This window comes from Candidatus Methylomicrobium oryzae (assembly GCF_016745425.1).
In the GTDB taxonomy this organism is placed as follows: Bacteria; Pseudomonadota; Gammaproteobacteria; order Methylococcales; family Methylomonadaceae; genus Methylomicrobium; species Methylomicrobium oryzae.
In genome coordinates this window covers 1-55,295 of sequence record NZ_JAERVK010000001.1, presented here as the reverse complement: position 1 = coordinate 55,295, position 55,295 = coordinate 1, and the positions used below count along the sequence as shown (strand labels likewise).

Annotated in this window: 59 protein-coding genes and 4 tRNA genes (1 of these 63 running past the window's edge); 28 read left to right on the top strand and 35 right to left on the bottom strand. The window is 54.9% G+C overall.

Translation table 11 applies throughout. The annotated features are described in order from the left end of the window. Nucleotides 1-2,236, bottom strand: the 5' portion of a protein-coding gene (locus JJL52_RS00315) for an EAL domain-containing protein (RefSeq protein WP_202050405.1). Its footprint begins 1,934 nt before the window's first position; the window shows 2,236 of its 4,170 coding nt (coding positions 1-2,236); the start codon lies at nt 2,234-2,236; its stop codon lies off the left edge, out of view. A 124-nt stretch (nt 2,237-2,360) separates the two neighbouring features. Continuing rightward, nucleotides 2,361-3,248, bottom strand: a complete 888-nt coding sequence (locus tag JJL52_RS00310; protein ID WP_202050404.1) for an ABC transporter substrate-binding protein — start codon at nt 3,246-3,248, stop codon at nt 2,361-2,363. A 173-nt stretch (nt 3,249-3,421) separates the two neighbouring features. Between JJL52_RS00310 and JJL52_RS00305 the strand changes: the two genes are divergently transcribed. After that, complete coding sequence (locus JJL52_RS00305; protein ID WP_202050403.1) at nt 3,422-3,904, top strand: YajQ family cyclic di-GMP-binding protein; 483 nt, start codon at nt 3,422-3,424, stop codon at nt 3,902-3,904. A gap of 155 nt (nt 3,905-4,059) precedes the next feature. Here JJL52_RS00305 and JJL52_RS00300 read toward each other — a convergent pair whose 3' ends face one another. The 5 genes from JJL52_RS00300 to lon all read right to left on the bottom strand — a co-directional run bounded on the left by JJL52_RS00300 (nt 4,060) and on the right by lon (nt 9,245). Beyond that, nucleotides 4,060-5,946 carry a SurA N-terminal domain-containing protein gene (locus JJL52_RS00300; protein WP_202050402.1) on the bottom strand — a complete coding sequence of 629 codons (1,887 nt, stop codon included), beginning with the start codon at nt 5,944-5,946 and terminating at the stop codon, nt 4,060-4,062. A 232-nt stretch (nt 5,947-6,178) separates the two neighbouring features. Then, nucleotides 6,179-6,255: transfer RNA gene (locus tag JJL52_RS00295), tRNA-Asp, on the bottom strand. A 6-nt stretch (nt 6,256-6,261) separates the two neighbouring features. Further along, nucleotides 6,262-6,337: transfer RNA gene (locus JJL52_RS00290), tRNA-Val, on the bottom strand. 16 nt (nt 6,338-6,353) lie between these two features. Beyond that, complete coding sequence (locus tag JJL52_RS00285) at nt 6,354-6,623, bottom strand: HU family DNA-binding protein (protein ID WP_005374059.1); 270 nt, start codon at nt 6,621-6,623, stop codon at nt 6,354-6,356. A 189-nt stretch (nt 6,624-6,812) separates the two neighbouring features. Beyond that, entirely contained in the window at nt 6,813-9,245 is a 2,433-nt protein-coding gene (lon, locus tag JJL52_RS00280) for an endopeptidase La (protein ID WP_202050401.1), read from the bottom strand. Nucleotides 9,246-9,454: 209 nt separating this feature from the next. Between lon and JJL52_RS00275 the strand changes: the two genes are divergently transcribed. From JJL52_RS00275 to JJL52_RS00245, 7 genes are all read left to right on the top strand, one after another. Further along, a complete protein-coding gene (locus JJL52_RS00275) occupies nt 9,455-10,003 on the top strand; it encodes a Slp family lipoprotein (protein ID WP_202050400.1) in 549 nt (182 codons plus the stop codon). Nucleotides 10,004-10,294: 291 nt separating this feature from the next. After that, nucleotides 10,295-10,702, top strand: a complete 408-nt coding sequence (locus JJL52_RS00270) for a hypothetical protein (RefSeq protein ID WP_202050399.1) — start codon at nt 10,295-10,297, stop codon at nt 10,700-10,702. Between the two features lie 129 nt (nt 10,703-10,831). Then, entirely contained in the window at nt 10,832-12,133 is a 1,302-nt protein-coding gene (locus tag JJL52_RS00265) for a TolC family protein (protein WP_202050398.1), read from the top strand. Between the two features lie 233 nt (nt 12,134-12,366). After that, nucleotides 12,367-13,467, top strand: a complete 1,101-nt coding sequence (locus JJL52_RS00260) for an efflux RND transporter periplasmic adaptor subunit (RefSeq protein ID WP_336885020.1) — start codon at nt 12,367-12,369, stop codon at nt 13,465-13,467. Next, a complete protein-coding gene (locus JJL52_RS00255) occupies nt 13,467-16,526 on the top strand; it encodes an efflux RND transporter permease subunit (RefSeq protein WP_202050396.1) in 3,060 nt (1,019 codons plus the stop codon). Before JJL52_RS00260 ends, JJL52_RS00255 begins: the two co-directional genes overlap by 1 nt. Then, a complete protein-coding gene (locus JJL52_RS00250; RefSeq protein ID WP_202050395.1) occupies nt 16,523-16,828 on the top strand; it encodes a DUF3240 family protein in 306 nt (101 codons plus the stop codon). Before JJL52_RS00255 ends, JJL52_RS00250 begins: the two co-directional genes overlap by 4 nt. Nucleotides 16,829-16,981: 153 nt before the next feature. Beyond that, a complete protein-coding gene (locus JJL52_RS00245) occupies nt 16,982-17,131 on the top strand; it encodes a lmo0937 family membrane protein (protein ID WP_202050394.1) in 150 nt (49 codons plus the stop codon). Between the two features lie 60 nt (nt 17,132-17,191). Here JJL52_RS00245 and JJL52_RS00240 read toward each other — a convergent pair whose 3' ends face one another. Continuing rightward, nucleotides 17,192-18,454: an aminotransferase class V-fold PLP-dependent enzyme gene (locus tag JJL52_RS00240; protein ID WP_202050393.1), complete on the bottom strand. Its 1,263-nt coding sequence runs from the start codon at nt 18,452-18,454 to the stop codon at nt 17,192-17,194. Nucleotides 18,455-18,637: 183 nt separating this feature from the next. On the opposite strand from JJL52_RS00240, the gene JJL52_RS00235 reads away from it, so the two are divergent. Further along, complete coding sequence (locus JJL52_RS00235) at nt 18,638-19,159, top strand: C40 family peptidase (RefSeq protein WP_336885019.1); 522 nt, start codon at nt 18,638-18,640, stop codon at nt 19,157-19,159. A 51-nt stretch (nt 19,160-19,210) separates the two neighbouring features. Here the strand turns inward: JJL52_RS00235 and JJL52_RS00230 are convergent, their stop codons facing one another. Both JJL52_RS00230 and JJL52_RS00225 read right to left on the bottom strand, forming a co-directional pair. Further along, a complete protein-coding gene (locus JJL52_RS00230; protein ID WP_202050392.1) occupies nt 19,211-19,957 on the bottom strand; it encodes a phosphate/phosphite/phosphonate ABC transporter substrate-binding protein in 747 nt (248 codons plus the stop codon). Between the two features lie 12 nt (nt 19,958-19,969). Continuing rightward, nucleotides 19,970-20,446 carry a PAS domain-containing protein gene (locus JJL52_RS00225; protein ID WP_202050391.1) on the bottom strand — a complete coding sequence of 159 codons (477 nt, stop codon included), beginning with the start codon at nt 20,444-20,446 and terminating at the stop codon, nt 19,970-19,972. A gap of 288 nt (nt 20,447-20,734) precedes the next feature. On the opposite strand from JJL52_RS00225, the gene JJL52_RS00220 reads away from it, so the two are divergent. The 4 genes from JJL52_RS00220 (at nt 20,735) to JJL52_RS00205 (ending at nt 23,603) form a co-directional block, all read left to right on the top strand. Next, nucleotides 20,735-21,184 carry a hypothetical protein gene (locus JJL52_RS00220; RefSeq protein WP_202050390.1) on the top strand — a complete coding sequence of 150 codons (450 nt, stop codon included), beginning with the start codon at nt 20,735-20,737 and terminating at the stop codon, nt 21,182-21,184. Nucleotides 21,185-21,310: 126 nt separating this feature from the next. Beyond that, the gene (gene miaA / locus JJL52_RS00215) at nt 21,311-22,255 is read left to right on the top strand and encodes a tRNA (adenosine(37)-N6)-dimethylallyltransferase MiaA (RefSeq protein WP_202050389.1); all 945 of its coding nucleotides are present in this window, start codon (nt 21,311-21,313) and stop codon (nt 22,253-22,255) included. Nucleotides 22,256-22,338: 83 nt separating this feature from the next. Further along, nucleotides 22,339-22,908, top strand: coding sequence for a DUF447 domain-containing protein (locus JJL52_RS00210; RefSeq protein ID WP_202050388.1), 570 nt, complete (start codon nt 22,339-22,341; stop codon nt 22,906-22,908). Further along, nucleotides 22,905-23,603, top strand: a complete 699-nt coding sequence (locus JJL52_RS00205; protein ID WP_202050387.1) for a (5-formylfuran-3-yl)methyl phosphate synthase — start codon at nt 22,905-22,907, stop codon at nt 23,601-23,603. The genes JJL52_RS00210 and JJL52_RS00205 overlap by 4 nt, the downstream gene beginning before the upstream one ends. A 32-nt stretch (nt 23,604-23,635) precedes the next feature. Here the strand turns inward: JJL52_RS00205 and JJL52_RS00200 are convergent, their stop codons facing one another. After that, a complete protein-coding gene (locus JJL52_RS00200) occupies nt 23,636-25,684 on the bottom strand; it encodes a sensor domain-containing diguanylate cyclase (protein WP_202050386.1) in 2,049 nt (682 codons plus the stop codon). 229 nt (nt 25,685-25,913) lie between these two features. Between JJL52_RS00200 and JJL52_RS00195 the strand changes: the two genes are divergently transcribed. From JJL52_RS00195 to JJL52_RS00170, 6 genes are all read left to right on the top strand, one after another. Further along, nucleotides 25,914-25,991, top strand: a tRNA-Arg gene (locus tag JJL52_RS00195). A gap of 164 nt (nt 25,992-26,155) precedes the next feature. Then, entirely contained in the window at nt 26,156-26,665 is a 510-nt protein-coding gene (purE, locus tag JJL52_RS00190; protein ID WP_202050385.1) for a 5-(carboxyamino)imidazole ribonucleotide mutase, read from the top strand. Continuing rightward, complete coding sequence (locus JJL52_RS00185; protein WP_202050384.1) at nt 26,662-27,756, top strand: 5-(carboxyamino)imidazole ribonucleotide synthase; 1,095 nt, start codon at nt 26,662-26,664, stop codon at nt 27,754-27,756. Before purE ends, JJL52_RS00185 begins: the two co-directional genes overlap by 4 nt. Before the next feature lie 196 nt (nt 27,757-27,952). Beyond that, a complete protein-coding gene (locus JJL52_RS00180) occupies nt 27,953-29,347 on the top strand; it encodes an MFS transporter (RefSeq protein ID WP_336885018.1) in 1,395 nt (464 codons plus the stop codon). A 53-nt stretch (nt 29,348-29,400) separates the two neighbouring features. Then, nucleotides 29,401-31,458, top strand: coding sequence for a carbon starvation CstA family protein (locus JJL52_RS00175; protein WP_202050383.1), 2,058 nt, complete (start codon nt 29,401-29,403; stop codon nt 31,456-31,458). 143 nt (nt 31,459-31,601) lie between these two features. Continuing rightward, complete coding sequence (locus JJL52_RS00170) at nt 31,602-31,799, top strand: CstA-like transporter-associated (seleno)protein (protein WP_202050382.1); 198 nt, start codon at nt 31,602-31,604, stop codon at nt 31,797-31,799. Between the two features lie 58 nt (nt 31,800-31,857). On the opposite strand, the gene JJL52_RS00165 is transcribed toward JJL52_RS00170, so the two are convergent. The 7 genes from JJL52_RS00165 to JJL52_RS00135 all read right to left on the bottom strand — a co-directional run bounded on the left by JJL52_RS00165 (nt 31,858) and on the right by JJL52_RS00135 (nt 37,573). Next, on the bottom strand, nt 31,858-32,586 hold the full coding sequence (locus JJL52_RS00165) for an esterase family protein (RefSeq protein WP_202050381.1): 729 nt from the start codon (nt 32,584-32,586) through the stop codon (nt 31,858-31,860). Further along, the gene (locus JJL52_RS00160; RefSeq protein WP_236993956.1) at nt 32,583-33,563 is read right to left on the bottom strand and encodes an acetylxylan esterase; all 981 of its coding nucleotides are present in this window, start codon (nt 33,561-33,563) and stop codon (nt 32,583-32,585) included. The genes JJL52_RS00165 and JJL52_RS00160 overlap by 4 nt, the downstream gene beginning before the upstream one ends. Nucleotides 33,564-33,617: 54 nt before the next feature. After that, nucleotides 33,618-34,205, bottom strand: a complete 588-nt coding sequence (locus JJL52_RS00155) for an NADPH-dependent FMN reductase (RefSeq protein ID WP_202050380.1) — start codon at nt 34,203-34,205, stop codon at nt 33,618-33,620. A 42-nt stretch (nt 34,206-34,247) separates the two neighbouring features. Continuing rightward, a complete protein-coding gene (locus JJL52_RS00150) occupies nt 34,248-34,844 on the bottom strand; it encodes a DUF502 domain-containing protein (protein WP_202050379.1) in 597 nt (198 codons plus the stop codon). 157 nt (nt 34,845-35,001) lie between these two features. Next, nucleotides 35,002-36,279 carry a phosphate regulon sensor histidine kinase PhoR gene (phoR, locus tag JJL52_RS00145; protein ID WP_202050378.1) on the bottom strand — a complete coding sequence of 426 codons (1,278 nt, stop codon included), beginning with the start codon at nt 36,277-36,279 and terminating at the stop codon, nt 35,002-35,004. A gap of 12 nt (nt 36,280-36,291) precedes the next feature. After that, entirely contained in the window at nt 36,292-36,984 is a 693-nt protein-coding gene (gene phoB / locus JJL52_RS00140) for a phosphate regulon transcriptional regulator PhoB (protein WP_202050377.1), read from the bottom strand. A gap of 121 nt (nt 36,985-37,105) precedes the next feature. Then, on the bottom strand, nt 37,106-37,573 hold the full coding sequence (locus JJL52_RS00135) for a nucleoside deaminase (RefSeq protein ID WP_202050376.1): 468 nt from the start codon (nt 37,571-37,573) through the stop codon (nt 37,106-37,108). A gap of 107 nt (nt 37,574-37,680) precedes the next feature. On the opposite strand from JJL52_RS00135, the gene mscL reads away from it, so the two are divergent. After that, nucleotides 37,681-38,088 carry a large-conductance mechanosensitive channel protein MscL gene (mscL, locus tag JJL52_RS00130; protein ID WP_202050375.1) on the top strand — a complete coding sequence of 136 codons (408 nt, stop codon included), beginning with the start codon at nt 37,681-37,683 and terminating at the stop codon, nt 38,086-38,088. Between the two features lie 392 nt (nt 38,089-38,480). Here the strand turns inward: mscL and JJL52_RS21160 are convergent, their stop codons facing one another. Then, nucleotides 38,481-38,765, bottom strand: a complete 285-nt coding sequence (locus tag JJL52_RS21160) for a DUF3047 domain-containing protein (RefSeq protein WP_236993955.1) — start codon at nt 38,763-38,765, stop codon at nt 38,481-38,483. Nucleotides 38,766-39,079: 314 nt separating this feature from the next. Here JJL52_RS21160 and JJL52_RS00120 point away from each other — a divergent pair. From JJL52_RS00120 to JJL52_RS00105, 4 genes are all read left to right on the top strand, one after another. After that, a tRNA-Leu gene (locus JJL52_RS00120) sits at nt 39,080-39,166 on the top strand. Between the two features lie 826 nt (nt 39,167-39,992). Further along, nucleotides 39,993-40,550 carry a Pycsar system effector family protein gene (locus JJL52_RS00115; RefSeq protein WP_202050373.1) on the top strand — a complete coding sequence of 186 codons (558 nt, stop codon included), beginning with the start codon at nt 39,993-39,995 and terminating at the stop codon, nt 40,548-40,550. 15 nt (nt 40,551-40,565) lie between these two features. Then, on the top strand, nt 40,566-41,084 hold the full coding sequence (locus JJL52_RS00110) for an ImmA/IrrE family metallo-endopeptidase (protein ID WP_202050372.1): 519 nt from the start codon (nt 40,566-40,568) through the stop codon (nt 41,082-41,084). 68 nt (nt 41,085-41,152) lie between these two features. Continuing rightward, nucleotides 41,153-42,358: a hypothetical protein gene (locus JJL52_RS00105; protein WP_202050371.1), complete on the top strand. Its 1,206-nt coding sequence runs from the start codon at nt 41,153-41,155 to the stop codon at nt 42,356-42,358. Between the two features lie 1,017 nt (nt 42,359-43,375). On the opposite strand, the gene JJL52_RS00100 is transcribed toward JJL52_RS00105, so the two are convergent. The 7 genes from JJL52_RS00100 to JJL52_RS00070 form a co-directional block, all read right to left on the bottom strand. Next, nucleotides 43,376-43,708: a hypothetical protein gene (locus JJL52_RS00100; RefSeq protein ID WP_202050370.1), complete on the bottom strand. Its 333-nt coding sequence runs from the start codon at nt 43,706-43,708 to the stop codon at nt 43,376-43,378. Further along, nucleotides 43,705-43,911 carry a helix-turn-helix transcriptional regulator gene (locus tag JJL52_RS00095; RefSeq protein WP_202050369.1) on the bottom strand — a complete coding sequence of 69 codons (207 nt, stop codon included), beginning with the start codon at nt 43,909-43,911 and terminating at the stop codon, nt 43,705-43,707. The genes JJL52_RS00100 and JJL52_RS00095 overlap by 4 nt, the downstream gene beginning before the upstream one ends. Before the next feature lie 168 nt (nt 43,912-44,079). Further along, nucleotides 44,080-44,424: a hypothetical protein gene (locus JJL52_RS00090; protein WP_202050368.1), complete on the bottom strand. Its 345-nt coding sequence runs from the start codon at nt 44,422-44,424 to the stop codon at nt 44,080-44,082. Continuing rightward, nucleotides 44,421-44,705: a hypothetical protein gene (locus JJL52_RS00085; RefSeq protein ID WP_202050367.1), complete on the bottom strand. Its 285-nt coding sequence runs from the start codon at nt 44,703-44,705 to the stop codon at nt 44,421-44,423. Before JJL52_RS00085 ends, JJL52_RS00090 begins: the two co-directional genes overlap by 4 nt. 6 nt (nt 44,706-44,711) lie before the next feature. Further along, a complete protein-coding gene (locus JJL52_RS00080) occupies nt 44,712-44,885 on the bottom strand; it encodes a hypothetical protein (RefSeq protein ID WP_202050366.1) in 174 nt (57 codons plus the stop codon). A 1-nt stretch (nt 44,886) separates the two neighbouring features. Next, nucleotides 44,887-45,051, bottom strand: a complete 165-nt coding sequence (locus JJL52_RS00075; RefSeq protein WP_202050365.1) for a hypothetical protein — start codon at nt 45,049-45,051, stop codon at nt 44,887-44,889. Then, complete coding sequence (locus JJL52_RS00070) at nt 45,048-45,905, bottom strand: hypothetical protein (RefSeq protein WP_202050364.1); 858 nt, start codon at nt 45,903-45,905, stop codon at nt 45,048-45,050. The genes JJL52_RS00075 and JJL52_RS00070 overlap by 4 nt, the downstream gene beginning before the upstream one ends. A gap of 327 nt (nt 45,906-46,232) precedes the next feature. Here JJL52_RS00070 and JJL52_RS00065 point away from each other — a divergent pair, with 327 nt between their 5' ends. Genes JJL52_RS00065 through JJL52_RS00055 form a run of 3 tightly spaced genes read left to right on the top strand, consistent with a single transcriptional unit; the run spans nt 46,233 to nt 48,330 of the window. Further along, complete coding sequence (locus JJL52_RS00065) at nt 46,233-46,760, top strand: hypothetical protein (RefSeq protein WP_202050363.1); 528 nt, start codon at nt 46,233-46,235, stop codon at nt 46,758-46,760. Continuing rightward, entirely contained in the window at nt 46,757-47,491 is a 735-nt protein-coding gene (locus JJL52_RS00060; RefSeq protein WP_202050362.1) for a HipA family kinase, read from the top strand. The genes JJL52_RS00065 and JJL52_RS00060 overlap by 4 nt, the downstream gene beginning before the upstream one ends. Then, nucleotides 47,488-48,330, top strand: coding sequence for a DUF3037 domain-containing protein (locus JJL52_RS00055; protein WP_202050361.1), 843 nt, complete (start codon nt 47,488-47,490; stop codon nt 48,328-48,330). Before JJL52_RS00060 ends, JJL52_RS00055 begins: the two co-directional genes overlap by 4 nt. A gap of 179 nt (nt 48,331-48,509) precedes the next feature. On the opposite strand, the gene JJL52_RS00050 is transcribed toward JJL52_RS00055, so the two are convergent. The 7 genes from JJL52_RS00050 to JJL52_RS00020 all read right to left on the bottom strand — a co-directional run bounded on the left by JJL52_RS00050 (nt 48,510) and on the right by JJL52_RS00020 (nt 53,532). After that, nucleotides 48,510-48,983: a hypothetical protein gene (locus JJL52_RS00050; RefSeq protein WP_202050360.1), complete on the bottom strand. Its 474-nt coding sequence runs from the start codon at nt 48,981-48,983 to the stop codon at nt 48,510-48,512. Between the two features lie 151 nt (nt 48,984-49,134). Continuing rightward, the gene (locus JJL52_RS00045) at nt 49,135-49,965 is read right to left on the bottom strand and encodes a hypothetical protein (protein WP_202050359.1); all 831 of its coding nucleotides are present in this window, start codon (nt 49,963-49,965) and stop codon (nt 49,135-49,137) included. Continuing rightward, a complete protein-coding gene (locus JJL52_RS00040) occupies nt 49,920-50,981 on the bottom strand; it encodes a hypothetical protein (RefSeq protein ID WP_202050358.1) in 1,062 nt (353 codons plus the stop codon). The genes JJL52_RS00045 and JJL52_RS00040 overlap by 46 nt, the downstream gene beginning before the upstream one ends. Nucleotides 50,982-51,040: 59 nt before the next feature. Then, nucleotides 51,041-52,630, bottom strand: coding sequence for a defense against restriction DarA-related protein (locus JJL52_RS00035; RefSeq protein ID WP_202050357.1), 1,590 nt, complete (start codon nt 52,628-52,630; stop codon nt 51,041-51,043). 32 nt (nt 52,631-52,662) lie between these two features. Beyond that, nucleotides 52,663-53,058: a hypothetical protein gene (locus JJL52_RS00030; protein WP_202050356.1), complete on the bottom strand. Its 396-nt coding sequence runs from the start codon at nt 53,056-53,058 to the stop codon at nt 52,663-52,665. Next, nucleotides 53,030-53,314, bottom strand: a complete 285-nt coding sequence (locus tag JJL52_RS00025; protein WP_202050355.1) for a Rha family transcriptional regulator — start codon at nt 53,312-53,314, stop codon at nt 53,030-53,032. The genes JJL52_RS00030 and JJL52_RS00025 overlap by 29 nt, the downstream gene beginning before the upstream one ends. After that, the gene (locus JJL52_RS00020; RefSeq protein WP_202050354.1) at nt 53,311-53,532 is read right to left on the bottom strand and encodes a helix-turn-helix transcriptional regulator; all 222 of its coding nucleotides are present in this window, start codon (nt 53,530-53,532) and stop codon (nt 53,311-53,313) included. Before JJL52_RS00020 ends, JJL52_RS00025 begins: the two co-directional genes overlap by 4 nt. 136 nt (nt 53,533-53,668) lie before the next feature. On the opposite strand from JJL52_RS00020, the gene JJL52_RS00015 reads away from it, so the two are divergent. Then, nucleotides 53,669-54,403, top strand: a complete 735-nt coding sequence (locus JJL52_RS00015) for a lysozyme inhibitor LprI family protein (RefSeq protein WP_202050353.1) — start codon at nt 53,669-53,671, stop codon at nt 54,401-54,403. Between the two features lie 102 nt (nt 54,404-54,505). On the opposite strand, the gene JJL52_RS00010 is transcribed toward JJL52_RS00015, so the two are convergent. Together JJL52_RS00010 and JJL52_RS00005 are read right to left on the bottom strand one after the other, a co-directional pair. Further along, complete coding sequence (locus JJL52_RS00010; protein ID WP_202050352.1) at nt 54,506-54,787, bottom strand: addiction module antidote protein; 282 nt, start codon at nt 54,785-54,787, stop codon at nt 54,506-54,508. Between the two features lie 3 nt (nt 54,788-54,790). Beyond that, the gene (locus JJL52_RS00005; RefSeq protein WP_202050351.1) at nt 54,791-55,087 is read right to left on the bottom strand and encodes a type II toxin-antitoxin system RelE/ParE family toxin; all 297 of its coding nucleotides are present in this window, start codon (nt 55,085-55,087) and stop codon (nt 54,791-54,793) included. Between the last annotated feature and the right edge of the window lie 208 nt (nt 55,088-55,295).

Here is a 55,295-nt window from a genome sequence, read left to right as displayed (position 1 = left end):
CGTTCACCGCAATAAGACGGATGTCCCGATAAGCGCATCCCGTCGGTCCGGCGCCTTCGGGCAAATCCGGATTAACGGAAAAAATCAACCCTTCCAGATAATGCACCTGATCGCCGGCTGCCGCAACCGGCACAATCAATTCCGTTTCGGAATCCGGTTTGCCGATCCAGGCCATTTGCACATGGTCAAGCTCTACAGCGATATTACAGACACGGGTGAATAAGTCATCCTCGTTCTTTATCTGCACGATGGCCTGGTTTATTTTGCTCAAGATCGCATAGAAATTGTTCAAGCGCTTGATTTTTTCCTCGTGTTCTTTGCGTTGGCTGATATCGAGCGCAATCGCAATGAGCAAGTCTTCGTCGCCATGGTGCAATTGCAGCCAGACCTCAACCGGATAACAAGAACCGTCCCTGCGGCGCTGCAGTGTTTCAAACCGCAACTGCGATCGCTTTCCGAGAAGCAACGGGGCAATCAAACGCGCAAAAGCCTCCGCATCGTATTCAGGATAAACATCGAGCAAAGTCATGCCGACCAATTCATCCAGCGAATACCCCAAATTCCCCACGCCGCCTTGGTTCACATGCCGAAAATGCAGGGTTTTGCTGTCGATGACCTGAATTTCGTTGGTCGATTGATCCAGCATCATGCCCAACATCTGGCTTTTCTGTTCGGCCTCCCGGGTTTCGGTAATGTCGATCCAGCCGCCCATTAGCTCATAAGCCTCACCCGATGCATTCGTTAACGCCGTCAGGTGATCTTTGATCCAGCGATAATGGTCATCGGCCCGTAAAAATCGATAAACCAGCGATGCCCGGCCGTTAATTAATGCTTGTTGAATGCCTTTTTTGACCTTAGGCAAATCATCGGGATGCAGTCGTGAAATCCATAAATCATCCCGCGTCTGCCACTCATGAATGGTAAAACCCGAAAGTTTTACGAGCCGGGACGAACCATAATGGAACTGAAGACCGTTCGGGCACGTGCCTTTTAACCTCATCGTATAAATGGCCGTGGCATTACTGTTTAGAATATGTTGAAGGTATTGTTTCTCCGAGTTTAATTGCTCGCGCAACAGATATTTATCCGATATATCGTTAAACGTCAGAATCACGCCGTATAACCCCCCTTCTTCGTCACGGATAGGCGCGGCGTTATGTTCGATATGAAACGAACGGCCATGTCGTGAATACAGAAGCACTTCATCGGCTTGCGGGATTAATTGCCCTATTTCGAGTACGCGCCGTATAGGCGAGAGAAGAGTTTCTCCGGTATCCGAGTCCATGATGTTGAAAACAGCCTCGATCGGCTGGCCGGCGGCCTCTTCAGCCGGCCAGCCGGTCAACTGTTCGGCAATCGGATTCATTCCCGTAATAGAACCCTGCCTGTCGGTCGTGATCAAGCCATTGCCGATCGACTGTAAAGTCACTGCCAACAACTGTTCGCGCTGCTTGAGCGCTTTTAAAGTATGTTGCAGGGCCTGATGGTTCTGTTCCAGAATGCGTCCAAACTGCGTTAACTCACCCTCTCCGGACAACGGATTTTTAACCGAAGGATCGTTTTCTGAAATTTTTTTGACGAATGCCATCAGCAGATTCAGCGGCCGGTTCACCAAAAAATCGCGGATAAACCAGGTCAGCACGAGCGCCGCAAAAATGGCCAGCCACACCAGGGCATAGTTGTTAACCAATTGCTGCCATAGAGCGCTTTCGACGTAGGTATGATCGAACACGTAATAGACTACGCCGATTGCCAGCGAGCGCAACGCCTGTTTATCGTTCTGAAACTGTACCGGCGCATAAGCGGCATAACGGTGACTCTGCGGATCGTAGCTCAAGTCGACACGAAAGGTGCGGCGTACTCGCGCCATACGTTCCGCATCGAATCCCGGCAGGGTATTCGCGGCAGAACGGCCCTTCCAGAAAGAACGGTTGGATGCCGCAATCACGTCTTGCTCATTGATCAGGGCCACCACTTCGGTGCCCGACTGCAAATCGATCAGGTTGAGTTCCTGATCGATACCGTCCTGTTCGTCCTTAGATATGGCGTCTTCGAGACGCATCTGCAGCCGTTTTAAAAGATCCAGTACGGTCGCTTCGGTACGCTGGTGCATCAGCGCCCGCGTATTGTGGTAATCGACCCATACGACGCCGGACAGCAAACAAATAAACAGCAAGAAACTGCTCAGCGGCAGCCATATTTTGAGACGGTAAGAACGGAAAGTCGTCCGGGTCATTCGGTTACCTCGATTTCATCCGGGATTGATTGCAGAGGGAAACAAAAAACCGCGGCGCTCGATGCGAAGGTTCTGATGGCTGTCACTCTTTGTCCCGGCCCGACAGTGAGCATGATGAACCCGGCTATTCATAGGGCAACAGCTGTCCGTTTAAAATATTGTCGCTCTTGATCTTCATAAACAACAGTTGCCGCTCCTGCATCATTCCAATCAATTTATCCACGCCGTCCTTCAATCCTGGCGGCTTGCCCAGCAGCAATCGCCGGTTATCCGCCAGACCGGGAATCGTGATCCCCTTGGCCAGTCTACCGACATCATCCCGTCCGACACCCAAATACGAAGCAATGATGTCCATCGCCTCCATTTGATGCCGATAAACATGGTTCAACGCTTTAAAATGCGCCTCAATCAGCGCTTTAAGTTCTGTTTCGCGTTGTTGAACGACCGATGCCCGAGTAATTAATACATCCATGATCAGACCCGGCGTATCTCTACTGTCAAACAGGTTTTGCGCGCCTGCAGCGAGCAAGCGCGACTTATACGGCTCGAAAGTCACCAGCGCATCAACTTTATCACTCAGATAATACTGCTCATGAAGGTTGACCGCGGCCGGTACCAGTTTTACATCACCGATCCGAAGGTTTCCGGCTCTCAATGCCGCGTCCAATAAAATCGCCCCGACGGCGCTGTTTTCAACACCGATACGTTTGCTTTTAAGCGCGGCGAGTGTTTGAATCCCCGGTTTGGCGAGCAAGGCGTCGGCACCGACCGAACGATCCATCACCAAAATAATGCACAAGTCGGGTACGAACTGCATCAATGTCAAAGCCTCATCCAGCGTCAGCGCCGCAACATCCAACGACTCGCTGCGCAGCGCACGCGCTACGGTAGTCGCCGAAGGCATTTCGATCAGCCTGATCGTCTGCGGATCGAACAGCTGTAGATTGTGTGCCAGATATAACGTTTCAGAGCCAATCCATTTATTGGTGCCGATTTTGAGCGGCGGCTGCAAAGTCTTTTCCCGACAGGATGAAATCAGCAGGCAACATAGACACAGGCAAAGGCTTAGAAAGGTATGCATGGATTTCAACATGACTGGACCCCAGACTGATTCCGATAGACTCGTGATCTATCCCTTACTGAATTATAGTAAAATCTCTTTTTCTAACCAGCCGCCCTTTCGAAATGCCCTCTTTTGACATTGTTTCCGAATTCGACAAACAAGAAGTCCGTAACGCGGTGGACCAGGCCAACAAGGAAGTCTCGACCCGCTTCGATTTCAAAGGCACCAACTCCAGCTACGAACTGAACGACAATAAGCTTCTGATGACCTCCGGCTCGGAATTTCAACTGCAGCAAATGCTCGATATCGTGCAGACTAAGCTGACCAAACGCGGCGTCGATATCGGCTGCATGGACATTGCTGAACCGAAAGCGAGCGGGAAGATCGTGCGTCAGGAAATCACGCTTAAACAGGGCATCGATTCGGTGCTGGCCAAAAAGATTGTCAAAATGATCAAAGACAAAAAATTGAAAGTGCAGGCCGCGATTCAAGGAGATCAGGTCCGTGTGACCGGAAAACAGCGCGACGATCTGCAAGAGGTGATTCAAATGCTGAAGCAGGAGAAGCTGGAGATGCCTCTGCAGTATATCAACTTCAGGGATTGATTTCGGATAGCCGAAAGACTGCCGAAAATCGCTTTCCGAGCGAAATTTTCCGGCTGTTAAGAAATCCGGCAAAGGCCTCGGATAAGGCGGAGATTCTTACCCGTATTTTTAAGGCGTAAAAAACAGGGAGCCGAGGCTCCCTGTTTTCATTCTTGTTACTCTTGCGTTTTAGCCTCGCCAACCTCCGGCTGGGTGACCTCGATGTCCGCATCGGTTTCGAGCGTTGCCAGCATCGCATTGAAATCGGCCTGTCCGAAAGCCTTAGCGATATTCTTGGTCGCCAGATCCATCTTCTTCTTGTCGTCCTCGCTCATCACGCCCGGCGTCACTTTAGTGAGACTGGCAACGGCCTGTGAGCCGCCCGGCAATTCGGCAATCAGAATCGTCGGCTTGCCTGCCTGAGGCTTCGCCGCTTTAAATACCGCCTCGCTGAGCGCGTCGGGTATCTCGGTCTTGCTGCGCGTATAGCCGGTCAGCGTTTTCACATCGAGCTTTTCGTTCGCCGCCAGATTCGCCAGCGTCTCGCCGGAACGCAATGCTTCCTTCAGTTTTTGCGCTTTTTCAAGCGCCTGCTTTTTGGCCTTCTCGGCCTGCAGTTGCGCGACGATGCCGGCTTTTACGCTGTCCAGCGCCTGAATCGCGGCCGGTTTATGATCGAGCTTGCGAAGCACGACTACATGCTCGGAACTGACTTCGACCGGCGCGCTATTGTTGCCTTGCAGCACTTCATCGGAAAACGCCGCTTCGCGGATTTTCGGATTCGCGGCAATGCCGACGCCGGCTGCCTTGGTAAAGAAGTCGGTTTTATTCACCGTCAACCCCAGCGCCTGGGCGACCGCATCCAGATTATCGGGATTTTCGTAACTCATCTCGGCCAGTTTTTCACCCGAATCGTAAAACACCGATTCGGCCTGCGCTTTCCGGTAAGCCTTCTCCACCTCGGCCTTCACGCTGTCGAACGGTTTCGTTTCACCCGGCACCAGTTCGGTCACTTTGATCAGATGATAGCCGAACGACGATTTAACCGGTTCGGACACTTCGCCCAGCTTGAGCTTGCCGACGGCCTCTTCGAACGACTTTTCCATCGACCCGGCATTAAACAGGCCCAAATCGCCGCCGCTCTTCGCGGTCAGCTTATCGTCGGATACTTCGGCGGCCAGCTTCGCGAAGTCTTTGTTCGCCAGTTCCGCTTTCGCTTTCTGCGCCTTGGCAAGCGCAGCTTTTTCGTCGGTATCCTTAGTGACCGCGAACAGAATATGGCTGATCTTGCGTCGTTCCGGCGTACTGTACTGATCTTTTTGCTCGGCGTAGTACGCTTTCAGCTTATCCTCGGTTACTTCAACCTTCTGCGCGATCGCATCCAGCGACAATTCCACGTAGGCAACCGAGATCTGCTCGGACGTTTTAAACTGATCCTGATGCTGCTGGTAATAGGCGTTGATTTCTTCGTTGGAAGGCTGTTCGGTCAGCTTCGGCAACGCCACGGTGACATAGTTGAAATCGCGCTGCTGATTCTGAATCTTGAAAAAACTCTCGACATCGTAAGGCGTCGCAAAACCGGTATCGGAAATGCTTTCCTGCAGTTGCTGCATAATCAGCGCATTCTTGATTCTCGCCACGAATTCGTTCGAAGTCATCCGTTGCGCGCTCAAGAGCGATTTGTAGCGCTGTTCGTTAAATTTGCCGTCGACCTTGAAGTAGTCGAGATTCTTGATGAAATCGCGCGCTTCCTGATCGGTCGCGACCAAACCTTTCGCATGCGCATACTGCAACAGGACCTCGTCTTTAATCAGCTTGTCGAGCGCCTGCGCCTTCAGCGTCTGTTCGTCGACGCCCAGGCCCCGAAACTGCTGCGCATACTGCTCATAAGCACGATTTACGTCATTCTGATAAAAATCTTTGTCGCCTACCGAAGCCACCGGGGCAACTTTCCCGGCATCGATATAGTTTTGGATGCCCCATAACGCAAACGGGATACCGATCGCCAGCAAGATGACCCATGCGAACGCGCCTTGCGTCTTTTCTCTGATTGTCGTCAGCATATGCTTTTACCTTAAAGAAACCCTCGATTGAAGGCAAAACCCCATTGCCGTCAAGTCAATGACTATAATTTCCCTCCTCTGGAAAGAGGAGGATCAATAAAGCGTCCCTGTATTTATTTCGCCTTTGCCGCTTCTCTCGCGGAAAAGCGGAGGACCTTGACTTTATCGCAGTGCGGCAAAACCCCGATTAAAAAAAAAGCCCCGGACCGAGAGGTACGGGGCTTTCTTGTTTTGGCGGAGCGGACGGGGCTCGAACCCGCGACCCCCGGCGTGACAGGCCGGTATTCTGACCAACTGAACTACCGCTCCAAAGTCTGGTGGGTGCTGAGGGGTTCGAACCCCCGACCCTCGCCTTGTAAGGGCGATGCTCTCCCAGCTGAGCTAAGCACCCGACTTAAAGATTGCCATTATACAGCATCTTTTAAAGATTTGCCAACTTTAAATGAAGGAATTTTTGCAGCCTTGATCGTAATTTCTTCTCCGGTCTGCGGATTACGGCCTTTGCGCTCGGGTCTTTCCTTCACGGAAAATGTGCCGAAACCGACCAGAGTGACCGAATCGCCGGCTTTCAGCGCTTCTTCCACAGCTTTGGTGAAGCCGTCCAGAGCGCGACCGGCGTCAGCCTTGGTCAAGCCGGAAGACTGTGCGATTGCGTCGATTAATTCCGATTTATTCATTATTGTTCCCCCTTAGGAAATTCTATTTTATGTTCGTTGATGCTCGTTCAGTAAAACCCGGTTCAATCCTTATGGGCGCGAAAACCACACAAGAAACCACAGTTATATCAAGCGCGATTCCTTACTGTCAAGCTCGGAACGCTTGAAATAACTGCATTTCCGCGCTTTCGCCGCAAAAAGCGGCGAAGCTTAATGCGCGGTTACGCCCTGGTTTTTTACTTTCACGGAATCCAGTTCGGCCTTACTTTTTTCCTCGGCTTCGCCGCTCGCCGCAGGCGTCGGCAGATACTGCAAGGCAACCGCCAGCACTTCATCGATCCAGTGCACCGGCTTAATATCCAGATTTTGCTTGATATTTTCCGGAATATCGGCCAAATCTTTCGCATTATCGACCGGAATCAGCACGGTAGTGATGCCCCCGCGGTGGGCAGCCAGCAGTTTTTCCTTCAGGCCGCCGATCGGCAGCACTTCGCCGCGCAGGGTGATTTCGCCGGTCATCGCCACGTTTGCGCGGACCGGAATTTTGGTCAGCGCGGAAATGATCGCCGTGCACATGCCGATGCCCGCGCTCGGGCCGTCTTTCGGCGTCGCACCTTCCGGGACGTGGATATGGATGTCGTTTTTCTGGAACACGTCGTTGCCGATGCCGAAAGCCTTCGCGCGACTTCTGACCACCGTCATCGCCGCTTCGATCGACTCCTTCATCACTTCGCCGAGCTTACCGGTCGAAGAATGTTTGCCCTTGCCCGGAATCACCGCCGTTTCGATCGTCAGCAGTTCGCCGCCGACTTCGGTCCAGGCCAGGCCGGTAACCTGGCCGATCTGATCCTGCTCTTCGGCCAGGCCGAAATCGAAACGCCGAACGCCCAGGAAGCTGTCCAGATTTTCCGGCGTGACCTCCACCTTGCGCTCGCCCGGCTCCAGCAGCAGCGACTTGACCACTTTCCGGCAAACCTTCGAAATATCGCGCTCCAGGCCCCGCACACCCGCTTCGCGGGTGTAATAACGGATCATGTCGCGCACAGCGGCCTCGCTGATCTCGATCTCGTGCACTTTGAGACCGTTGTTCCTGATCTGTTTCGGAATCAGGTAACGCATCGCAATATTGATTTTTTCGTCCTCGGTATAGCCCGCCAGGCGAATCACTTCCATCCGGTCCAGCAGCGCCGGCGGAATGTTCATCGTATTCGCAGTCGCGACGAACATCACATCGGACAGGTCGAAATCGACCTCCAGATAGTGGTCCGAAAACGCATGGTTCTGCTCGGGGTCCAGCACCTCCAGCAAGGCCGAGGCCGGGTCGCCGCGAAAATCGGCCGCCATCTTGTCGATTTCGTCGAGCAGGAACATCGGATTGCGCACCTTCACCTTGGCAAGATTCTGCAGAATCTTGCCCGGCATCGAACCGATATAAGTACGTCGATGTCCGCGGATTTCGGCTTCGTCGCGCACGCCGCCCAGCGCCATCCGCACATACTTGCGGTTGGTCGCGCGTGCGATCGACTCGCCGAGCGAGGTCTTGCCGACGCCCGGAGGGCCTACCAGGCACAGGATCGGCCCTTTCAGCTGCTTGACTCGCTGTTGCACGGCCAGGTATTCGAGAATCCGTTCCTTAACCTTCTCCAGCCCGAAATGATCTTCTTCCAGTACCTGTTCGGCGATTTTCAGGTCGTTGCGGACTTTGGTCTTTTGCTTCCACGGCACGCTGACCATCCAGTCGATGTAATTCCTGACCACGGTCGCTTCGGCCGACATCGGCGACATCAGCTTCAGTTTGTTCAATTCCGCCAGCGCCTTGGCTTTGGCTTCCTTGGGCATGCCGGCTTCTTCGATCTTGCGCTCGAGGTCCTCGACTTCGTTCGGCGCATTTTCGATTTCACCCAGCTCCTTCTGAATCGCCTTCATCTGCTCGTTCAGGTAATATTCGCGCTGGTTCTTTTCCATCTGCTGCTTTACGCGCACACGGATGCGTTTTTCCATTTCGAGCAGATCGACTTCGCTTTCCATATAAGTCATCAAACTTTCCAGGCGCTTGCCGACCTCCACCGTTTCGAGAATCGCCTGCTTCTCGTTGACCTTCAACGCCATGTGCGCGGCGATCGTATCGGCCAAGCGGCTCAAGTCGTCGATACCGGCCAGCGCATTCAGCACTTCAGGTGGTATCTTGTTGTTCAATTTGACGTACTGGTCAAACGAACTGATCGCGGTACGCTGCAAAACTTCCTGCTCCTGTTCGGGCAGGGTAAGTTGTTCCTCGATCGCTGCAACGGAGGCCGAAAAATAACTGCCGGTTTCCTTATATTTTAAAACCTGGCTGCGCTCGCTGCCTTCGACCAGGACTTTGACCGTGCCGTCGGGCAGTTTCAGCAACTGCAGAATATTGGCCAGCGTGCCGACCCGGTAAAGGTCGTCGAAATCGGGCTCGTCGACTTCCGCTTCGCGCTGGGCAACCAGCAGAATCTGCTTGTTTTCCTTCATCGCCGCGTCCAGCGCATCGATTGACCGCTCCCGGCCGACGAATAACGGAATCACCATGTGCGGATAAACCACCACATCGCGGAGCGGCAATACCGGCAGCAGCAATCGGGGTTGTTGTATGTCTAAATCTTTTTGCGTGTCCATTTCAGGAACCTTCAGCACTATTCTCTAGGAGTAAAAATTATGGGGACGCCTTGAAAAATAACAACCATTCAAGAAAATTATTCCCCCCGTTGAAAGTCTTAATTTGTGTTCTTTTTTTGACAATTTACCATACAACTCCGCGAATATCCGATCAAAAATTTTTTAAACTGCGAAAATATCCTTTTCAAACCGGTTATGGAGGCCTTCCGATGAAGTATTTGTCATTACTCATTTGCTACTTGTCGTTAACCGCCTGCTCCACCTTGCCGCCGGCCATTGAAAACCCGCCCGCGGTCGATATTTCGTACTCTCAGGCAATCAGCGATATTGTCCGCTACCGAAAATACCCGGTGCGCTGGGGAGGGGTGATCATTGACGTGCTGAACGAGCAATCGTTTAGCCGACTCCAGGTCATTTCCTATCCGCTGAACAGCTACGGGCGTCCGGTCCGAGACAAACCGCCGCAAGGACGCTTTTACATCTACAGCAATACGTTTCTCGATCCGGCGATCTATGCGAAGGATAAAGAGGTTACTGCGGCCGGGGTGCTGAAAGGCGACGAAGAACTGATGGTTGGAAAAAAAACCCTTAGGCTGCCGGCACTCCAAGCCACTACGCTCCATTTATGGCCCCAATACGAACGCGTGCCTTATTATTACAACAGCGGCTTCGGCCCCGGCGGTTTCTATCCCTATCCCGGCTATTACGGGTATCCTTATTTCTGGGGCGGATACTACGGCTATTATCCCCGTTACTAGCGGAACGCGAATCGGAAATCCGTCCCTTGACGGATACCCTTGCGTCAGGGGCCGGCGTATCCTGTTACGGGGGGAGCCTCGACAACGAATGCCCTCGGCAAGTTAAAAAGCCGTTGCCCAAGCGCGTGCAAATAATCGAGAAACGCTGCCTTACCGGATTCGAAGGGGGGATCCCGCCCGCTTCGGTGACGCCGGTTCCATTTGCTCAAAGCCGACCTGCAGCCGCTTAAATTTCGAATTTGAATTCGGTTTAAAGGGTATAATGGAGGAACGGATTCCATCGTCGCCTCCATGTTGTTATCGAGCCGTTCATTTTTGCCGCTTTTGCTGGTCATTCTGCAATTTTTTGCCCCGCTGCTGCACGCGCATACCGGCCAGCCGGACTCGCATTTCGGCCTGCACGTTCCGGGGCTCGAAGCTTACGGCGCGCCCGCCGGCGGGGTGGTCGCCGATCAGCCCGAATCAAACTATGCGGCCGCCGCAGACTGTATCGTTGCGGTCGATGACGGTTTCCGTGAAAAACAACCAAGCTCCTCCGGCAAGCATCTTTCCGACGGCGCCGGCCTGGCGCTTCTGCCCCGGTTTTTCTGCCCCGATACCTCTCCAGTATCCATAGCGGAATTTCCTCAGCCTCCCCTGCCCACTTCGCGGCATCGTTCGCCTTCGCCCGCTCCGCGCGCCCCTCCCCCGGCCGCATAACGGCCTGTTCCATTCCTTAATCGGAAGTTTAAATCGCCAGGCTTAGGCGCTCGCCGCGCATGCGCGCGGCCGCACGTCACAGCCTGCCTCATCCGGAGCGGCGCTGCCGCCGCATTGAGCACTGAATTTATGAATGCTTTGAATTTTTATCCGCCCGGCCGCGCTGCCGCAGCCCTGGGCGCGGCTTTATTGTCTTTTGTTGCGCAAGCGGAAGATATCGCCCGGCCGCCGGAATTCCATCGGAACATTAAACCGACTATCGACCATTTCGATCCGATTGAAGTCGATCCCGCCTTGAATCTGGCCAAAGTGATCAACCTGACTCTGGAAAAATATCCCGACTCCGCCTGGCTCGCCGCGCAGGAAGCGGAAGCGGCGGCGATTCTGGAACGCAGCAAAAGCTGGACATCCGGAGCCGCGCGGGCGGGGTTGGCGTACCAGGAAGCGACCAGCGGCACGCTGCACTATATCGATGCAGTCGTGCAGGTGCCTTTGTGGAACCTCGGCCAGCGCGATGCGGAACGCAGCCTGGCCGACCGCGCGCAAGCAGACACCGAATCGCAATCGAAGGCAGTCCATCTGCGCGTCGCCGGCCTGATCCGAACCGCGCTTTGGGACATGGAACTGCAAAAAGTCCGCCATCAGCAGGCGCTGGCCGAAGTCGACACTTACGGGCAGCTATTCGACAAAATCCGGCGCCGGGTCGAGCTGGGCGATCTGCCTGAAGCAGACCTGCTGCTGGCGGAAACCGAGCTCCTGCAAAAGCGTTCGGCCCTAACCCTAGCCGAAGCGGAATTCATGCATGCACGCAAACGCTACGCGACGATCACCCAGACATCCCGAATTCCGGCCGAATTCAACGAGAATCTGGCGGAGCTGGGCGAAATTCAAAAAATTCACCCGGCCCTGGCGGCGTTGGACAGTCAGATCGAACGCAAGAAAGCCCAGATCGAAGCGTTGAGGCTGACCGGCTCCGGCCAGCCGGACCTGATGCTGGGCATCAACAGCGACCGGCCGAGCGACAACGATCCGCGCAGTAACAAGACCGAAAGCTTCAATATCGCCGTCTCGGTGCCCTTCGGCGGCAGTGCGCACCTGCAGCCGCAGATTGCCGCGCTGCAGGTCGAGGAATCCCGTCTGCTGGCCGATTATCAACAGCTTTATCGAGACCTGGAGCTGGTGCACCACGAAGCCGAACACAATCTCGAAGTGAACAAGGCGGAGCTGAAAATCGCCGAGGAAATGCGACAGGTCGCCGAAGCACACATGCGGATGATAGAGATCAGCTTTTCGGCCGGCGAAATCGATCTGATGGATTTGCTGAGAGTCAAGGCCAGAACCCAACAGGCCATTCTGAATGCGAAGGAACGCTCGGTGATCCTGCAGCGCGATATTGCGCTTTACAATCAGGCGGTAGGAGTGATGCCATGAAAAAGCTAATCAAGTACAAGGCGCACGGTACAAGATATAAGGGTTTTGCGTGCACAAGCGAGCTGGAACCTGAACATTTTTCCCGCCGCCCTTCATCAGAGAGCGCTCCGAACCATCGGCTTTATCAATATCTTTTGAGCTGTAGGATACGCTTTGCGTACCGTTTCCGCAGGGTCTTTGTTCGGCCGAAAAAAAGGTACGCGCAATTTATCCTACGTCGGCTGGTTTTCGCCTTGTGCCTTGCACCGTCCCCCCTCTTTTTCTCCGTTTCGGCGCTGGCGGCCGACAACAGCATCGCGATTGCCGCCGACCATTTAAAAAATCTGGGCATCGTGCTCGGCAAACCGGAACCGGTAACACAAATCCCGCTGCTGACTGCGCCCGCCAAAGTCGTGGTGCCGCCTTCCGAGGACTATCTGGTCAGCGCCTCCCAGTCCGGCCTGATTACCCGGCTGCATGCCTCGATCGGCGAAACGGTCAAGAAAGGCCAGGTGCTCGCGGAATTGAACAGCCCGGACCTATTGACGCTGCAGCGCGAATATCTGAAAGCGGAAAGTGCGCTGCAACTCGGCTCATTGGTCTTTCGACGCGATAAAAAGCTGTTCGAGGAAGGGGTGATTCCCGAACGCCGCTGGCAGGAAACCGCCAGCCAATATCATGCTTTTATGTCTGAAGCCAGCGAGCACCGGCAATTGCTCGAAATCGCCGGCATGACCGATGCCGAAATCGAGCAGTTGAAAAACACCCATCGCCTGAGCGGCCAACTGCAGGTACGGTCGCCGATCGCCGGCACCGTGATGGAACGCATGGCCGTCGCCGGCTCGCGCGTCGATGTGCTGGCCCCGCTGTACCGGATCGCCGATCTGAGCGAGCTTTGGCTCGAAATCAGCGTTCCTCAGGAACGCGCAGCCGAAGTCAAAATCGGCGACAGCGTGGAGCTTGAAAATGTCGAATCGCAGGACGGCGCCGCCATGGCAAAAATCGGTCTGCTCAGCCAAAACGTGAATCCGGAAAATCAAACGGTGCTGGCCAGAGCCGTGATCAAAGGCAAACAGCCTGCAATTCGTCCGGGCCAGCGCATCAATATCCGGATCATCCGGACGGCGGAAAAGCCGGCCTACCGGGTGCCGAACACTGCGATCGCCCAGCATGAAGGCCATGCGTACCTGTTCATCCGGAGCGCTACCGGCTTTAACGTCGCGCCGGTCGACGTGATCGGAAAACAGGGCGAGTCTTCGATCGTCGGGGGCAATCTGGCCGGCACCGAAGATATCGCGGTCAAAGGCGCGGTCGCGCTGAAAGCGACCTGGCTTGGACTCGGGAGCGACGAATAATGGCGCGGCTGATTCAATTCGCACTAAGCCAGCGCATCCTGATCCTGCTGTCGATGCTGCTGCTGGCGGGCGCGGGCTTCCATGCTTTCACCCATATCCCGATCGACGCGTTTCCGGAAGTCTCGCCGACCCAGGTCAAGGTGATCGTGAAGGCGCCCGGCATGACCCCCGAGGAGGTCGAGGCGCGCATCACCGCGCCGATCGAAATCGAATTGCTCGGGATACCGCATCAGGTGATGCTACGCTCGATCGCCAAATACGCGCTGACCGACATCACCGTCGACTTCAGCGAAGGCACCGACATTTACTGGGCGCGCCAGCAGATCGCCGAACGTCTGAACACGCTGTGGAGCGACCTGCCGCCGGGTATTGAAGGCGGGATCGCGCCGATGACCACACCGCTCGGCGAAATGTATATGTTTTCGATCGAAGGCGGCGATTTGAGCCTGATGGAACGGCGCGACCTGCTCGACTGGGTGATCCGCCCCGCGCTTCGGACCGTGCCCGGCGTTGCGGACGTAAACTCGCTCGGCGGCCTGGTCAGAAGCTTCGAAGTGGTTCCGGACAATATCCGGATGGCGGCGCGCGGCATCACGATCGACCAATTGACGCACGCGATCGAGGCGAATAACCGTAACGACGGGGCGGGCCGTATGGATGACGGCGAGGAAGCCTTGATCGTACGCGCCGAAGGCCGGGTCAAAACACTCGCCGACCTCAGCGGGATCGTGATCGATACCCTTAACGGCATCCCGATTACCGTCGGCGACGTCGCCGAGGTCAGGATCGGTGCCTTGACCCGCTACGGCGCGGTCAGCAAGAACGGTAAAGGCGAATCGGTCACCGGTCTGGTCTTGAGTCTGCGCGGCGCAAACGCCCGGCAGACGATCGCAGGGATCGAGAGCAAGTTGGCCGAGATCCGCCCCGGCTTTCCTTCCGGCGTCGATGTGAAGGTGTTCTACAATCGCGGCAATCTGGTCGACAAGGCGGTAGATACGGTGCTGCATGCACTATTCGAAGCGATCGCGCTGGTTGTGGTACTGTTGATCGCGTTCCTCGGCAACCTCAGGGCCGCGGTTACCGTGGCCCTGGCGTTGCCGATGGCGGCGCTGTTCACCTTTATATTAATGAACCAGATCGGTATGTCGGCGAACCTGATGAGCCTCGGCGGCCTGGCGATCGCAATCGGGATGCTGGTCGATGCGGCGGTCGTGGTTGTCGAAAACATCATCACCCATCTCGCACACACCGAGAAAGCCCGTCGCCTGCCGCGGCTGCACGTGATCTACCGCGCCGCGCGCGAAGTCGCCGCGCCGGTCACGTCGGGCATTTTGATCATCATCATCGTGTTCCTGCCGCTCTTGACGCTGCAAGGCCTCGAAGGCAAATTGTTCACCCCGGTGGCATTGACGATCGTCTTCGCGCTGAGCGGCTCGCTGGTATTGTCGCTCAGCGTGATTCCGGTCGTCTCCTCATTTCTGCTCAAGCATGTCTCCCATGAAGAACCGTGGCTGCCGAGGCAACTGTTGAAACTGTATCGGCCGCGGCTGGACTGGTGCCTGAACAACCCCAAGAAACTGTTCGGTGCGGCAGGCATCCTGCTGGTACTGACCGCGCTCGTCTTTACCCGGATCGGCAGCACCTTCATGCCGACGATGGACGAGGGCGACATCATCGTGCAGCTCGAAAAACTGCCGTCGATCTCGCTGGAGCAATCGGTCGCGCTGGACGGGCAGGTGCAGAAAAACCTGCTGAAGAAAATCGCCGAAATCGACACGATCGTCTCCCGGGTCGGCTCGGACGAACTCGGTCTGGACCCGATGGGTTTGAACGAAACCGACACGTTCCTCGTGCTGAAACCGAAAGCCGAATGGCGGATGCAAAGCAAGGACGAACTGATCGAGAAAATCCGCCAGGTCATGGCCGAAACGCCCGGCATTGCATTCGGCTTTACCCAGCCGATCGAGATGCGGGTTTCCGAGATGCTGACCGGCACGCGCGGTGATGTGGCGGTCAAACTGTTCGGCAGCGACATGAACGTCCTCAGCGCAAAGGCCGAACAGATCGGCGAGATTTTGCGCGGCATTAAAGGGTCTTCCGACGTGTTCGTCAAGCAGAACAGCGGGATGCAGTTCCTGCAGGTCAGGATCGACAAGGCGCGCGCCGGCCGGCTCGGCCTGGACAGCGACACGGTCGAAAAACTGCTGCGTTCGCAAGTCGAAGGGCTGAAGCTCGGCATTGTTCAGGAAGGCATCAAGCGCACTCCGTTGCTCCTGCGCGGCGACAGCAATACCGCCAATTTCGACAATCTGCAGATCGCGCTGCCGGGCGGCGGCCATGTGCCGATCACCGGCATCGCCGAACTCGAAAAAGTCGAAGGAGTGGTCGCTATCGGCCGGGAAAAAGGGCAACGCTTTACGGTCGTGCGCAGCAACGTACAGGGCCGCGACCTAGTCAGCTTTGTCGACGAGGCCCGGCAAAAAGTCAGCGAACAGGTCAAACTGCCGACCGGCTACACGATCGAATTCGGCGGCCAATTCGAAAACCAGCAGCGCGCGGCCGCGACGTTATCGATCGTGGTGCCGGTCTCGCTGGGCCTGATCTTCCTGCTGCTGTTTTCGACCTTCGGTTCTGTGCGCCAGGCCGTGCTGGTGTTGTCGAATATTCCGCTGGCAATGATCGGCGGTGTATTCGGCCTGTGGATTTCCGGCGAATACCTGTCGGTGCCTGCCTCGGTCGGCTTCATCGCGCTGCTCGGTATTGCGGTGCTGAACGGGGTAGTAATGGTCAGCTATTTCAATCAGCTCCTGGCCACCGGGATGGAACTTGCCAAGGTCGTGGTCATCGGCTCCGCCCGGCGCCTGCGGCCGGTTTTGATGACCGCCAGCATCGCGGCGTTCGGCCTGATTCCACTCCTGTTCGCGACCGGGCCCGGCTCCGAAATCCAGCGCCCCTTGGCGATCGTGGTGATCGGCGGGCTGGTGTCGTCGACCTTTTTGACCCTGTTCCTGTTGCCGATTCTGTTCAAACGGTTCGGCCGCGCCCCGGAGGATGCATGAGCAACAAAGAATTTCTAGTGACTCTGAACGTGCCGATCGGCCTCGAAGAAGCGATCGTCGACTGCCTTTTAACCTTCGAATCCGAGCACGGCTTCAGCAGCTTTCCGGTGTATGCCCACGACCACCGCAACGAAGGGTTGTCGCTCGCCGAACAGGTTTTCGGACGGCAAAAGCGGATCCGGTTTCAAATGCATGTCGAGGAAGCGGTTCTGTCATCGTTGTTGGCGCAGCTCCGCGAAGAATTTGCCGGCGCGGGCATCCGCTATTGGGTAATGCCGGTCATCGATAACGGCTTTATCTGACCGGAATGCCTTTATGTTCGGCTCCGCACCGACAGTGGCTGCCGTTAAACCTAAAATCGACCAATAGCCCGATTGCTACGGAACAGCGATTTTCAGCTCGACCCGCTGTTTGACGGTGGCTTCCGTTCGGGAGCATTTACAGGAGAAACGGCAATGCTTGAAACGATAGCGATCCTCTTGATCATACTCTGGCTGCTCGGTCTGGTGTCTTCCTATACGCTGGGCGGATTCATTCACGTGCTTTTGGTCATCGCGGTGGTAATCATCATACTGCGCGTTATTCAGGGGCGAAGCCCGGTATAGCGGGCACCCGACCCGATACGGGCCCGTACGGCGCGAAGACAATCCGCCGTACGGATTTCCCTATTCGCCATTATGACGCCCCCTTCCTGAGTTCCGAAGCGATGCCTCGATTTCCTTCAGTCCGGCAACCGTAACCGCCAGTTCTTCCTCCGTATTCAGAAAATCCGGACAAATGCGCAGTAATCCTTGCCTGGCATCGCAGACGATACCGGCTTTCTCAAGCCTGTCCGCAATCACGGACGCAGACGGATGCGGAATCGAAACAAAGGCGCCCCGCTCTTCGGCCCGGCCGAGAAAAGGGATGCCGTATCGGTTCAGCAAATCCTCGAGCATGAGCTGCTGTTTCAGCGAGTACCTGCGCAACCGTTCCATGCCCAGACCCAGCGTCAACATCAGCCCTGCCCGTGCCTGATAAAAAGGCAAAACGGCCGGCGTGGATTCCAGAAAGCGATTTCCGCCGGGCGCCAATGCGGGCATTTCCGGCCTTTCGAACGCGAAGGGATCGGGTTCGGCGAACCAGCCGGTATCGAGCGTTTGCAGCGCGCCGTCCAAATGGCGCGGGTGCAGATAGAGCCAGGCGGCGCCGGGCCCGCCGCGCAGGTATTTATAACTTCCGCCGATCGCGAAATCGGCATCCAAACCGGCAACGTCGACCGGAATCGCCCCGGCTGCATGATAGAGATCGAGCAGCACTCTGGCGCCCTGCCGGTGGACCTCCTCGACCAGAGCCGGCAAGTCGGGCAACTGCTGGCCGGTGGTAAACATCACCATCGAAACCACGACCAGATCGGCTCCGGCGCGAATCGGGCCGAGAAAATCTTCGATCCGGTACAGCCGGCCGCCCTTTGGGGAAACACGTATGAGATCAATGCGACCTCGCCGGGCATAGAGCTTGAGAATATGATCGATCGAGTTGAACTCGTCGGCACTGGTCACCACCCGGATCGGTTTATCGTAGCAATTGAGAATGCTCCGCAGCCCCTGACCGGCGCTGGTCCGCGGCACGGTGCAGTCGGCGCGCGGGGCGCGAATCAACGCGGCAACCCGTTCCCGAAAAGCGGCCATTTCATTAAGCCATAAGGCCCAGGCATTTTCCCGCTGGGTATACCAGTGTCCGAGCCCTTCGCTCACGTCCTGCCCGGTTTGGTCCAGGGCGCGGCCGAGCGAATGATTTGCCAGATAAATCACATTCCGGGAATGCTCCAACGAACGGGAGAACAAGGGGCGGAGATGAAGGCGAATGCGATGTTCGTCCAACGCTTCCGAACCGAACGCATTGAGACTTGCTTCAATCGAATCGGGATGGGGAGATAAGGAATTCATCACAATGGCCGGGTAGCGTAAGAACGGGGGCAGATTTATCCAAACCGCCGCAGCAACCGAAAGAAATTATGACATTGGAGTTCCCTTCTGCCGAACGGTTCGATTTTACCGGCGACGTCCAGTTCACAGCTGGCTACACTTTGATTTATGATGGGATAAAGTAAGTGAAACACGGCCGGTACTTTGAAACATCAGATTGAACCCTTTCAAACCGTATTCTCTCCAAAGCCGGCGCTCGCGGCAGTCTTCGCCCTGCTGGTTGCCTGCTCGAGCGCGCCGAAGATAGCCCCCGTCCCGGTGCCGACTGCGCAGATGCCTCTTCCGCCGGTTACCCGGTATGCGCTGAGCCTGGTCGGCTCGCCCTACCGCTACGGTTCGGCATCACGGGATGCAGGCTTCGATTGCAGCGGCTTCGTGCGCCATGTCTATCAGCGGCACGGGATCCTGTTGCCGCGCACGGCCGGAGAAATGGCCGACGTCCTGCCCCGCGCCGAGGACTTGCGTTCGGGCGACCTGGTCTTTTTCAACACCGATGGCGGCGCGTTTTCGCACGTCGGCCTGTTCGTCAGCGGCGACCGGTTCGTGCACGCCGCCAGCCGCCGGACCGGAAAGGTGCTGGTCTCAAGCCTGAACAACCCCTACTGGCGGAAACATTTCACCGGCATCCGCCGGCCCGCCCGCCGGTATGCATTGACCCTCCCATGACCGAAAGGCCGGCCGGTCCTCGGGAAAAATCTTCCGGAGGACCCCACGCGATCAGATGGTCAGCGTATCCATCAGGTCGATCATGAACTCCATTTCTTCGTCATCGACCTTTTCCCAGGCCTTGAAGCCAAGGCTTTCCAGCACGCCCCGCCCCTTTTCGTCTTCGGTCATGCCGAGCAGGCATTGCTGAAACTGTTCGCGCTTGTCCAAAAGCCCGGGGCCGATCATCAACGAGTGATGGATCACGCTGATCTGGCTGCGCACCAGGATTTTCAACTGTTTCTTGATCATTTCGGAAACGCCGTCGTAAGCCTCGGCCAGAAAGATCCCGACGTCGGCCTCGCCCCGCAGCAAATGCTTGGCGACCTGGACATAGGTGTCGCACGGCATACTTTGCATATTGTCCGCATCCAGATCGCCCGGTTCGAGCATGATCATTCCCATCATTTTGACATCCGGATCGTCGGTAAACGCCAGCCTGATGCCCGGCGCCAACTCCGCCACGTCACTGACCGGATTGCTCGCCGAGACAGCAATGATCGCCTCGTCGGATTCGCCTACCGGCTTGGCCAGCGGCAGAAAACCTTTCTCTCTGACCAGCATTGCCGCGTCGTAAGGATTCACATAAATCAGGTTGACTTCGTCCTGGCGGATCGCCTCGCGTTGGCTGTTGAAACCGCTGTACATCTCCAGATGGATCGCGACGCCGGTTTGCTTTTGCAGCCACGTGTTGAAAATATACCAGCCGGACAAACGGTCGGGCGTGAAATCAGGACTGACGGTAAACAGAAACGACATAGGATTTCCTGATCAAAAAAGTGTCGGATAAAGTTTCATGCATTCTTCTACCTTCGTGCGGGAAGGTTTCCGGCGCACGGACGTATAACCGACGACCACGCCTTTGCGGATATTCGGAACCACGGTCGCTTTAACCCAGTAATAGCCGCCGTCCTTACGCAGGTTTTTGACGAAACCCTGCCATTTTTCACCTTTTTTAACCGTATCCCACAAATCTTTAAAGGCGGCGGAAGGCATGTCGGGATGCCGCAATATCGAATGCGGCGCCCCGATCAGTTCTTCCTCGGTATAGCCGGACATATCGATAAATGCCTGGTTCACATGGGTGATGATGCCGGTCGGATCGGTGGTCGATACGATCAGTTTGCCGTCCGGATAAGGGGTTTCTATCCCGGTATAAAACACTTTACGCTGCATGCCGCCGTACAGATTCAGTACGGTTTCCTGGAATTCGCCGACAATGTCTCGCGGATTCATATCATTGATCATATAGTCTCCCAACCACGACCTTCATTTGATAAAATGACGAAAAAACCGCCAGATATCTGTACCCGCTGCCTATCGGGCCAGCATCCGGTGCAGCCTGCCGGGTTCGAACAAAACGAATAGGGTCCGCTATAAACTCTATCGTTCATAGGGTTATTGATACGCAAGTATAGCAGCCGATAAAAATTTGGCTGATGCGAAGCAAATTTTTTCAAACCGTGCGGAACCGACTTGACACCGGCAGCGAACTCCACTAACTTCGGAAATTCATTGCAAAACAGGGTCCATAACATGATGAAGCTTATTCATGGCGCCATTATCGCTCTATCGGTAGCGGCCAGCTTGCCCCTGCGCGCAGAGGAGAGTCCGATGCAGCAAAACAATCCGCCGTCCGCCGCGGATCGGTCCGCAGCCCCCGCTACGGCTCCGTATTATGCTCCGCCGCCCTCCGGCTACCTGCCGCCGCAAATGCCGGCCTACAGACTGCGCCCGTTCAAGGCGGATCCAGCCTTTACGCTGCTGGACGTCCTGATTTACAGGCCGATCGGTTTGGCGGTAACCCTGGCCGGCATGGGCTTGTTCGTGGGCATGTCGCCACTGACCGCGCTGGCGTCGATCCCGAGACCGCACGATGCGTTCCCGCAAGCGTTCGACATTTTAGTCAATACGCCGGCCGCTTATACCTTTGCCAGACCACTGGGGGACAGATCGATTCCTTACCAGTACCTGCAACACTATTGATGCCCGCACATTGACTTCCCAACAAACCTGATTCGCATAGCTTCCGCACAGCCGCTACGGTAAGGCTTCGCCGCGCGAAGCCTTACCGCTGCCTGCCATCTTCCTCTTTCCGATTTCCTGTCACGCATGCCCGACCTTTCTTCCCTGCCTCCTGCCATTTTGTTGATGGGGCCTACCGCGTCGGGAAAATCTGCGCTGGCCGTCGAACTGGCCGCCGCGCTCGACGGTGAAATCATCAGCGTCGATTCGGTACTGGTGTACCGGGGCATGGACATCGGCACCGCCAAACCGACGCAAGAGGAACGCCGCGGCATTCCGCACCACCTGATCGACATCCTCGACCCGGCCGAAGCATTTTCGACCGGACAGTTCAGGGCGCAGGCGATGAAACTGATGAATGAAATGACCGGGCGCGGGAAACTGCCGATTCTAGCCGGCGGCACAATGCTGTACTTCAGCGCCTTGACGCAAGGACTGGCTGTGCTGCCGAAGGCCGAGCCGGCCATTCGGGCCCGCCTCGACGAAGACCTCGCGCGGCTTGGATCAAGCGCCCTGCATCAACGACTCCGGGAAATCGATCCCGAAGCCGCCGCTCGAATTCACCCGAATGACCCGCAGCGTATCCAGCGTGCCCTGGAAGTTTTCGAAAGCAGCGGCATGCCGTTGTCTTCGTTTTTCGATAAAACGCAGGCGCAAACCGTGCCCTACCGCCTGATCAAGCTGGTCATCGCGCCGGAAGAGCGCGCCACGCTGCACGATCTGATCGCCGCACGGTTCCGGCAAATGCTCAGAGCCGGCCTGATCGAGGAAGTGGAAGCGTTATACCGGCGCGGCGATCTGAGCGAGAAAATGCCGTCGATCCGTGCCGTGGGCTACCGGCAAGCCTGGGCTTATCTCGCCGGCGAATACGACCGGGAAACGATGACTGAAAAAGGCATCATCGCAACCCGGCAACTGGCCAAACGCCAGTTTACCTGGCTGCGCCGGGAAACGGACGCCTTGCGCTACCTGACCGGCCGGCCGGGCCTGCTGCCGCAGGCACTCGCCGACATTCGCCGCCGGCTCGAGTAACCGGCCTCCTGTTCCGTATTTTTAATGACTCGGACCCGATCTTGCTCTAGGATAGGTCCCCCTTTGCATCGATTTATTGATTCATGATTCTGGAAACGATCGTCACAACCCAAAATCGCGCAGGGAAACCGCATATCGCGCCGATGGGCATTCACGCGCAAGGCGAAGAACTGGCGATATTGCCCTTCCATCCCTCCGCGACGCTCGACAATCTGGCCGCAACAAAAACGGCCGTGATCAATTATTGCGACGACGTACGCATCTTTGCTGGCTGCCTGACCGGCCGGCGCGACTGGCCGCTCAAACCGGCGGAAAAGATTGCCGGCCACGTGCTGGCCTCGGCGCTTGCACACACCGAGGTCGAAATCGTGCGGATCGAAGAAGATCCGATCCGCCCGAAATTTTTCTGCCGCCCGGTAACCGAAGTCAATCATGCGCCGTTCAGAGGTTTCAACCGCGCCCAGTATTCCGTGCTCGAAGCGGCAATCCTGGTCAGCCGCCTGAGCAGGTTGCCGCTCGAACGGATCGAGCGGGAGATCGGCTATCTGCGGATAGGCATCGAAAAAACCGCCGGCCCCCGGGAACTGGAAGCCTGGAACTGGCTGATGGCGCACATCGAATCGTTTAAGGCCGAAGGAGAACCCCGCTCATGACCCGAATGCTGGCCAGCGTCAACAGCCTCGCGGAGGCGCAACTCGCCTATCGGGCGGGCGCCGATATTATCGACCTGAAACAGCCGGCCGCCGGCGCACTCGGCGCGCTGCCCCCGGAACAAGTCGCCCGGATTCGCGCCTGGTGTGCGGGCAAAATCCCGGTCAGCGCCACGGTCGGCGACCTGCCGATGCTGCCGGACCCGGTCTTCGGTGCGGTCCAGGCAATAGCGGCAACCGGGGTCGATTACGTGAAGATCGGCTTCTTTCCGGGCGGGGATTGGTCCGGCGTCGCACACCGCCTGACGGTACTGGCAGAATGCGGGCATGCCTTGATTGCAGTGCTGTTCGGCGACGCGTCGCCCGATCCGGCTTTCATCCCGACCTTGCAGCAGGCCGGCTTCGCAGGCGTGATGCTGGATACGATGGATAAAAGCCGGGGCTCGCTGCCCGAGATCCTGACGCCCGCCGAAATCGGACGCTTCGTCGAGGAAGCCAGGGCCCGCCATCTGCTCTGCGGACTCGCCGGCTCGCTGCGCTTGAAGGATATTCCCGCGCTATTGCGTTACGGACCGGATTACCTGGGTTTCAGAGGCGCCTTATGCGCTCGGCACCATAGAACCGCCGAGCTGGACGGCGAGGCGGCCGCACTCATCAAACAAGCGATCCAAAACGGCGCCGCGTTGGAAACCGCCTGAGCGTCTACCGGCAGCGAAGCGGAAAGTATCTCTCATGCCTCCTGTTTCGGCGAACATGCCGCCATCCCATCGCCGGCCGGAAAGTCGTCGAATAAAACGACACGGTTGCGGCCGGCCATTTTCGCGCGGTACATCGCCTGATCGGCAGCGTCGATCAATTCGTGATAACTCCCGAAGTTCGGCCGATACAGCACCACCCCGATGCTCACCGTCAGATCCAACTGCCGAAACCTCGGCTTCATGGTTTTCCCTCGGAGCTCGATTTCCGAACGAATGCGCTCGGCATAAGCGCGCACATCGTTTTCGTTGGTATCGGTCAGCACGAACAAAAATTCCTCGCCGCCGAAACGGCCGACCAAATCGCCGGGCCGGGTCAGGCGCTTCAGCATGTCGGCGACCAGCCGGATGATTTCATCGCCTTTTTGATGCCCGCACCGGTCGTTAAACAGCTTGAACCGGTCGATATCGACAAAACCCAGCGCCACGTTTTGCAATTCCCCGGCAGGGCGACGGCAAATCTGGCTCAACGAGAACTCGAGCATACCCCTGTTGTAAATCCGGGTCAGGGAGTCCAGCTGCGCCTGATGCTTCTGCATTTCGTAATGCTTGGCATTCGCCAGCGCGACGCCCAATTGAGCGGCAACCGCGACGATCTCCTCAAGAACCCGGGCATTTATCGGTTTACGGCTGAGCCCGTAATCCGCGTAAATGATCCCGGCGAGCCGGTAGTGGCTGAGTACCGGCACCGCGATGAACTCCGCCGCATCGAACTGCCTGATCAACGGATTTTCCGGTTCGAGCGAAGCATGGATCAGCACTGCCGTCTTCTCGCGCAAACAATGCAGCAATTTGCCCGATACGCGGCCGATGTCGATTTCCAGCCCCGTTTCGCCAACTTCCGGATAAGCATGGGAAGCGACCAGACTACGACGCTGCGGATCGATCCTGAACAGGAGCACGCGGTCGAAATCGAAATCATGCCTGATCGATTCCAGTGTCCAGGGCACGAAATCCGCCGGCTCCAGACTTTGATGCGGCGCAGTCAAACTGCCCGAAATATTGCGTACGGCCGCCTGAGGAACAGATTTCTCCGCAGTGTGATGACTCCGGCTCATTGCGATGCTCGCCTGCAGGAGTTTTGCCCTGAGGCGGTTGGTGTCCGGAAATTCGATGCGGTAAAACTGGCGTGCGGCGCGCATCGCTTTGTCGGTTTCTTCCATTAGGCCGTCCAATTCGAGCTCATCGACCGGCAGCCACTCGAATACCAGGGGAGACAATTGTGGCGGGCCGGTATGACTGGTTGAGGAAATCCCCTGCAGCGAGGCAATATAGTTGGCAAAGGCGACGATCGCGATTTCGGTCCGATACGGATAAAAAGGCGAACCGGGGTCCGGCAATACGTGATGATGCGAAACCACTCCGGTAATCGGCATTGGCAATTGCCATTCCAGGCACAACGCCAACCCCATTTCGGCATGAGTGATGCCGAAAAAATGCATTTCCTCTTCAAGCAGCGGGTGGGAACTGTTATGCAGGGAACCTATAAACTGACTGTAAGTCAGCTTGCCGTGAACTTCAAGGGCCAGCTTCCCGATATCGTGCAGCAGCCCCGCCGCATACACCATTTCCGGGTCGGGATACTGCAGGGCGGAGGCAATCCGCCGACTCAGCTCGGCGACGAACAGACAGTGCTGCCAAAAGAACAGACAATCGAACTGATCGGATTTGCGCTGGATCATCTTACTGAACAGCAGCATGGTCAACGCGATCCGGCGAACTTCATCCACTCCCAAAAGATTCACTGAACGGCTGATCGAGGTCACTTTGGCGGGCAGGCAAAAAGCCGCAGAATTGATCGTCTGTAAAACCTTCACGGCCAGGGCGGGATCGGTTTCGATAATTTTCGCCAGTGCCTCGATACGCACATCCGGATTGTAAGTCAAATTGACCAGTTTGACTGCAATCGCCGGCACCAGTTGCAGATTCAGCGACTCGTTCTTGAGGATCGCTTTCGCTGCTTTCTTGATGTGCTCAAGTTTATTGTCCATTTCGATCATAATAAGCCCGCTTTCAGCTTTCATCCCACCGTCTCTATCATTGTATTGCATGACACAATCGCATTTTCCGAGATGCATTACGAAGTTTTCGAATCAGACAAGTTCGGCTTGCTCTTCCCTAAAGCCGGCTCCCGGCAAACATGTAACCCGACTATTCCTGTATAAGAGTATACACATATTTCTCCATAGCTGGGGAGCTAGTTGTCGTCGTCGGCTTGTTATAAGCGAGCCAGTCTTGCTAGAATGGTCCGATGTCCCCGTAGCATAAGCTGGATAATGCACCTTCCTCCTAAGAAGGCGACTGGGTGTTCGAATCACCCCGGGGACGCCAGTTCTTGCAAGGCAGACTCTCCGATTCCGCATCTTCCCGGCCTCCTGTTCTTTTTCACTTTAAACGCTACATCGCCCGGTATTTATGCGATAATTTTCCTCTTAATTTATCGACCGGACCGGGAGCGCTGGCCGCATCCCGCTTTTTATCTTCAGGAGTACGACATGACAGCACTGGTTGGCATCATAATGGGCTCGACCTCTGACTGGGAAACGATGCGCTTCGCCGCGGAAACGCTGCAGGAACTGGGCATTCCGCACGAAGTCGAGGTCGTCTCGGCGCATCGGACGCCGGACAAACTGTTCCATTATGCTGAAACCGCCGAAACCAAAGGCCTGGAAGTGATCATCGCGGGCGCAGGCGGCGCCGCGCATCTGCCGGGCATGACCGCCGCCAAAACGGCGGTTCCGGTGTTAGGCGTCCCGGTGCAGTCGAAAACGCTGAACGGTCTGGATTCCTTGCTGTCCATTGTGCAGATGCCGGCCGGCATTCCGGTCGGCACGCTGGCGATCGGCAAGGCCGGCGCGATCAATGCCGCTCTGCTGGCCGCCTCGATCGTCGGAAACAAGCACAACGTCTACCGTACCGCGTTGAGCGGCTATCGGCAAAAGCAAACCGAATCGGTCCTGGCCGGCTCGGATCCGCGCGGCAACGGCGAAGGCGGTTCCCTATGAAGGTCGGCATCCTCGGCGCGGGCCAACTGGCCCGCATGATCGCGCTGGCGGGCTATCCCCTGGGCGTCGACTTCATTTTTCTCGACCCGGCGAAAGATGCCTGCGCCAATACCCTCGGCACACATCTGCACGGCGATTACGACGATCCGGCGCTGCTCGCCCGGCTGGCCGAAATGTCGGATGTGGTGACTTACGAATTCGAAAACGTGCCGGCCGATGTCGCGCATTTTCTGGCGACCCATACCGAAGTGCATCCGTCTCCGAATGCGTTGGCGGTCGCACAGGACCGGCTGGTCGAAAAGAACTACTTCAACTCGATCGGGATTCCGACGCCGAAGTTTGCGCCGATCGAGAGTCTGGACGAATTGTCCCGGGCAATGGAAACGATCGGCTGGCCTGCGATCGTCAAAAGCCGGCGGATGGGCTACGACGGCAAGGGTCAAGCCTTCGTCAGAACCCCTGAGGACCTGCCAAAGGCTTGGGAATCCATGGCGGGCGTCCCGGCCATCGTCGAAGCGTTCGTACCGTTCGAGCGCGAAGTCTCGATCATCGCCGCGCGCAGCCCGCAAGGCAAGATCGCCTTTTATCCCGTGTCGGAAAACCTGCATAAAGGCGGCATCCTGCGCGTTTCCGAATGCCGCGATGGCGACCCGATGCAGGCGCAGGCGGAAGATTATGTAACACGCCTGCTCGAAGGGCTGGATTATGCCGGCGTGCTCGCGCTCGAACTGTTCCAGATCGACGGCCGGCTGGTCGCAAACGAGTTCGCGCCGCGCGTGCACAACTCCGGCCACTGGACCATCGAAGGTGCCGAAACCAGCCAGTTCGAAAACCACTTGCGTGCAATCCTGTCGCTGCCGCTGGGCTCCACCCGGCCTGTCGGGCATCCGGCCATGGTCAATTTCATCGGCGGCCTGCCGGAAACGGCCGAAGTTCTGGCGATCGAACATGCCCACCTGCATTTGTACGGCAAGGCGCCCCGCAAAGGCCGCAAGGTCGCGCATGCGACTATCCGGGCGGAATCGCGCGCGCAATTGTCCGCGCAATTGAAAAAGCTGAGCGGCCTGGCGGAACGCGTCGACGATTCCTGAATTCCAAATTCTAACATAAACGCAGGCCCGCTCCCCCGCCCTCGGCGCGCGCAAGGGAACAGCCGTGCGATGACAATCACTCGCTCCCGCCGAGCCGAGCCCCTTCCGGCGAATCCCGCCGGAAAACGCCCGGCCACCCCACGCACGGCGGCACCGAGGGTAAACCTTATCAAGACATAATGAGGAGATTCCGGTTGTGAACCCGATACAGGACATCGCCAGCCCGATGACGCGGCCCGAAAGACGCGCCACTTGGTCGCTGGCCAGCATTTACGCCTTCCGGATGCTCGGCCTGTTTTTGGTCATGCCTGTCCTTTCCCTGTTTGCCGAGCAGATCGAGGGCACTACCCCAGCCCTGATCGGCCTGGCGATAGGCATCTACGGCATCGTGCAATCCGTTTTGCAAATCCCGTTCGGACTGGTCTCGGACCGCTTCGGCCGCAAGAAAGTGATCGTCGCGGGCCTCCTGCTGTTCTTTGCCGGCAGCGTGATCGCCGCGCTGTCGACCGATATTTACGGGATCATCATCGGACGCGCGATCCAGGGCTCCGGCGCGATCGCCGCCGCCGTGATGGCACTGGTCGCCGACCTGACCCAGGAAGTGCACCGCACCAAAGCGATGGCGCTGATCGGCGCGAGCATCGGCGTTTCTTTCGGCGTCGCGATTGCGGCAGGCCCCGTGATCGCCTCATTCATCGGCGTACACGGCATTTTCTGGCTGATTGCGGGGCTGGCACTGCTGGCGATCCTGATCATTCTGCTGCTGGTCCCGAATCCTCGGCTGTCCAGAAAGCACCGCGAAGCGCAGGTGATTCCGAGCCATTTTAGCGAGGTACTCACCCATCCCGAACTCTTGCGGCTCGATTACGGCATTTTCATCCTGCACCTCGTGATGACTGCGAGTTTCGTGGTCGTGCCGCTCCTGATGCGCGATGCGGGCCTGCCCCCGGCTCGGCACTGGCTGGTGTACCTGCCGGTTTTCGTGCTGTCGCTGGCCTTCATGATTCCTTTTATCATCCTGGCCGAAAAGAAACAAAAAATGAAAGGCGTGTTTCTCGGCGCCGTTTCGGTCTTGATCCTGGCCTTTCTGGGCCTTTCGCTGTTCCATGCTTCCTTGTTCCAGGTAATCGGTTTGCTGCTGCTGTTCTTCAGCGGCTTCAATCTGCTCGAAGCCACCCTGCCGTCGCTGATTTCGAAAACTGCGCCGGGCGACCTGCGCGGCACCGCGATGGGCATCTACTCGACCTGCCAATTCATGGGGGCCGGCATCGGCGGCGCGGCCGGCGGCTGGTGTTACGGCCATTACGGCGCCGGCGGCGTCTTTATGGCCTGTGCAGCGCTGGCAGCCACTTGGCTGCTGCTCGCGTTCGGGATGAAAACGCCTCCGCATTGGACCAATCTGCTGCTGTCCCTGGAACGGATCGAATTACAAAAATTCGACGAATTCGAAAAGGAGATACTGGCAATCGACGGCGTTGAAGACGTGACCCTGCATCCCGAAGAAGCGGTGGCTTACCTGAAAGTCGACAAGAAGCAGTTGAATACAGACGCGCTGCAGAATCTGATTGTGCAGTACAGCCATCGCGTATAACTGCGCCGGGGAAACCGGCATACTTTACTTTTCAATTCGACACGGGCGAAGTCATGCTTAAAATTCTACTCTGGATACTGGTCGGAGGGCTCGGTGCGTCGGCGGTCGGCGGCATCGCCCTGCAGCGCGGCGAAACAATCAATTCGCTCTGGTTCATCATCGCAGCGGTCTGCGTCTACACGTTGGCCTACCGCTTCTATGCGGCCTGGATTGCGGCCAAGGTACTGGCCGTCGATCCAACCCGCGCGACTCCGGCCGAACGCCTCGACAACGGCCGCGATTTCGTGCCGACGAACCGGTGGATCGTGTTCGGCCATCACTTCGCGGCAATTGCCGGTCCCGGTCCGCTGGTCGGCCCGACGCTTGCGGCGCAATTCGGCTACCTGCCCGGAACGCTCTGGATATTGATCGGCGCAGTGCTCGGCGGCTGCGTGCAGGACATGGTCACGTTGTTTTTCTCGACCCGGCGCAACGCGCGCAGCCTCGGGCAGATGGCCCGCGACGAGCTCGGCGTGCTGGGAGGCACCGCCGCTTTGATCGCGACTTTCGCGATCATGATTATCCTGATCGCGGTACTCGGACTGGTGGTCGTGAATGCGATGAAGCACAGCCCGTGGGCAACTTCGACCGTCGCCGCGACGATTCCGATCGCGATGATCGTCGGGCTCTACATGCGCAGCATCCGTCCCGGCCGGGTGCTCGAAGCGTCGATCTTCGGCGTGGCCTTGCTGCTCGCCTCGGTCGCTTACGGCGGCTTCGTCGACCGCAGCGAAACCTGGCGCGTGGTGTTCGATCATGACGGGCTGACCCTGGCCTGGGCCGTGATTGCCTACGGCTTCGCGGCTGCGGTGTTTCCGGTCTGGCTGCTGCTCGCGCCGCGCGATTACCTGTCCACCTTCGTCAAGCTCGGCACGATTACCCTGCTCGCGATCGCGATCGTAATTCTGCGGCCTGAGGTGAAGATGCCCGCGATCACCCCGTTCATCGACGGCACCGGCCCGATTTTCGGCGGCAAGCTGTTTCCGTTCGTATTCATCACGATCGCCTGCGGCGCAATTTCCGGCTTCCATGCCTTGATTTCCTCCGGCACGACGCCGAAACTTTTGACCAGCGAACGCGACATCCGGATGATCGGTTACGGCGGCATGCTGCTTGAATCATTTGTCGCAATGATGGCGATGATCGCCGCGACCGTACTCGATCCCGGTGTGTTTTTCGCGATCAACAGCCCGGCAGGCGTAGTCGGGGCGGAGGCCGCCGCGGTCGCGAAGATTTCTTCCTGGGGCTTTCCGGTGACGGTCGAACAGATGCAGGCCCTGGCCGCGCAGATGGGCGAAGCGAGCCTGTTCGCACGCACCGGCGGCGCGCCGTCCCTGGCGGTCGGGATGGCTAGCCTCTTCGGCCGCGTGTTCGGAGACGGCTTCCTGGCCCTCTGGTATCACTTCGCGATCATGTTCGAAGCCATCTTCATCCTGACCACGCTCGATGCGGGCACCCGCGTCGGCCGCTTCATGCTGCAGGACATGCTCGGCAATATCTGGCCGAAGCTCGGCGAAACCTCCTGGACGCCTTCGGTGATGCTGACCAGTGCGATCGTCGTCGCCGGCTGGGGCTATTTCCTCTATATCGGAGTGATCGACCCGAACGGCGGCGTGAACATCCTGTGGCCTTTGTTCGGAATTGCAAACCAGATACTCGCCGCGATCGCACTCTGTGTCGCGACCGGCATTCTGGTCAAATCGAACAAACTCCGCCATGCCTGGATCAGCGGCTTACCGCTGGCTTGGCTGGTCACGATCACCTCGACGGCGGCCTGGGAAAAATTGGTCAGTGCTGACGTCCGGATCGGCTTCTTCGCCGCCGCGAATGACCTGAGCGCAAAACTGGAAGGCGGCCTGCTGCCCCCGGAAAAAGCCCATACCGCGCCGCAGTTGATCTTCAACCTGCACCTGGACGCGGCAATCACGCTGTGCTTTGTGGTGCTGCTCTGGCTGATCGTACTGGACATGCTGAGAGTCGTCTTCCGGCATTTGTCCGGCAGGCCGGCGCTGCCGCTATCCGAAGCGCCGCACTGTCCGAGCCGGCTGATCGAAAACTGGGTACGGGACTGATGCCTTGTAGGGATGCAGGAGGTACGCCCCCAGGGATGGGGGAGGTAGATCGCGTCGGGAACACGCGATCGACGCCCCCAGGGATGGGGAAGGTAGATCGCGTCGGGAACACGCGATCGAGAGCAATGCAGGAGCGATTGCCGATGCTCAAATACCTGAAAACCTTCTGGCGGGCCGTCCGCCGCCTGAGCGGCGACGACGCTTACGAACGCTACCTGGAGCATTATGCGCGCTGCCACCTGCATGACGACGCCCACGAATGCGAGGGTCCCTTGAACCGGGCCGAGTTTTTCAAACAATGGCAGGATCAAAAATGGAACGGGATCAAACGCTGCTGCTGAAAATGATCCGGACCGGCTCTCCAGAAAACCTGGTAGGTCCATAACTCTCAAGTCCGTCTCAGACATAAAGGCTCGACATCTGCCGCCAGTACCGGCCGCGATGGGCGCGCCCGTCCCATTCGTGCAGCTCGTGGCGGATACCTTTGGCCCACAGAATACCGCTCAAATGGCGATTGTTGTCGAGAAACGGGTCGTCCCGGCCGATCGCAAAGATCATGTCCATCTGCCGCAACTGCTCCAGCCTCCGTTCGCAGGCGAGCTGGGGTAGAAAATGGGTGGGCGTATGAAAATAAATCTCGTCGTCGTAGTAGCCGTCGAACAGGTTGCCAAAATGCTCGACCGCCAGCGTCAGATCGTACCGGCCCGAAAACGCGCACAATTTTTGAAACAGATGGGGATGGCGGAAGGCGAGCGCGGCGGCTTTATACGCGCCGAGGCTGCAGCCGTAAGCAATCGTGCAGGGATTAGGATTCTTTTCGTCCATAAACGGCAGCACGTCTTTCAGAATGTAGTCTTCGTACTGGATATGGCGCCGGATTCGCCCGGAGGGATGGCACCAACCGCAATAAAAGCTCTCGCCGGCAATACTGTCCACGCAATACAGTTGCAGATGGCCGGCTTTGATTTTGCGCTCTAGCGCCTTCACGACCCCGATGTTTTCATATTCGTAAAAACGGCCCTCGCGGGTCGGAAACATCAGCACTTTCGCTCCCTCATCGCCGAATACCAAGAGTTCCATCTCGCGTCCCAGCTCGGGACTGTACCAACAGTGATATTCGCGCTTCATAAGTCGCCGAAAAACTCCCCCAACTCCGCAATCAACATATTTGCCTGTACCGCCTTGCCCGGATAGTCCGCGTGCCCCCAGTCGAGAACGAACAGGCGCTTTTGCCCGGCTAACGCATTGTAAATACTGAACTGGCCGGGCGGCGCCACTACCGGATCGGCCAGCGCCGCAGCCACGTGGACCGGCGCCCGGATGTACCGCGCCGCGACTGCGGCATCATAGTAGCGCAATGTTTCGAGAACATGACCGTGTTCGCGCTGGTAGTTTTGCACCGCCGCCGCGCTGCCCCAGGTCGGCAGCTTCAGGCGCAGCGGATGGTCGCCGAAACTCGGCACGTTGAAATGGGCGCGCCGGATGCGCCCGTCCCAGGGCATCGCCAACGCCCCGACCCCACCGCCGAAGCTGATGCCGAGATAGCCGACACGGCCTTCTACTCCGGGAAACAGCGCCAGCAAGGCGGATACCGCCAGCCACAAGTCTTCGACGCAGCCGCCCAGGATATAACGGTCTTTCCGGTCGATGTCGTGCAGCACATGGTAGGCCGGATTATCCGAAATCGGCCAGCGCCGGCTGCGGGACAAGCCGCGGAAACACGGAAACAAAAGCACCGCATTTGGGATCGGCAAATGGAAATCCGGCCCTTCGCGCCCCCCGTAACCATGGCCCACGATCACTCCCCGTTCTACCGGCTGATGCTTGGGAATCAGCGCCCAGCCCCAGATATCGAAGTCATCGGTGGAGCGGTAATAGAGATCGTAGCAGTCGAAATCGGGATGCGACCAGCTGCACTGCCTGAGGCGCTGGCGCGGGTCCTGCGCGAGCGCCCGTCGGTAGCGATCTTCCCAGAATGAGGCAAAATCATCCGGCGGCAACGGCGGCATGATCTGCAGCAACCGATCCAGGGAATAGCCGTAGGAAGGATCAAAGTGAGGCATCGAAAAAGCGGGTTGTCTATCGGGCGCAGAAGAGTATTTCATCGGCTTGCCCGGTTCAATAATCCCCGTGCATGCAACGAAATGGCAAAGAAATGGTCAACTCCCGCTGTTTTGAAGCTTCTGTAAAACGTCGGCCAATCGGCCGCCGATCTTCATGACGGCGTCCTGCAATTGCGCATCGTTCAGATAGCCTTCCGGATGGAAGGCCTTGTCCACCTGCGCGATGCCCTGCTGCTCGGCCAAAACGGTCACCCCAATATTGCTGAGCAGCAGCCGTAGAAATACCAAACCCCGAAGCCCTCCTAACGCGCCAGGCGAAGCGGCCATAATGCCGGCGACCTTGCCTCGGTAAGCCAGGAGCGGCGCCTCGTCGCCTTCGCGCCGGGAAGCCCAGTCGATCGCGTTTTTCAGCAGCGGGCTGAAAGCGCTGTTGTATTCGGGGGACGCGATCAAAAACCCGTCATGCGCGATCAGCAGCCTTTTGAAGGCCCGCGCAGTTTCGGGAAGTCCGTAGGCCGCTTCGTCGTCCTGATTGAAGATCGGCATCGGATAATCGGCCAGATTGACGAGCGTCACCTCCGCCCCGGCCTGCTCCGAGCCCTGGGCCGCAATTCGCACCAGCCGTTGATTGTAAGAGTTTTTCCGGGCGCTGCCGGAAAACGCGAGAATTCTGGGCTTGACCATCAAGCGGGCTCCGGCTTAGCGGTTGGAATAAAGGCTGTCAGGTTAGTCTTTCGGCAAAGCCGCGATCTCGGAAACCTTGCTGTAATCGACCCCGACACTGATAATCAGGCTGCTGGCTTCCTCGATATTCATCGTCGATCTGACTACTTTCGATTTGCTCACGATCGTGGTAAAGCCGGAGGTTGGATTTGGCGAGGTCGGGATAAACAGCACGTATTTGTCGTCGAAGCGGTTCGTGACATAAGCCGCCATCCAAGTGCCTTCCTTCGGCCATTCGACATAAACGACCTCTTTCGCGGCCGTTTTATCGTGCCCGGAAAACATATTCATGACTTTCTTGATCACCCGGTAAACGGTATTTAAAACCGGAATTCTGCCGATAAAGTTGTCGAAAGTCGCGATCACCCAGTAGCGGCCGTCCTTCACGATTTTATGGCCGATCCAGACCAGAATCGCGATACTGACGCCGAACACCATCAGGGTATAGAGGTAATTGTCGGCAACCGCATACACGGTACCGATCAGATCGGATATACGGTCCTTGATAAAGATCATGATCTCCAGCGTGATCACGATCGGGATCACCGCCAGCACGCCGATCATGAAATAATTGAACATCTTTTTTAACGTGTCACTCATTATCGCTCCTCTGCCTTCACCGGCGGACATTCGCCGCAGCCGTTACTTTATCAGGTTATTATTATCGAACGCCGTGCCCCTCTGCCTTTCGGTTTTCGCCGCAGAGGCGCGGACCGGGCCGGCCTCTCATTATAAGCCAAATCGAAAAACTTACCGATCAATCGCACTTGCGTTGCAGCGGGAAGTGGCAACTGAAGCAACTGCCCTTGCCGAGCTCGCTGATGATGTTCAAACGGCCGTCATGGCGCATCAGTACATGCTTGACGATCGCCAGGCCAAGGCCGGTGCCGGGTATTTTCCGGCCATGAAGGGAGTCGGCCCGGTAAAAACGCTCGGTTACCCGGGGAATGTCCTCGGGCGCTATTCCGATGCCGCGGTCCTCGACTTCGAGCACAACCGTGCCGCCCTCTTCAAACCAGCGCACTTTCACCACCGAATCGGCGGCTGAATATTTCAGCGCATTGCCGACCAGGTTGGTGAAGGCGCTGCGTAATTCCTGTTCGTCGCCATCGATATTCGCAGCGGACGCCAGGACCAATTCGAGGCGCCCGGCCGCATTCTCGACCATTCCTCTTTCGCTGCAGATCTGCTTCAGCAAGGCCGGCACATCGACGCAAACCGTCCGCCTTTGCTGCGTTTCGAGGCGAGTCAGCATCAACAGGTCGTCGACCAGGTGCTGCATGCGCTCGGTCTGTCCGCGCATCTGCTCCAGCGAACCGGCCAATAGCGGCGAGCTGCCGTCGTCCATGTCCTGCAAGGTTTCGAGATAGCCTTTCAATACCGTCAACGGCGTCCTGAGCTCGTGCGAAACGTTCGCGACGAAGTCCTTGCGCATTCTTTCCATCTGCTTCAATTGCGTCACGTCCTGCGCCAAGAGCAGCCTGAGGCCGGCGCCGTAGCTGACAATCCTGACCGCCAGCGTGATTTGCCCGTTCACCGGCGAAGGCAGAATGATGGCGTCCCGGTAATCCTGCGATTTGAGATAACGGACGAACTCGGGATAGCGTATCAGGTTGGGAATGCGCTGCCCCTTGTCTCCCGGCTGCAGCCCCAAAACTTTCAGCGCGGCTTTGTTGGCCCACTCGATTACGTCGTCTTCGCCGAGAATCACGGCGGCATCGGGTAATGCGCCGGTGAACTCCCTGAACTGTTCGAGCAGTTTTCTAAGCTTCTTCTTACGCCGCTTTTCGCTTTTTTTAAGCCGATAGACGTGGTAATAAATGTCTTCCCAAATCCCTTTGGTGTTGGGATAGTCTCCCTTGCCTCCTCTGCCGATCCAGTGTTCGAAACGGCTGATTTGCTGAATCTGCCGAAACAGAAAGATCAAGGTCGCCGCCAGCAGTAAGGATAACAAATGGCCTGACAGAAAGCCGACAATCGCTATCGCCGGCAGAAACAGTAAAGCGATAGTGATTTCCCTTTTCCAAACTCCCATAAAGCCTTTTGTCTATGCGGTCAATGAAAAGCGATAACCGAAGCCGCGCACCGTCTGCAATAACTCCTCTCTGCCGTGCTCGGCCAGAATCTTTCTAAGCCGGCGAATATGCACGTCGACCGTGCGCTCTTCGATATACACGCTGCGCCCCCAGACCTGATCCAGCAATTGCGTGCGCGTGTAGACCTTGTCCGGATGCGTCATGAAAAACTGTATCAGCCTGAACTCGGTCGGGCTGACATCGAGCTGGTGCTCGCCGATGCTGAGCCGGTGCTGCTCGGCATCGAGCATCATATCGCCGAGCACGATCTGCCCGGCGTCCGAAAATTTGCCGCTGCGGCGCAGCACCGCGCGAATCCTGGCGACCAGTTCCTTCGGAGAAAACGGCTTGGTCATATAGTCGTCTACCCCCACGTCGAAACCGCGCACCTTATCTTCTTCCTCGCCCCGCGCAGTCAACAGGATGATCGGTAAATCCTGGTAAGCCGTTTCCTTCCGGAGGCGGCGCCCCCATTCCACCCCGCTGATGCCGGGCAACATCCAGTCCAGCAAAATCAGATCCACCGGCGTTTGATCGAGCACGGCCTGGGCCTCCCTGGCATCTCCCGCCGCATGCGCCGTAAAGCCGGCCTTTTCGAGCACCAGCAGCAGCATCGCACGGATCGCCTCTTCATCTTCTACCACGAGAATGATCGGTTTAGTCATAGATACAAAAGCAAAATTAAAGCTCGGATTGTAATCCCGAATTTATGACAGTTTTATGACAACGCCGAACTCAAGGCGAACCTGGAACGGTATGGGACAATAAATCCCCCATGGAACCGGACTATTCGGAACTTAGGTCGAAACGGCCTCGGCAGGCCGCGGCAAATAAGGCATTACATTCGGTTTCGAGAATCCCGCCGACAATCAGCGTATCGCGAAAAACGGCTCGCGCGCTGACTTCGGCGGCGCGTAAATCGATCTGCCACCAGCCGAGCCTCTGTAGGTAAGGGATCGAGGTGCCATAAAAAACCCGGCCGATTCCCGCCCATTCGATCGCCCCCTGGCACATCGCGCAGGGCTCCGCCGTCGTATAAAGATCGAAACCGCTCCAATCTTCCGCCCGATGCCGAACGGCACAATCGTTGATTGCGACCATCTCGCCGTGATAAGTCGGATTCAAATCCGCGCGGTTGAAACCCTGGCCGACGCATTGTCCATCATCGCGTCGAACAACCACTGCGCCGAAGGGATATTGCGGCGCCTGCTTGGCGAGTTCGATCGCTCGCCGCATGAAATGTTCATGATCCATAAGCGCGAATTATATTAGAATTGCCACCGGGCAGCTCAGTTTTTGCCCGGCATGGCGTTTTTTCAGGCGGTACGGCAACAAATGATTAATCACGCGGGAGACCCTTCATGAACGTGTTAAAAGAATTCAAAGAATTTGCAGTTAAAGGCAACGCGGTGGACATGGCCGTCGGTATCATCATCGGCGCGGCTTTCGGCAAGATCGTCTCGTCGCTGGTCGCCGATGTGATCATGCCGCCGATCGGCGTCCTGGTCGGGGGCGTAGACTTTACCGATCTGACGGTCAAAATCAAGGATGCCTCGGGCGACACCCCGGCGGTCATGCTGAAATACGGCAACTTTCTCCAGACGGTAGTCGACTTTACGATTATCGCCTTTGCGGTTTTTTTAATGGTCAAGCTGCTCAACAAACTGAAGAAGCAACAGCCCGAAGCCCCTGCCCCGGCGCCCGAGCCAACCCGCGAAGAACTGTTGCTGGCCGAAATCCGCGATCTGCTGAAAGAAAGAAAACCCTAATCACAGCCGGATGCTCCGGAGGGAACGCTGCCAGGTCCTCAGAACCGTTCTCGCTTCCCCCCCCAATACCGTTAAATTTAAGGCATTATAGATTCGGTAATATGAAGTTTTAACTTATTTTCAGGTCAATACATTCGGAACCGGCTTGTTTCCTGGTTTATAGTTCAAGCCAAAACGAATATATTCAAACTTCAGCGGGCCGGATCAGTAAGTAAGCCGAATAAGCGTAGCGCACCTATGTCCTCTGGAGGTATCCGGCGATTGCGCAGAGCGATCTTCATCACATGCCGGCCTGCGAATGCATTCAGAGCCGGACCTGTCTTTGGGCGAATTATTTGCCCAGATATAATGGAGCGCCTTCTTGAGCCAGAAAACCAACCCGCCGTTGCTCACTACATAGACCCGCACCGGATAATCATCCCTGTCTCTGACCGTTCGCTCAGCCTGCCGAGCCTGCTTTCGACTCGCCAGCGCCAGCTCAAAAAAGGCGTGCGCGTCAGATCGATCTTCTGTTTCTCGAAAAATTCCGACACCCCGTCCGCACTCTTGGCCTGCAGCACCTTCATACCGTCGTTCTCGACCAGTAATGACCGTGTTTCCCAACCCTGCAGCGATCCCGACGAAAAATTGCCGAGTTTGCCACCCCCCTTCCTTAGGACAATTTTGGATGCCGCCATCGAAAAGGCGGGCATCCCGATACACCGACTAAAAAATCCAGAGGACATGGTTTATCTATAGAAATCTATAGAAATCCGTGGAATGACGACGGAAACCGATCGTTCGGACCGAAATATCAATCCCGAAAACAGCACTTGGTAACCGACAAACCGTTATCCCCGGCTTTACCTTAGTCAAATCAGGGCTTTCACCAATACCGGCCTTCGGCTTGTCCGAAACTATATTGCCCCGACTAATACCCTCCCAGAAAAAATACCGCTCTGCCCTAGTTTATTTTCGCGATTCCTATATAATACCCCGCTCATCAAGCGATGCCTCGGTGGCGAAATTGGTAGACGCAAGGGACTTAAAATCCCTCGGTGGAAACACCGTGCCGGTTCGACTCCGGCCCGAGGCACCAATAAATTCAAGGACTTAGGTTTTTTACCAAGTCCTTTTTTATTGCCTGTCGAAAAAATGTCGCAATTTTGTCGCACTACTCCAAAAGACACCGCAATAATTGGCGACAAATACGACATTCAATTAACTCCTGAATTTACCAATTCGGCCGACTGCCAAATCCCGAGTTTCGACCGCAACTTTTTTGCATCAAGGATATGGTTCCGTATTGGTTGCGCTCTGAGTTGCGCATGAAAGCCTTATATTTCGCGGCTTTTAGGGGGTATGTTGCGCTATCCGTTGCGCGTGATGTTGCGCTAAAATACTGGAAAGTTGCGCATTGCGCCGGCATGGGAATGTAACGCGCAACTTTTTCATATTTTCGGCTTCTTTGAAGTGGAGTCTTGCTCGTTATCCGATCAGTGTCGGCGAGATCGAGCGTATCACCGAGTAACCATTCCGGTGGCAAATTACGCGAAGCATGACAAATCGGCAGCATCTTGGAGTTTCAGAGCGGGTGTAATATTGAACATGATCGAACGCCGGCTGATGATGCAGGCTTGGGTCGATTACATGGACACATTGAAAATGGTGCAGATATTATCCTGTTCAAAAAATCAGACTACCCAAAAATTTGCAATGCCCTCGGATTTTCCTATCCTATAAAAGCGATCTATCTGTAGAAATTTGGTAAGACTATCTGTAGAATTGCCCGGTTTTATAAAGCGCATAGCCGATCTTCTATTACCAACCAATCTAAATAATTTGTAGAGGGTTGATGTCACCGATCCGGCAATTAGGCTTTTTTCGATTCTTGTTGACTTCGTTGATATATATGGCTTTAAAGAATGACTGATTTATCGACTAACGTAAAACCTATTGATGACGCGAGCAAGCCGAACGTTTCCAAAGATTTTATATCAAATCAGCATGGGTACATACGTGAGATGATCGGTTTGGCTGACAGAAAAGCTTCATTTTTCTTGGCCAGTAGTGCGCTGGAGATTGGTTATCTCTCGAATCAACATGCCTTCGATGTGTTTCAAATACATATTTGCCAATTAAGCATGGGACAGGCTTTTTGCGAACTTGCAATTTTGTTTTTGGGACTTACTATTCTTTCATCTATGTGGTGTGTATGGCCAAAATATGGTAAAGGGCATAATGGGAACGTAGTGTCATGGGTAGATATTGCAGATGGCCATTCCAATAAAACCGATTTTGTTAATAAGATTATCAGTATGAATGAGGATGAAATTAGATCCCAGATCGTCGCTCATTCTTACGATTTGTCCAAAATTGTTAAACAGAAATTTATTGCCTTACGATATTCGGCGTTTTTCATATCAGCCGGAACAATTCTTAGCTTAGCATCCCTAATTGCAGGAATTAAAATAATAACTTAAAAGAGGGGATTTTAAATGTCGGAACAATATCGTGAACCAGAACCATGCTACCTACCGCGTTCTGAAATCAACAAATTTTCGAAAGCTGTAATTAAGCATTTTAATTACAACCCGGGAGACGACTTATTACCCATTGTACAAGCACTCGGTGGCTGCATTATTTATGATGACTTATGGGAACTGAAAGAGTCTGATTCGGGTTCAGTAGTTATAGAAAACCCTACTGAGTTTAGAATCATATTAGCCAATCATACCAGCCGACTGCGGGATCGCTTTACAATTTGCCACGAATTAGGACATTACTTTCTTCATTATTTGTTATCCAAAGAACGAACTCCTATGAGAGCGGCTCGATATGGGCAGAGTAGGGCAGAAACTGAAGCCAATTGGTTTGCTGCATCCTTTTTAATGCCGGAGGAAGAGTTCAGAGATTACTATAATACAGTGAATGGTGACCTGCTCTTGCTGTCCGAAAACTTCCAAGTTTCTCAACAAGCAGCGGCAGTAATGGCCCGGCACCTTGGCCTTCCTTAAAGACAATCAGTCATAGTAATCGGTTAATTTCCGTTGAAATATGGCAACTAAACAATCTGCTACAAACAATGGCTAAAAGCGATTTTACAGGGTTTGAGCCAGAGCTTCGCCTATTTCTAAGCGCCGATATTGTTGGTTCGACAGCATTCAAACAGCTTACGCGGCGCAGTGGAAGCGCTAGCGATAATTCCTTACTCGGCAAAGCCCCTGTAGAATCTTGGGTTTATGTTATATCAGGCTTCTTCCGCGAGTTTTCTGCGGATTTTCATCGGAAATGGGCACGAATTAAACAAGATCTGCCGGAAAATTGGTCTTCCGTCGTCAAAGCAGAGCCAAAATTCTGGAAGGGGCGAGGCGATGAAATTTTATATAGCGCACGATTAACAGACCCAAGAGAAGCGCTTGCGTTGATCCGGGCATGGATTGAAGCCATACATGAACAACGTGCGAATTTTCAAAAGCGAGAAGACGAGGCTGTTTTAGATATTAAAGGCTCTGCATGGATTGCCGGGTTTCCAATAAATAACGCCTTTGTTTGCTTTGAAAACAATTTCGGTAATAAATTAGAAAATAGCAGTGATACCAATGATGACCCCGTTATCTCTGCATTTAATCTATATGAAAAGATACATAATGGGGGCGAACCACAAGGAATTGTCGATTACATCGGCCCCTCTATCGATACAGGATTTAGAATTGCGACTCTAGCTACACCGCGGAAGTTTATCATTTCCGTAGATCTAGCATACTTAGTGGCATATGCTGCCCTCGATATAAAATCAACATATCAAGGAAGAGTTAGTAAGCCAAAAATATATTTTGATGGACGCGTATCTTTGAAAGGAGTGACTGGTGGTAATGCCTATCCGTGCTTTTGGTTAGATGCGGGTACAACTGCTCGATTGGATGAACACGAAGATAAACTTTTAAGCCTTAATCCTGTTACACATGAAATGGTTCGTGATTTTTGTGATGAATATTTCAAGTCCTCACTACATCGATTCGTTATGCGCCCTTTTATCAAGGATTGCAAGTTTGGAGGCTTTGACGGCGTTCCACCGCGGCATGACGAATTACTGGGGCAACTGAACAACTATTTAACGGAAGAGGATCGCAAACAAAATAAGGAAACCAGCGATATCGAACTCAGTGATAGTACTGATAGAACCAATTCTGCCGTTACAGAAAATATGGATGGGGAAACTTCTACCCAAGAGGTCGAAAATTCGATAAGTATGATTTTGGATATCCTGCCGAAAATCCACCTGGGGTAAGGAAAGACCGATCCGCCCTAGTTAAAATAAACAGCTTAACCGCAAAATTTTCTTGTTTTCCCCTAAAAAATGAGAAAAGTTTTCTGAGTAATACCTATCATTGTCCAACACGGTTCAAGGAGCCGCAATTGATGATAGCGAAAGACGCCAACAGGCAAACAAAGCCAGCCAAGACTCGCTAGAAAATCACCTGTAAAACTGCACCTCTGCCAAGGCAAGATTCGTTGTCCTCCCTCCTGACTCATTAAAACGTTCCCGAAGGCAGCATTAAAGCCTGATCCCGTGTCCAGAAAAACCGACGGCCTGATGCGTTACTTGGGTGAAGTCGTTTCCTGTGCGCATCGACAGGGGGATGAACTCGAGAAAGCCGGAATGCCGGGTATCTGTCGATTCGCGCACGTAGGGACTGAAAGCAAATTTGCTTTATCCATTCATTCAATGGCTTAAGACCCACCCCTGCGACTGATATGACTGGAATGGAGGGGGATCAGATCCGTTCTTACCCCCTGCCACCGCCATGGATATGAATCCGTTTCGTACCCTTCATTTCTGGTGGTGGGGATGGAAATCGGAATTCCGTCTATTCAATCTGCGACCGATGATAGTTTTTGATGCTGGAATTTCAGCATCATCTTTTCCCGGAGCATTATTACACCCGCGCGCTCGTGGGAAGAGCGGTCGCGCGTCACATTGAACGCGCCAGAAAATCGGATTACTCCCGCACGCATGAGGATCGGATGCCGAGAGTACGGATTGAAACCGCACCCTAAAGATGATCCAGATTTGGATCATACTGATTTGAAAGGCTTTTTGGAATGGTAAAGCCATGACGCCAGAATGGTAAAGCGGCGGGACTCATCGTCGGCAGCGAACGAGGAAAATCACGCCCTTTGCCGGCCGCGTCCGGGTTACGCTAACCGGGCATTACGATCCTTCATAGGCGGCCGCTCTCTTTTTGAATTGAGAGAGCGGCCTTTTTTATGCCCGTAAGTCTTTGATCTTGCAATGGCTGAAATTTCAGCCGATTGATTCTACAAAGACTTTTTCCGGGATGAGCATGATATTCTGGTAACTGGATGCCTGAAAGAGCAGTTTCAGCCATCCTAAAATTGGATCGCTTTTTACTTTCAATAGCTTATAGTCAAGCTCAACAATGTCGCCACGATCAACATAATTTTGATATGCCTCCATGCCGCGAATGAGCCGATTGAAGTGCGGAAGTTGAGAGTACTTCCCGCCTTCCGGCTTGTTGGCATGATACATTCTGTGAAAATACTGCGAAGTGAAATAAACCTGACTGTTGAATATAACAGGGGCCATCAATGGGTTTTGTTGGGCTATGTTGCTCATTCTGCACCGCCCTGACCATTGGCCGCGTCGCGTTCGGCAATCTGCTGCTCTTTCCATGCAGCGATCTCACTGGCCACCCAACGATTACAGCCGCCGATAGTAACCGGCTTGGGAAATTCCCCCTTTGCTACCATCTTGCGGATCGTTGAACCACCGATTGATATGTCGGCGGAAACCGCCTTTAACTTCAAAAACTCTGACATTGCGTACTCCAGCAAGTTAATTGGAGTCACTATGTTATTGCTCAAAAAATGACTGTTTGGCGCGATTTTCCGAAATTGAGCAGGCACAAAAAAACCGGCCACCCTACGGCAGCCGGTTTCTGTGAAAGCGCCCGGCAACGAGGCTGGGCTTGCGTGTTGCGTGACAGGTCACGCTTCCGATCTTGCCTTTCGGATCGCCTCATAACCTTCAGGATCCCGCAGCCGATCCTTCGCATTGGACGCGATATCGATCAGGCTGGCAATCGTTTCGATCTGATAAGACGTGCTGTAAAGGATTTTGCTGAATTCCTCACGGCCGGGCCGGTCGACCTCATCGACATTGCCGGCCAGATTCGCTAAAGTGGAAAGCGTGGTGCTGAGATTCCGGGCTTCCATCTGAGCGAAATCGTCCAGGCTGCCGAACCATTGAAGCTGCTCGGGCGTCAGCGTGTCGGCCGCCGCTTCCCAGAGATTGAGCAAGACGTTGTCTGTGGATATAGCTCCCCTACTCATTGCGCACCGTCCTTGCCAGCCTTAGCCGCATCGACGTGGGCATTGAGGATAGCCTTCATATCGTCGATCATGAAGGAAATGGCATCCAGGCTGCCTTGAATGGTTTCATCGCTCATCCGGCCATCGCCTTCGAACTGAAAGCACAGCGAGTTCAAAACACCCTGCGCATGGCTGGCGATCAGGTGGAAAGCCGTCTGGACATGCTGGGGATCGTGGGCCTTCGTCGTGTCGAAACGGTGCGAGAAGGGGTTTGCGGGAGTAACATTGTTTGGGTTGCTCATTGGATTTCACCTTAATTTGTTGAAGCCGTTGAATTTAATCACGAACAGGCCTTGCAGCTCGGGAAGCAGCGCCAAGGCTTGGTCGCTGTTGAGGTCGCGGCAAACCAGCGTTTTGACGCCGTCCACGACCTTGAAAAGATCGAACCGGGGTTGTGCCGGTTTTCGAGGTTTTGCGTTCATTTCACCGCTCCTGTTTTAAGTTCGGTGCCCGAAGCTGGCTCAGCTCGTAATCGAGTCCCATCGCCTCTTCGGCGGTCTGGGTCAGCCACTGCAGCAGCTTGTCGCCCTTCCATCCCTTCCACCACGCGAACCGGGTCGGTGCCGGCCGTGGGGTTTCGGGACTCATGCGGCGCCTGCTTCGTCGACCGCCTCTTCGGATTGAGTTTGTTGGCTGTAGGCATCGAGCAAGGCCCGGATGTCGCTTAACTTCTTGTCGGCGATCTCGACCAAGCCCGATCCGAATTGATTCTTGTCGCTATCGATCAGTTGCTCCAGCAGCATCCAGTGCATCGAAAACAAGTCTTCGAACGACGTATTTAACTGATCGATCCTTTCCGCGGTGAGCGGCTGAGTATGGTCCACGTCTAACAGGATGTCGAAAAGCTCCAGCTCCTGGAGGATGCCGTCCGTCACGCTGTGGTAGAGCTTGTCGGCTTCCGACGTTTTCAGCAGATGGCGCAACGTCCCGAATAACCCGGTCAGGTCGCGCCGGAGGGTGCTCAACGTCTCGATCAGTTCGTTTTCGAGGGTACCGCCATGCGCATGGTACGAAATCCGGTGCGAGAAATCGACCTGCAAAATGTGGTTTTTGGGTTTCGCGGTCAGTTGCTCATACAGCGGCTGCTCGATCAGCCGGTAACCGGGCAGGATCTCCTCGATATTCTTTTGGATTTGGTCCTTGGTCAGAATGAACGCACTGAGGGGCGCGGGCGATAACTGCGGCTTCATCGTGGACGGATCAAAGTCGATGATCCACCGGTTAAGCCAGAGCATCTGAGCGGCCAGGCCGGACACGGTTTGATCGTCGAGGGTAGGCCATTCGGGCGGCGTAACGCCGGCCTGTTGCAGCGCGTCGAAGCAGGCCTCGAGATAAGCGTTGAGGGCTTGTCTGGCCTCGTGCCGGTAAGCGGAATCAGTTAGGAAGGGATCAGCGGTAACTTGGGCGCTGGGCGAAAGGGTATCGCGGGTGTTTTCGGACATGAGAGTCTCCTTTGTGTGATGAAGAGACCACCGCATAACTGCTAATTTATTTGGGCGGTGGACTGACTCAGGTTAGCAGTACCGCCCACAAAGAAGCGGCCCGCCCGAAGGCGGCCCAAGCCAGCCCACCATCATGCAAAACGATACAGGGTTCCCGTACCGTCAAATCGATAGGCAAAAAAATAGCGCATCAGATGCGCCGGCATCTTTGTGGTTAAAGCGGGCTGCTAATCCCGGCGGTCAATGTGGACCGCGGTAACAGAGTAACGCCGTCGGCGAGCCGTTGTCAAGCGGGATGAAGGGAAAATTTAAGCATTTTGAGGTAATATGCCCGTTAATGGGCGGCTGTTGACCCATTTTTCAACGATTGGCTACAATAGCTCTGTGCTTATCAAGCTCGAAAACAAACAACGGACTGCCATGACCCTGAACCAAAACCCCGAACAAATAGCCCGCGACCAAATCGACAAGCTGTTATTGCAGTCGGGTTGGGTCATTCAGAACAAAAACCAGATTAACTTCCACATTGGCGAAGGTCAGACCGTTCGGGAATACCAAACCGACAGTGGTCCCGCCAATTACATTCTGTTTGTCGGCGACAAACCGGGCGATGTGATTGAAGCCAAAGCTGAACAGCACGGCCGCAAATTCATTAGCGTTGAAGAACAAATTGCCGAATACGCCGCCGCCAACCTCAAGCGAGCCGAGCGCCTGCGCCAGGCCATTCTGCAACGCGCTTTTTCCGGCCAACTGATTGGCGAGATAAATTCCGACGCTTTGCCGGTGGTCGATACCGTCTCCCCGGATTGGCTTATGGAGGCGAAATCCAACGATAAATATCCAATAAACCAATGAGCCTGGAAATCGTGGAGATCATGGGCCGCGCGCAGCAAGGGGTTACCCAACCTTTCATTTGCCGCGCTGAAGACGATCAGGTGTATTTTGTCAAAGGCCGGGGTGCTGGCCGGCGCAGCCTGATTTGCGAGTGGATTGGCGGCCAGCTTGGCCTGCGGCTGGGATTGCCGATCGCGCCTTTTGAAATTGTCGATGTTCCCGAAGCACTGCTTGCGGTTGCAATGCGCGACGATATGAACGAACTGGGCGTCGGCAAGGCCTTCGGCTCACGCAAAATGCCGGTCGTGGAGTTATCGGTATCGCTAATCGATCAGGTGCCCGAAGACATCCAACGGGATGTGTTGGCCTTCGATTGGTGGGTGCGCAATGCCGACCGTAGCCTAGGTGAATCCGCCGGCAATCCCAATTTATTCTGGGACACAGGCAATGAGGCGCTGGTCGTCATCGACCACAATCAAGCTTTCGACTCAGGGTTTTCGGCACTGGGTTTTGTTGAATCGCACGTCTTCCGCTCGCATTGGAGCGCTTTGATCGGCGATTGGGTGGAGCAGCAACATTATGTCGACCGCTTTTTGAGCGCATTGTCAGACTGGGCAACAATCTGCAATACTATCCCACCTGAATGGTGGTTCGTGGACGCCGAACAGACCGTTCAGACTGACTTCGATATTCAGTCTGCCCACCAATGTTTGTTGCGCTACCAGACCGACACGTTCTGGAGTTTAAAATGAAAAAAACTGCTTGTCTTTATTCCATCGTTCGCTTCATGCCCTTCGTGGAAACCGGCGAATTTGCCAATGTGGGCATAGTTATGATGGCCCCGGAGCAGCGCTTTTTTGCGTTTAAATTGATGGCGCAACGGCATGCGCGTGTCACGCATTTTTTCGAACAGCTTGAAGCGAAGGTTTTTCGCTCGACGATGCGCAACTTGCATGATGAATTGGATCGCACCACTGGAGTTTTGCGGCGGCATGGCTTTGATAAGCGGCTTAAAGTCAACGACGTCGATTTTGCCAAGGGATTGTTCGCCGAGATCATCCGCCCACGCGAAACGATCATCAAATTCAGCGAGCCGCGGGCCATTTTAGCCGATGACCTGAAGGAAACGCTGGCCGAGCTTTACGGCCATTATGTGGAGCGCACGTTTGTGACTCGGGAATACCAGGAAACCGTGCTGGAGCGGGGTATGCGCAAATGGCTTTACACGGCCGGTATTGCCGAACGCTTCGAACGCGCGGAACTTGGCAATGACGAGTACCACGTAACCTTCCCCTTTGTCGAACAGCGCGAGGAACATGCGGTAAAGGCTATTAAGCCACTGCACCTCGGCCATAACCAGGCTACCAAGATCATTGAGCACGGCGGCCAATGGCTATTGCGGATCAATCAGCTACACAAGCGAAAAAAATTGCCGGACAAAGTTTTGTTCGCCGTACAAGGTCCGCTAGAAGATGGCCCGAAAGGCAATGCCTACCGGGAAATAGTAGAGGGTTTGCAAGACGCCGGAGCGACCGTGCTTCCGTATGCTGAAAAAGATAATATTTTGGCTTTTGCAGCCGCTAATTCCTAAAGCATCTCAGGTTAAGATAAACCCTGATACTTTTGCCGATTATTCCTGCCTATCAGGCTCTACCACCTGTGCAATTCCCAACTTGCTCAAGGCCTCCCGCTTGATCCGCTCGGCTTCGCTTTTCTCTGCCGGCGTTGGCGATCCGGCCAGGATCCGATTTTGCTCGATGCTGAGCTTCTTTATTTGTGTTGATATTTCTTGATCAATCCTCGCAAAGGCAGCGTTAATGCGATTGTGCCAAAAATTACCCAAAGCGAATACTTGGGAAGACGGGTTTCGATGCCCGGACTGAGCCTTTTGGGAATCAAGTGATAATCCGTGACATAAGCGATAGCGGAGACGGCCGCGCCGTTTTGCAGTCCTTTCGCAACGCCTCGCTTCTCCGCTTCTTTTCCAAACCAGTGCTCGTAAATGTAAGCCCACCAGACTGACGAAAAATAATGCAGCAACGCGCCCGTACCGGAATACTTAAGACTGAGTTTATCCTGCCAGAGCGCGCTTTGACCCCAGACGATATGGCTGACGGCATTCATTGGTGTGATGGGATTTCTCTGGCCGACCACCGCACATAACGCACCGGTTATCGCCGTGGCAATCCCGACAATGGTTCCGGAAATCAGGGCGTTTTTCAGATCATTTTGCGCTTCCATCAACAGCCTCCTTTCACCCATTCATGTAACTCTGAGATTCCGCCATTTTTAATAAGGTTCATCAACAATCGGAAGCGACCAGGCTGTGTAAAAAACAGCGTGAAACATCAGATTATTTTCCCCCGCTTCGGCCGATGCTTACCGTTGAATCAAGTCACAAAAAAACCGGCGCGGGGCCGGCTATCGGTTGACATTCATCCGGTATAAGGTACATTGATTGCGAAGAGGCAGGTACGGGTGGCTCTTGACCGCCCGCTAACAATCTCGGCTTGTGCGCCGGCCTCCGATGTAGCAGCAGGGTCACTATTTTCGGGACCGGTACGGGTTCGTCTTGAGTTGTAGATTCATCTTCTTTTGGTTCTGGCGTAACGGTTTCTGTTTCTTGCACGGCTTCCGACTCCATCTTCTCGTTAATCTTACCGAAAAAATCCTCTACGACTTGCAGCACGCCCTTTATTGTCCTTGGCAACTTCAGTTTACCATCGAAAAGATACTCGAACGCCTTTCTACTTAGCTTATTTTCGGCGCGTAGTATTGGAACAAGCGCGTCAACGTCGCGCTCTACAATTGCCCGATAAAGCTTTAATGCCGTTTTGTTCAGCCCTGCCGGCATGTCAACGCCGCCATGATAACCGTAACCGGCAAAAATCTTGTTCATTAGTTCTTGGTCTGCTTGTACAGTTTCCCGATTTTCCAAAAAATTCTCATCTTGACCGTCATCGCTTTTTGATATAGCATCAGTGCCGTTCCCGACCGAGGGGGGTAACCGGTTGCCATCGCGCCCTGACCATACCCCATCCAAAATTTCTAGGTCGTCGAACAACCCGTCAAGGGTAACCTGGCTGACGGGACTTTTAGCATCATCCATCGAAATGCTGTGCATTTTGTCTTTTTGGTACTTGGTTTGTACCTTGAACTTTTTACACTTCAACCGCGCCGTCAACTTGCCGCCGTCGAACTCAAACGGCGCGCTATACCAGTGCATCGCTTCCACCTGCGAATCACGACCATCATCCGGGCGAATATCCGGGCCGTCGGTAACTTCTCAGATACGGAAAGGTAATCTTCGCGCGCATACATATCATCTTCGCTCAGGTCCAGTTCGTTGCTGGCGGGGCCTTGGGGAAGATCAACCGGATCAACAACAGACACATTATTATTGTCTTCACTTGACTTTTCTGATGGAATCATTATATTGCTTATGTCTTCTTTCTGCTCGGCGCTCTTTCTATCATCGCTGGCTTCATGATGATCAGATTGCAAAGCAGGCTGTATGCCAGAGTCAGCGGGATGTGAGTGCGTAGCATCCCAAAGAAGCGTTTCTCCGTCGGGATTTCTGCTTTTATAAGCAGTTACCACACTGTAAAAATCTCCCTCATCATCAGGCACAAGCTGAACGACAGAAACCAAACCTGATTTGTCTTTTCCCCTCTTTACCAATATCAAACGACTGTTTTTTGTTTTCCATATTTCTGAAAAATTGGATACAACGTCCTTTACGAATTCAGCTGGATTTGTGATCTCTGGGTGTCCCTCTTTGATATGGATTAATCCATAACCTTTATTCTTTCCAAGGTGCTCGCCAACTTGGAGTCTTATTTTTCCAGGTTGCCTTTTTATAACATTAGCAATGTCTTGATTTATTTCCCCAAAATCTGTCGAACCACTCTGGTCTGCAATAAATGTATCAGGGTCATTCCATGCCTCATCTTTAGTACCCTCTTCCGCTGAAGTAAAATCAGGATCAATCGCATTCACCGCATCATCAAGGTTTTTCGCGTTCTCAGCCGGACTCAGGCCGGCATTCATAGGGGCCGATGCCAATACCTTGCCAGCGAACGTCGCCTGTATTTCTCCGGATTCAATTTTCGCCAATACGCGCTTGGTGCTGTCTGGATTGGTTGCAGTCTTTGTGCCTCCGCCGATGTTCTTGGATGGGGTAAGGCCGGTAGGCTTGGGTGCAGCGCACAGGCTGTACGGACGTCCCGGATTTCCACCCATTGAGACTGACGGGCCCGCTTCGGTGGACCCGTTTTTCTTTTTGCGTTTTCCGGCCGCGCCTACTTGACCCGCTTCTCGGCCTTGGCTAGCAACGCCGTGAGCTGATCCGCGGCGGCATTCAGTTCGGCGTCCAATTCGTCCATTAAGCCGGCCAATTCGATTCTAAGGACGATCTCGTCCAGCTTGCGGTCGAACTCAACTATATCGGTTTCGGCTTTCAGCGCGTCGAGTTCGGCGGCAAAACGGGACCGGGCCGGGCTTTTCGCTTTCTGTTCGGCGCTGACCGCGGCATCGAGCGCGGCGTGGTGTAAGGCCTTGGCAAATTGCGCCGGGGTCTGGACATAGCCTTTCTTATCCGTTTTGTCCGCCAGCTCTTTCACGAACTTCCAGGTTCCCTTGGCCATGAGTCGGTAAATCCGCCAGCGACTGCTCAGCGAGGTTTTACGCGGCACCAGCGCCCAACCGATGTCCGGACTTTGCAGCGAAACGCCATCGGGGCTTATTTGCCATCCAAGCTTTTGCAGCTCGGCTTTGACGGCCTGATAGCGCTGGTTCATCTGCTCGTCGACCGGATCGGTAACCGGCGTTTCTGGCGCACTCGCCGGCCGGGCTTCGGCTTCACGCTTCGCGACTTTCGGTTCAGGCTCGGCGTTGGCTGCCGCATTGATACCATTGGCGAAGGCCTCCGGGGTTTCGGCATAGCCTTGCTCGCTGGATTTATCGATGAATGGCTTGATCGGCTTCCAATCCCCCTTGCCCGCCAGCTGGTACAGCGTCCATACCGCCTCGCGCAGCGCATTCGCCGCGGTTGGCTGATAGACAACCGCATGCCCGGTTCGCAGATTGACCATTGAGACGCCGTCCGCACCTTGGCTCCAGTTCATCATCGCGGCCAGGGCCTGTTTGACCGCGATAAAGCGCTGCTGCGCGGCATCGAGACGGGCATGGTAGGCGTCCTGTTCCTGAGGGTGAGGATTCAGCGAACGGTCCTCATACGCCTGCTTGGCGACTTCCAGTTCATGCTGGGCGTCGGCCAGTTCCTGCTCGAGGGCCGCGATTTCGGTTTTCAGCGACTCGATTGCCTGCAGGTTCTCGGCCCGCTTGGCGTTGGCCCGCTGAAAGGCCGCACTGTTCTTGGCCGCCAGCTTCATGATCCGGGTTGCCACTTCGCGCACATTCAAATCCTTCCCGCGTTCCGGCGCCACCAGGATCGTGACGTCGCGCTTATTCAACAGCCATTTCCAGCTGACCAGCGCATCGCCGGGCGCCATCTTCTGCGGCGTCACGTCCGGATTGTGGAAGAAGATCGAGACGGTTTGCCCGTCCGAGAGCTCGAAGATTGCCGCGACCTGCGCCACGTCTTGCTGTTTGAACGGTTCGCTGATCTGCAAAGCCATCGGCTTGACCGTCTCGCCGGCCCGGGTCATCACGGCCTGCAGTGCCAGCATCTTGCGTTCCAGCCCGGCATAGGTCGACACCAGCGCGTCGAAGACCAGGATCTCATCGGCCTCTTCCAGGATGTCGGCCATACAGACCGCATCGAGCAGCAGTGCGTTATCGCCGTCGGCGCGCCGGCACTGGTAGAGGATTTGTTGAAGGGTGATGCGTTGGGGCTGCGCGGTGCTGTCCCAGGTGATAAAGTGGTTCATGTGCTTGATTCCGTGATTAAAAAATGGCCTGATTAAGCCCCTACCAACTTCAGCCGCGGGGGCTTTGCCCGGTAGTCGGCGACAAACGCGTCCAGCAGTTTTTTCCTCTCGGCCTGTTTGAGATACCGGGTGATAAGCAAGGTATTGTGCTTGCGGATCGCGGATAGAAGACGAAGGTCATAAACATCCAATTCGGCTTCGTTGATCTCCTCCCACTTTCCGGTCAGCGCCCGATTGCAAAACTGATGCTCGTTCAGGTAATGATTTTTTGTGGTTTCCTTACCGTTTGTCTCGCGGACAAACCGGAGCATATCGGTCATCTCGGAACCGGTATGGCGCTTGGCGGCAAGCTCCGCTTTACGTCCCGGCTCATTGAGGATTGTCTTGAGCCTGATAAACTCATCGACCAGCGCAATTTGCCCTTCCACGGATTTTTTTTCCACCAATAAACGGCATTGCAATCAGGAACGACCGCTCGTCGAGCTGATACATTTTTTGTTCGCGGCCGTATTTGTCCGAATAAGAGATCGGCACAAACTTGAGCCGATCTTTTAATTTATCCAGACTTCTGAGTACGTTTTTATGGGATCGGCCGAATTGTTCGGCAATGACGAGACTGGTCGTCGTCAGCTTTTCGCCGTGGACCTCGACCAACCGCAATTGCGTTTTTGCCGTGGTACTCATGCTGCACCTCCGACCAATGACGCACCTCCGGCCAGCGCCGCATCCCGTTCGGAAATTTTCTTTTCAATCCATTCCTGGATTTCGGTATCGATCCATCCATTGGACTTTCCGACCGACACCGGCTTAGGAAAGCCGTTTTCTTTGATGAGTAGCGGGATGGTTTTGATGGATACGCCGACCATTGCGGCGGCGTCTTTGCGCTTGATAATTCGTCTCATTAGGCCCTCTCATTTTTTGGAGAGGTCACTATAAAGCCGTGAAAAGTGCGTTTTTCCGTTGTTTTCCGGGTTTGCACGCATAGCGCGGCATAGGATTGGTGTTAAAATCACCGGCGTTTAAGACTGGAGATGTTTTATGAAAAAAATAATTTTAAATTTGGCAATATGCTTATTGCCTTTTACAAGTTTTGCTGATTCCGAATACGATAACTGTATCAGCGATGGAATAGCACCGGCAGAATGCTCGGGTGAGGAATACGACCGCCAAGATAAGCGTTTAAACATTGCATATAAATCCGCGATGAAGTCTAGCGCTGATCAAAATCTGCTAAAACAACAACAAAGGGAATGGATTGAGTTACGCGATGCTTCTTGCCCAAAACCTGACGATGATAACGCTACAGCTCATTCTTATGACATGCACATGCAATGCCTTTCCAGAATAACCGAATCAAGAGCCAATGAATTGGAGAAAATAGTTGATTTGTCTATAAATTCAGCAAATACGGAAGTTGATTATGATGATGCGGTAAACGCCATGAATGCACCATATTTAGCCTATGGCAACGGCGCCTACGCCATGTTCAAGGCGGAAAATGAATGCTGGGAGTCGATCGGCAATGCCACCGATGCAGAAAGATGTATGGCAATGCTCATGGCAGGGGCATTCATTGAAGCGGCCTGGGCTCAAAAACAAGGGCGAGTTCCTGTGCCAAATTATCAAGGCGATGCCGCAACAAAGCGGATGGAGGAAAATTTAGCTAAAGCAAAAATACCCGAAGAAGAAAAACAGATGGCCCGTAATAATTTTAAAAAGAACGGCAATCGCATCATCCCGAGCATGATCAATGTTGGGGCTTTAGGAAGGTAATACTTTTTTACAATTATTTTTCAAAATAAAATGAGCAGATTCGATTGACAGTGTTTATTGTGTTGCTTCCCAGCAGCTACATGGGGTGGCACGGGATTGGCGTCATAGTGCAGCATGCAGCTTGATACCCAGTGCCTTTGTCACCTTCATGATGGTTGCAAACTCCGGATTGCCTTCTCCAGACAAGGCCTTATATAAGCCTTCACGAGAAATCCCGGTATCCTTGGAAAGCTTTGTCATGCCTTTGGCGCGGGCGATAACACCAAGAGCATGGGCAATCAATGCAGGGTCTCCTTCTTCCAGACAAGCATCAAAATACAACGCCATGTCTTCATCGGTTTTCAAATAATCAGCCGTATCGTAACGGGAAAATTTCTCGGTCATCGTTCAATCGCTCCAATCTTTTGCAAGGGCAATGGCTCGCTCAATATCGGCGGTCTGCGTACGCTTGTCGCCACCCACCAACAGCACGATTACCATTGACCCGCGCTGCATGAAATAAACCCGGTAGCCGGGTCCGTAATCGATACGCATCTCACTGATGCCTTCACGTACCAGCTTGACATCGCCACGATTGCCTAAAGCTAGACGGTCAATTCTCATTTGAATACGCGCCCGCGCTCTTTGATCTTTTAGACATGACAACCAGTTCTTGAAAGTATCGCTTTGAATAACTTCGATCATGGGGAAAGTATAAATATTGCTTTAATAGTTGTCAACTATAGTTCACACTTGGCCGGAACTTCGGACCGCTAACTACTCAGCCCACCGGTCACAATATGCGCCAGTCGGCGACCCGATTACCGGCCAGTCCGGCCGAATGCCTCCCAGTCCGCGCGGTCAATCGCCGACAGCGTGGTCAGCAGCATCGGCACCGCCAGTTCGGTAAAGC

Bases quoted from the DNA above. Each gene is read 5' to 3' on its own strand.
- JJL52_RS00070 (WP_202050364.1), bottom strand. From the start codon at position 45,905: ATGTCCGAAAACACCCGCGATACCCTTTCGCCCAGCGCCCAAGTTACC.
- JJL52_RS00115 (WP_202050373.1), top strand. From the start codon at position 39,993: ATGACTGATTTATCGACTAACGTAAAACCTATTGATGACGCGAGCAAG.
- JJL52_RS21160 (WP_236993955.1), bottom strand. From the start codon at position 38,765: ATGGCGGCATCCAAAATTGTCCTAAGGAAGGGGGGTGGCAAACTCGGC.
- JJL52_RS00085 (WP_202050367.1), bottom strand. From the start codon at position 44,705: ATGAGCAACCCAAACAATGTTACTCCCGCAAACCCCTTCTCGCACCGT.
- JJL52_RS00060 (WP_202050362.1), top strand. From the start codon at position 46,757: ATGAGCCTGGAAATCGTGGAGATCATGGGCCGCGCGCAGCAAGGGGTT.
- JJL52_RS00265 (WP_202050398.1), top strand. From the start codon at position 10,832: ATGAATGCTTTGAATTTTTATCCGCCCGGCCGCGCTGCCGCAGCCCTG.
- JJL52_RS00275 (WP_202050400.1), top strand. From the start codon at position 9,455: ATGAAGTATTTGTCATTACTCATTTGCTACTTGTCGTTAACCGCCTGC.
- JJL52_RS00245 (WP_202050394.1), top strand. From the start codon at position 16,982: ATGCTTGAAACGATAGCGATCCTCTTGATCATACTCTGGCTGCTCGGT.
- JJL52_RS00110 (WP_202050372.1), top strand. From the start codon at position 40,566: ATGTCGGAACAATATCGTGAACCAGAACCATGCTACCTACCGCGTTCT.
- purE (WP_202050385.1), top strand. From the start codon at position 26,156: ATGACAGCACTGGTTGGCATCATAATGGGCTCGACCTCTGACTGGGAA.
- JJL52_RS00135 (WP_202050376.1), bottom strand. From the start codon at position 37,573: ATGGATCATGAACATTTCATGCGGCGAGCGATCGAACTCGCCAAGCAG.
- JJL52_RS00025 (WP_202050355.1), bottom strand. From the start codon at position 53,314: ATGAGTACCACGGCAAAAACGCAATTGCGGTTGGTCGAGGTCCACGGC.
- JJL52_RS00240 (WP_202050393.1), bottom strand. From the start codon at position 18,454: ATGAATTCCTTATCTCCCCATCCCGATTCGATTGAAGCAAGTCTCAAT.
- JJL52_RS00255 (WP_202050396.1), top strand. From the start codon at position 13,467: ATGGCGCGGCTGATTCAATTCGCACTAAGCCAGCGCATCCTGATCCTG.
- JJL52_RS00175 (WP_202050383.1), top strand. From the start codon at position 29,401: ATGCTTAAAATTCTACTCTGGATACTGGTCGGAGGGCTCGGTGCGTCG.
- phoB (WP_202050377.1), bottom strand. From the start codon at position 36,984: ATGACTAAACCGATCATTCTCGTGGTAGAAGATGAAGAGGCGATCCGT.
- JJL52_RS00205 (WP_202050387.1), top strand. From the start codon at position 22,905: ATGACCCGAATGCTGGCCAGCGTCAACAGCCTCGCGGAGGCGCAACTC.
- JJL52_RS00230 (WP_202050392.1), bottom strand. From the start codon at position 19,957: ATGTCGTTTCTGTTTACCGTCAGTCCTGATTTCACGCCCGACCGTTTG.
- JJL52_RS00040 (WP_202050358.1), bottom strand. From the start codon at position 50,981: ATGGGTGGAAATCCGGGACGTCCGTACAGCCTGTGCGCTGCACCCAAG.
- lon (WP_202050401.1), bottom strand. From the start codon at position 9,245: ATGGACACGCAAAAAGATTTAGACATACAACAACCCCGATTGCTGCTG.
- JJL52_RS00075 (WP_202050365.1), bottom strand. From the start codon at position 45,051: ATGAGTCCCGAAACCCCACGGCCGGCACCGACCCGGTTCGCGTGGTGG.
- JJL52_RS00090 (WP_202050368.1), bottom strand. From the start codon at position 44,424: ATGAGTAGGGGAGCTATATCCACAGACAACGTCTTGCTCAATCTCTGG.
- JJL52_RS00285 (WP_005374059.1), bottom strand. From the start codon at position 6,623: ATGAATAAATCGGAATTAATCGACGCAATCGCACAGTCTTCCGGCTTG.
- JJL52_RS00010 (WP_202050352.1), bottom strand. From the start codon at position 54,787: ATGACCGAGAAATTTTCCCGTTACGATACGGCTGATTATTTGAAAACC.
- JJL52_RS00185 (WP_202050384.1), top strand. From the start codon at position 26,662: ATGAAGGTCGGCATCCTCGGCGCGGGCCAACTGGCCCGCATGATCGCG.
- phoR (WP_202050378.1), bottom strand. From the start codon at position 36,279: ATGGGAGTTTGGAAAAGGGAAATCACTATCGCTTTACTGTTTCTGCCG.
- mscL (WP_202050375.1), top strand. From the start codon at position 37,681: ATGAACGTGTTAAAAGAATTCAAAGAATTTGCAGTTAAAGGCAACGCG.
- JJL52_RS00015 (WP_202050353.1), top strand. From the start codon at position 53,669: ATGAAAAAAATAATTTTAAATTTGGCAATATGCTTATTGCCTTTTACA.
- miaA (WP_202050389.1), top strand. From the start codon at position 21,311: ATGCCCGACCTTTCTTCCCTGCCTCCTGCCATTTTGTTGATGGGGCCT.
- JJL52_RS00155 (WP_202050380.1), bottom strand. From the start codon at position 34,205: ATGGTCAAGCCCAGAATTCTCGCGTTTTCCGGCAGCGCCCGGAAAAAC.
- JJL52_RS00020 (WP_202050354.1), bottom strand. From the start codon at position 53,532: ATGAGACGAATTATCAAGCGCAAAGACGCCGCCGCAATGGTCGGCGTA.
- JJL52_RS00200 (WP_202050386.1), bottom strand. From the start codon at position 25,684: ATGAAAGCTGAAAGCGGGCTTATTATGATCGAAATGGACAATAAACTT.
- JJL52_RS00300 (WP_202050402.1), bottom strand. From the start codon at position 5,946: ATGCTGACGACAATCAGAGAAAAGACGCAAGGCGCGTTCGCATGGGTC.
- JJL52_RS00095 (WP_202050369.1), bottom strand. From the start codon at position 43,911: ATGTCAGAGTTTTTGAAGTTAAAGGCGGTTTCCGCCGACATATCAATC.
- JJL52_RS00045 (WP_202050359.1), bottom strand. From the start codon at position 49,965: ATGCACTGGTATAGCGCGCCGTTTGAGTTCGACGGCGGCAAGTTGACG.
- JJL52_RS00035 (WP_202050357.1), bottom strand. From the start codon at position 52,630: ATGAACCACTTTATCACCTGGGACAGCACCGCGCAGCCCCAACGCATC.
- JJL52_RS00100 (WP_202050370.1), bottom strand. From the start codon at position 43,708: ATGAGCAACATAGCCCAACAAAACCCATTGATGGCCCCTGTTATATTC.
- JJL52_RS00055 (WP_202050361.1), top strand. From the start codon at position 47,488: ATGAAAAAAACTGCTTGTCTTTATTCCATCGTTCGCTTCATGCCCTTC.
- JJL52_RS00250 (WP_202050395.1), top strand. From the start codon at position 16,523: ATGAGCAACAAAGAATTTCTAGTGACTCTGAACGTGCCGATCGGCCTC.
- JJL52_RS00150 (WP_202050379.1), bottom strand. From the start codon at position 34,844: ATGAGTGACACGTTAAAAAAGATGTTCAATTATTTCATGATCGGCGTG.
- JJL52_RS00220 (WP_202050390.1), top strand. From the start codon at position 20,735: ATGATGAAGCTTATTCATGGCGCCATTATCGCTCTATCGGTAGCGGCC.
- JJL52_RS00160 (WP_236993956.1), bottom strand. From the start codon at position 33,563: ATGAAATACTCTTCTGCGCCCGATAGACAACCCGCTTTTTCGATGCCT.
- JJL52_RS00165 (WP_202050381.1), bottom strand. From the start codon at position 32,586: ATGAAGCGCGAATATCACTGTTGGTACAGTCCCGAGCTGGGACGCGAG.
- JJL52_RS00225 (WP_202050391.1), bottom strand. From the start codon at position 20,446: ATGATCAATGATATGAATCCGCGAGACATTGTCGGCGAATTCCAGGAA.
- JJL52_RS00105 (WP_202050371.1), top strand. From the start codon at position 41,153: ATGGCTAAAAGCGATTTTACAGGGTTTGAGCCAGAGCTTCGCCTATTT.
- JJL52_RS00305 (WP_202050403.1), top strand. From the start codon at position 3,422: ATGCCCTCTTTTGACATTGTTTCCGAATTCGACAAACAAGAAGTCCGT.
- JJL52_RS00210 (WP_202050388.1), top strand. From the start codon at position 22,339: ATGATTCTGGAAACGATCGTCACAACCCAAAATCGCGCAGGGAAACCG.
- JJL52_RS00080 (WP_202050366.1), bottom strand. From the start codon at position 44,885: ATGAACGCAAAACCTCGAAAACCGGCACAACCCCGGTTCGATCTTTTC.
- JJL52_RS00065 (WP_202050363.1), top strand. From the start codon at position 46,233: ATGCCCGTTAATGGGCGGCTGTTGACCCATTTTTCAACGATTGGCTAC.
- JJL52_RS00270 (WP_202050399.1), top strand. From the start codon at position 10,295: ATGTTGTTATCGAGCCGTTCATTTTTGCCGCTTTTGCTGGTCATTCTG.
- JJL52_RS00005 (WP_202050351.1), bottom strand. From the start codon at position 55,087: ATGATCGAAGTTATTCAAAGCGATACTTTCAAGAACTGGTTGTCATGT.
- JJL52_RS00170 (WP_202050382.1), top strand. From the start codon at position 31,602: ATGCTCAAATACCTGAAAACCTTCTGGCGGGCCGTCCGCCGCCTGAGC.